Raw genomic sequence first — 57,671 nt, forward strand, 5'->3', positions numbered from 1 at the left:
TCTTTCCTGGTGTCTATGGCGCGGTGGAACCACACTGATCCCTTCCCGAACTCAGAGGTGAAACGCTGCAGCGGCCACGATAGTTGAGGGGTAGCCCTCCGCAAAAATAGCTCGATGCCAGGTTTAATATTATACGACAAAACACCCCTTGGGGGGGTGTTTTGTTTATACAGATTAACTGCTCATCTCCAGCATCCGTTGTATTGGTCGCAGCGCAGCCTGGCGGATATCCTCTGACATGGTGATTTCGGGAGTACGATTTTTCATCGCTAAATATAATTTTTCCAAAGTATTTAACCGCATAAATGGACATTCGTTACAAGCACAGTTGTTCAATGGCGGGGCAGGAATAAAGTGCTTTTCCGGGGAAAGTTTCTGCATTTGGTGAATAATACCCGGCTCTGTAGCCACTATAAATTCTTTTGTAGGGCTGTTTTGACAATATGTGAGTAAGGCGGCTGTTGAGCCGATGAAACTTGCGTGGCGCAATACGCTAGTTTCACATTCTGGGTGAGCGATCGCCTCAGCTTGTGGGTGTGTAATTTTCAACTCCACAATCTTCTTCTCAGAAAATGTTTCATGAACAATACAGCTCCCGTCCCATAGCAACAAATCTCGTCCGGTTTGTTCCATCACATACCGTCCCAAATTCCGATCCGGAGCAAAAATAATCGGCTGTGTTGGTGGTATTTGTTGCACAATCTTGACAGCGTTGGAACTGGTGCAGATAATGTCACTCATGGACTTAATGTCGGCAGAGCAGTTGATGTATGAAACCACTAGATGATCTGGATGTGCTGCTTTAAAAGCTGCAAAAGCTTCTGGTGGACAACTATCTGCTAAAGAACAACCGGCATTTAAATCTGGTAAAAGCACTAACTTATCAGGGTTAAGTATCTTTGCTGTCTCCGCCATAAAGTGAACACCAGCAAAGACAATCACATCTGCATTTGTCTGGGCTGCAGCTTTGGCTAATTGCAAGGAATCCCCAATAAAGTCGGCGATATCCTGAATATCCGGTTCTTGATAGTAATGAGCCAGGATCACTGCATTGAGTTCCTTTTTTAGACTCTCAATGGCAGTAAATAAATCTAGTGGTAGTTCACCCGTTTGGGTTTTGTTTTTTTGAGGTAGTGCGGTGGTAAACACAGTTAGGAGTTGCCTTAAGTTCCACGTTTTTGTTCTGTGGATTCAATTATAGTAGTTTTTACCAAAAATAGTATGGGGTCGATATCCCCTCTGTTCTGTGCAAATCCGGCGGAGTTTCATATGCTGGATATAGACGGCAAGGAAAGTGGCATGACCAGTCAGAAAACCAAATCAATAACCCTAAAAATTGCTGTAGTTGGAGATGTTCACGACCAATGGGAAGTAGAAGATGGCATTGCACTCAAGTACTTAGGTGTTGACTTGGTGCTGTTTGTGGGCGATTTTGGCAATGAATCGGTGGATGTGGTCAAAGCGATAGCCTCCCTGGATATTCCCAAAGCAGCAGTGATGGGAAACCACGATGCCTGGTATACTGCCACGGAATGGGGACGGCGGAAATGTCCATATGACCGTTCTAAGTCAGATTGGGTACAAGAACAACTCGATTTATTAGGACCTGCCCACGTAGGTTACAGTCTGCTGGATTTTCCCACCTGGAATTTAACTGTGGTGGGAGGTCGTCCTTTTACCTGGGGTGGACCAGAGTGGAAATTTGCGGACATCCTGCAACAACGGTATGGTGTGACGAGTATGGAGGAATCCACTGACCTGATTGTTAAAGCCGCAAACAGCGCCGCTCATGACACGATTATTTTTCTGGGACACAATGGACCTAGTGGTTTAGGCGATCGACCCGAAGACCCCTGCGGTAAGGACTGGCATCCCATCGGTGGTGACTTTGGCGACCCAGACCTGGGCGCGGCGATTTCTCAGGCTCTCACGTCCGGTAAAAAAATTCCTCTGGTGACGTTTGGTCATATGCACCGCACCCTCAGACATACAAAAACAGTCCAGCGCAAAGCTGTATTTAAAAGTCCAGAGGGAATCATTTACCTAAACGCAGCAAATGTACCCAGGATTTTGGAAAATCAGGGGCAAAGGCTGCGCAATTTTTCCATTGTCTCCCTAGAAGCCGGTGAGGTCTCCCAAGTCTCCTTAGTCTGGGTAGGCTATGATTTCCAGGTGACTGTAGAGGAAATTCTCTTTGACATCTCCCCTGGTTAAAACACAGGGGATTTTAAACTCATGTTGCTACGCAGGCCCAAGCCGTGCTACGCAACGTTTACAATATGATTTGCTTAATCACTTAAATAAATCAACTCGTCTTGGGAGTGTCAAAGCTCCCCTACTCACCTTGGTCTAATGTGATACTTAGCTGTGTGGCTACTTAATGGCTGCATATGAACCTGTTTTTCACCATATTTGTGGATCCTTTTTTTATTTTAACCGCACAAAAATGCTTTGTTAATACCTCTTAAAACCTTTTTGTTAAGGATACCACAGGATAAATCCTGTTGAGTCGCGTTTCATCCCTACGCTTTACCGTAGGGGTTCTCACGCTCCCACTATGTTTTGATAGGCGATCGACCAGGATGCCAAAGATATTTTTCTTTAGTAGTGCCATCTGTGTAGATGATCAGATATACTATGATATGTGGGCTTGTTAATATTTAGCAAAGGCGCTATAATTCTATATTGTCCTATGTTTATTATAAGTTCGACAGTTTTATTGGAGAGGTGGCAGAGTGGTCGATTGCGTCCGACTTGAAATCGGATGAGGCTAAAACCTCCGGGAGTTCGAATCTCCCCCTCTCCGTTTGCAAATATATTAATTACCCGGTTTTATAAACCGGGTAAGCTTAAGCCAAGACGCAAAAGCGCAAATAATTGCCGTGAAACTATGCCCCTATTCCGCAGATTTCTTACTAGCTCGATTAGCACGCGCTTCGGCTGAAGCCATTACTTCATCAAAATTCTCCAAGATTTCACCAGGGAAATTTTCTAAAATTCTTGTAGAAAGAGCCACACGACCTTTACCTTCATCTAAGTCAATAATTACAGCCTTAATTGTTTGACCAATTTGAAAGACCTTTTCTAGAGAGTCAATGAATTTTTGGCTGACTTGCTTAATATGTAGCAAACCACTCAGACCATCTAAATCTACAAATACTCCAAAAGGTTTAATACCAGTAACTTTACCTTCTACTAGCTCATTTAGTTCTAATAAGCTGAAGTTGCTAGAACGAGTAGCCAAACGTTGGGAAAGTATAAGTTTTTTAGTGTCAGGATTAATTTCTAAAAAACTCACGGTCAAACTTTGGCCTTTTAGCGCTTCTAGATTATCACGTTCGGCTAAGTGCGATCGCGGAATAAACCCTCGCAAGGAAAGCAGGTCAACAGTAACACCACCTTTATTCACACCCGTGACCCTGACTTGCACCGTTTGACCGCCTTCGTGCATTTCGGCGAGTCGTTCCCAGATTTGCCGAATTTCCAACTGTTTTCGGGAAAGGGTGACTTGACCTTCTGCATCCTGATCTCGAATAATCAAAAACTCTAGTTCCTCATGCAATGGCAGCACCTCCGATAAATCGGTCACTGCTCTCAAAGAAGCCTCATCACGGGGGAGAAAAGCGGATGATTTGCCACCAATATCTACATAGGCTCCATTAGGGTCAAGTTGAAATACTTTCCCGCTGACAACTTGTCCCTTTTGAAACTGGTAGTCGTGTACTTCTAGTGCTTTGGCAAAATCGTCCATAGTAAAAGACGAATTGGCTAGTTGAGAAAGTTTCGATTCGGAGTTCATGACGATTAAAGATAAATTATTATTTGATGTGATGCCACTGGAGTTGTACTAAACCCCTAACAAGTTCCGAGCTAGTAGGAGTGTTAGGTAATTATGGCATGATTATTTGGTAGGGAAAACAACCTAAAATAGCTTGAATAGTCCCCAATCCAGGGACTTTCCCCTGCTTTTGTCTCTAGGCTCCTAACACACTGCCAAAAAGTTGTTTCACCTGCTCCCAAGCATCACCTGCGGCTTTAGGATTATAGCTGGCGCGATGGTTACAGAAAAATCCGTGTTCAGATCCATCGTAGCGAAACACTCGATGAGAAATTTTATATTTTTCTAATTCTGCGGCAATTTCATCGACCTCTGCTGCGGGGATGCTGACATCTTCCAAGCCAAAAAAAGTATATATTGTGCCTCGGATATCCGGGGTACGGGTGATGGTAGGAGCGCCACCGCCAGGGGTGCGAGTAGTAATACCAGCACCATAAAAGGAAGCAGTAGCTTTAATATCTGGTAGGGTAGCAGCAAGATAAGCCACATGACCACCAAAACAAAAGCCAATACAGCCAAAGCTATCGGGTTTCAGGTGGGGCAGGGTCTTGAGATAGTCAATGGCTGATTGAATATCACGCAATAACTCTGATGCTTGAGTCTGTTTCCAAGCATATTTTCTGCCAATTTCAATATCCTCTGCGGTGTAGCCTGTTTCAAAATCAGGGGCTTGACGTTGAAAAAGTGCCGGGGCGATCGCCACATATCCTTGTTGAGCAATTCGTTCTGTAACTTCCCGAATGTGAACATTGACCCCAAAAATCTCTTGTAATACCACAACACCAGAATAAGAACCAGGTGCTTGTGGCTGTGCTAAATAAGCGGATATTTGTAGATTATCTTGCGAAATCTTCAACTTTGCTGTCTGTATAATTTTTTCTTCCATAAAAATTTCTACCTGTGTTGTGTAATTAAGTATTTAATGATTTGATATCAATATGCCAGTAAATGTAGCTATTTCCCAAGAAAATTATCAATTAGCAAAAATTGCGGGAAAAAATTTTCCCTCGAAAAAATAAATGTGTACATAACATCTTTAATACTAATCGATACACTCGGTTAGTTGCCTTTACTAATATTAATAGGTTTGGTCATGATTAAATTCCGTATTCAGCCAGACAGTGAAATACCCCCTTCCAGTCAGCTATTTAATCAAATTCAGTTTGTCATCGCCTCCCGACAATATCCACCTGGATATAAATTGCCGAGCACAAGAGCGTTAGCAATGCAAACTGGGTTACACCGTAATACCATTAGCAAAGTTTACCGGCAGTTGGAAGAGGACGGTTTTGTAGAAAGTATAGCTGGTTCGGGAATTTATGTGCGGAGTCAAGGTCATGAATACGGTAGCAAGCTGCAATACCCATTCATCAGAAAAGAAACTGAAGATGGGTATAAACTAGTGCAAAAAGCACTGGATGAGATGTTATCTCAAGGCTATTCACTGCATCAAGCGCGGGAGATATTTTTAGGTGAAATTGATTGGCGCTTAAGTTGTAGCGCCCAAGTATTGGTTGCAGTTCCCTCCCATGATATAGGTGTCGGGGAATTGATGGTATATGAATTAAAAATATCTCTAAAGATACCTGTACAGTTGGTAGCGATAGAAGAATTAACGGCCTTGTTAGATAAAACTACTTCGGCTACAGTGGTCACAAATCGTTATTTTATCAGCGATGTAGAGGCCATCGCCGCCCTAAAAGGCGTACGTGTGATTCCCCTGGATATCTACGACTACAGCAAAGAACTGGAACTACTCAAAAGCTTACCGAAGGAGAATTGTGTAGGTATAGTGAGTCTGAGTTCCGGGATTGTTCGTGCTGCACAAGCAATTCTTCATGGTTTACGAGGCGATGAACTATTAATCATGACTTCCCAGCCAAAAGATGCTTATCAAATCAGAGCCATTGTCAAGCGGGCGGAAGTAATTATCAGCGATCAAGCCAGTTTCCCAACAGTACAGGCCGCACTACAAGCATCACTAGAAGAGATTATTCGTCCACCCAAACTGATTAAAGTGGAAAATTATATTGGGGCTACATCGATTAATTTGTTAAAACGTGAACTGGGACTTTAGCCACATAGCCTTTCCCAATATGAAATTTATCTGTGTTTATCTGTGGTTTAACTTTATGGCTACGCCACGCCAGCTATTGGTATACCTGACTCACCTGTAAAAACTCGTCTAATATTTGTAAGTAAGTTGAAGCATCTTCTAACATAGGAAAATGGGATGTATTAGGAATAATAGTAAACTTAATATTTTCACTCCCTGATGCGGCCTGACGACCCATTTGCGCCGGAATAATTTGGTCATACTCACCAGCCACCAGCAAAACTGGTACTTGCACCTTGGCAAACTCTTGGGGCATTAAATCCGCTTGCGCTTTACTAACTGAGGTATAAATTGTACCTAAAGCTGCATCATAGTCTGCTTGCAGAAAATCTTGCAAAAAAGCCTGACGTTCGGAACTAGCAATTGGGCTATGCAAGAATCTAGCCATAAATATTCGGTCAACTAATGGTATTTTACTTAGCCACTTAGGACGAAATTTGACTACATAACCACCAAATTTATGAAAAGCCGTAAAGGCTTTTTCATCGTACCGAAAAACACCACTACAGGTTAAAATAGCTCGTTCTACTCGTTGGGGATAGCGGTTAATAAACAATGTTGCAATAGATGCACCCATGGAATGAGAGTTAATATAAACGCGTTGGAGTTGCAACTCATCTAGTAAAGTTGCTAAATCCTCAGCATAGTCTTCTAATTCATAGCTTAACTCTTTGATTGCTACTGATTTGTCTGGGTTTGACTGGGAGGTTAGAACAGATGCACCGGATTCGACTATATTAGGTTTTCCGCGAGAACGACCAAAACCCCGCAGATCGTAGAGTAAACAATCAAATTGGTCTGCTAAAGCATCAGCCGTACTTTTCCAGTACCTCGCTGACCCCCCCCAACCATGAATAAAAACCATTACTGGCTTTACCGAAGAACCCGATGGTTTTTTCACCCACTCATAGTAATGCTCAACACGACGAACACAAATATAAGGCATTTTTCCAGAGTCGAAAATCAAAAGTCAAAAGTCAAAAGTCAAAAGTCAAAGACCAGTGACCAGTGACTAATGATACCTACGCTGATTCTGGCTTAGGTAGGGAATAAGGATGTACTATTAATTCAGCTGTTGAGCGCTTCTCTACCATTTCCTTAGTAATCATGCACCGAGTGACATCCTCGCGGGATGGTAATTCGTACATGACATCAAGCATTAGTTCTTCCACAATACCCCGCAAGGCTCTAGCGCCCGTTTTCCTGCGGTAGGCTTCTTGAGCGATCGCCCGCAAAGCATCCTGTTTAAAATCTAATTGAACGTTATCCATGTTGAGCAGCTTCTGGTACTGTTTGACCAAAGCACTGCGTGGTTGGGTGAGAATTGCCATCAGCGCTTCTTCATCCAAAGGATCTACTACAGCTACCATTGGTACTCGTCCGATAAATTCGGGAATCATACCAAACTTAACTAAGTCATCGGGTTCGAGATGGCGCAGAGTATCAGCAACCCGCTTTTCTTTGGACTGACTGTCCCCCGGTTGGACAAAACCCATTGACTTTTTACCCACTCTCTGATCTACTACCTTCTCTAAACCCACGAAGGCACCACCACACACAAAGAGAATATTGCTCGTATCAATCTGGATACAATCTTGATAAGGATGCTTACGACCTCCTTGAGGTGGCACATTGGCGATTGTTCCCTCTAACATTTTCAGCAAAGCTTGCTGAACGCCTTCACCGGAAACATCGCGGGTAATGGAAGGATTTTCACTCTTGCGAGCTACTTTATCTATCTCGTCAATGTAGATAATTCCTCGCTGGGCTTCCTCCACATCCAAATCTGCCACTTGTAACAGTCGCAGCAGAATATTTTCTACATCCTCACCAACATAACCTGCTTCTGTGAGTGTCGTGGCATCAGCCACAGCAAAGGGTACATCCAAGATTGTGGCTAAGGTTTGAGCCAAAAGGGTTTTGCCACAACCAGTTGGACCAATTAACAAAATATTGGACTTTTGCAGTTCTACAGCATCGTCTGCGCCATTTTTACCTTTCGATTGAATGACTGCCAGCCGTTTGTAGTGGTTATAAACTGCCACAGACAGAACTTTTTTGGCCTCGTCTTGACCGATAACGTGTTCGTCTAGATAATTTTTAATTTCTCTAGGCTTGGGAATTTGGTTAAATGAGAGATTAGAAGAGCGGGCACGACGTTTTGGAGGTGTTTCTGACCTTGGTGCTGGTTGTGACGCAGCCGTATTCGTGTCCAGTAGCTCTTCGTCTAGGATTTCATTACACAAGTCAACGCATTCATCGCAGATGTAGACTCCCGGACCTGCGATTAATTTACGAACCTGCTCTTGAGACTTGCCACAAAAAGAACATTTTAAATGGGAGTCGTACTTAGACATACCAGCCTCTTATTTCAGAATGGTGACGTTTGCCCCGGCGGTGGGAATATTTTGTCTGGAGATGACTTGATCAATCAAACCGTAGTTTTTTGCTTCTTCTGCCGACATAAAAAAGTCGCGTTCGGTATCTGCCTCAAGTCTTTCTAGAGGCTGACCAGTATGATGACCGAGTAACTGATTCAACTTAGCCTTCACATAAAGAATTTCTCGCGCTTGAATCTCAATATCAATGGCTTGACCTTGAGCCCCACCCAGTGGTTGGTGAATCATGATGCGAGAGTCAGGTAAAGACATCCGTTTACCAGCAGAACCGGCGGCCAACAGGAAAGCCCCCATACTTGCGGCTAATCCAAAACATATAGTAACAACATCCGGGCGTATTTGTTGTATTGTATCATAAATTGCCATCCCCGCGTAGACCGAACCACCGGGGGAATTGATATACAACTGAATATCTTTCTCCGAATCTTCCGCGTCTAAGAACAGCAATTGAGCAACAATGGAATTAGCAACAGCATCATCTATGGGAGTACCCAAGAATATAATCCGCTCTCGCAGCAAGCGGGAGTAAATGTCAAAAGCACGTTCTCCCATGCCAGACTGTTCTACCACCATCGGTACAATGTTGCTGGGTCGGCTCAAGTGAGAGCTAATTTTGATTGTGCTTAAACTATGGATGGAATGATTTCCCGACTGGGATAGAAGCATATAAGAATAATTGAGAATTAAGTTAGGAGGGGTTTGCTGGCAGTTATTGCCGCCTTGTGAACTGATGCAGTTTTATTTGAGCTATTTGTTAACCATTATGCCTCATATATATAGCTGTGGGTAAACACCCCACCCACGCTAATTTTCAGGCAATATTTCCCTCACAGAGGTGATTAATCACTCTGCGACAAGGAAGTACCGAGTAGGAAAGATTGTTACTCAGCACTTTCTTGTACAGACACGATAATTCGCGTCTGTACACCAATTATATTGATTCTGTACTAGCAGAGGTGCTTTGTTCCTCGCCCTGATCTACAGGTGTCTCTAACTCGCCGGAAATTTCTGCTGCTGAACTCAGAGATCCTTCAGGAACAAGTTCCACTGATGAGTGTTGTAGAAGCCAATCGACTATTTTTTCAGTTAACAGTTCGTTTTCCACCACTGAGCGCATTCTTTGGGCGTCAACTTCTTGGTCTGCGTACTGTTCCATCACTTCAGCCACTCTGGTTTCCACTTCTTCAGGCGTGACCTCGATAGATTCCCGTTTACCTACTTCCAGTAATCCCAAAGACTGTTTCAGACGTTGAATGGCTTCATCGCGCGATCGCTCCCGTAATTGGGGTATGATTTCTTGGGTAAACAGCTGTCTCACATCTAATCCTTGCTGAGAAAGCCGCATTGCAGTTTGTGTTAGCATCGCGTCTATTTCCTTATCAATCAAGGTTTGTGGTAGGTCAACCTCCACGTACTTCAACATTTCTGCCAACAAAGCTTGCTGCTGGTTGGATTTAGTTTTTTCCTCAGCCTCTTTTTGATATCGTGCTTCTAAAGAAGCACGCAGTTCATCCAAGCTCTCAAATTCACTAACTTCCTGAGCGAAGTCATCGTTTAATTCTGGTAGTTCTTTTTCCTTCAGTTCTTTAAGTGTAACTGTGAAAATTGCTGCTTTTCCGGCTAAATCTTCGTTTGCGTAAGGATCTGGGAACTGAGCAGCAATTTCTCTGGTTTCTCCCGGATTCATCCCCACCATCCCTGATACAAAGCCGGGGATAAATTTATCTTCTTGCAATTCCAGTTGAAAATCTGTGGCCTCGGCTCCCGGAATTGCTGTCGGTTCGGTTGTTTCCTCTTCGCCTTCACCTTTGGCCAGCACACCTTTAAAATCAACCACAGCCACATCACCAATTTGAGATCCACGTCCTTCCACAGGGATCAGCGTCGCCAACTGTTCCCTTTCCTTTTCTATGACTTCATCAACTCGACTGGATTGGTATTTGATTTCCTCCGCTTTAGCTGTTAAACCGGTATACTGTAGCAGATTAACCTCTGGTTCTACATCTACAGCCGCTAAAAAGGTTAGGGGTTTTCCTGGTTCATAATTACTAATCAATTCCTCAAAAGAAGTCCGCAGTTGTGGTTGTCCAATTGCGGGTATTTCTTCCTGTTTGAGTGCCTTTTCCACGCCATCTTGAAGTATTTCTTCGAGGGCTGCTGCTTTAATACGAGTTATACCCAGCCGTTGTAGCAATATTGGCCGCGGTACTTTACCTTTACGAAACCCAGGAATACTTGTACTACTGGCTAAGTTTTTAATTACCTGTTCATAAGTTTGCTTAGTAATTTCTGGCGTAATCTCGATTTCCAAGCCGATTTGGCTGGCGGGAAGTTTTTCCTGGGTAACTTTCATGCTTCGTCTCTGTATTTATTTCTGATTTTTTTGTCTCCCAGTTGGCACTTGATGCGATTTACCGCTTCTGTGGCTTGATTGCTCTTGCCCTGGGAATGGGGGGAACCCACAAGTTACTCAAAATCCCATATTATTATATGGATGAGTCTTTTCAGTAGATATCCAGTTTACTGCTCATGGCAAAGGACTTGACAATTTATTGCCATAAGTTTAACTATGGAAACTCGCAGTTATGCAAGAACTTTAGCAGTTCTTGTTTTTTCAAATACTGTGATATCTTGTTTCTCAAGTTGTATCTTATGCTAGGAATGGTTCTACTGTTGGTTCTGTGTACCTTGTGGGGCTGAAAGTGACTGTTACCTAAACAGGAAGCTACATTTTTAACTGTGCTGGTTGCAGTCAATCTGAATCATAGTACACCCATCGTGATTCGCAACCCACTTGACAATCTCGATAGTTGTTCGGTTAAAAACTGTCAGCATTACACCATGATCAAGTGTAGACACTCCTTTTCTTGTACTGGACATGAGGTTGTTGTATAATATTATTATATAATTTTCGGGATAAGTGGAGGAATTGAGCAGCAATAGTAGTTAAATTAAATGTCTTTAACTTCATGTCACCTATAAAATCAATGCACTTTTTGCCGAAAAATCCCATAGAATTAAAAAAAATATTCAAAATAGACCATCACTATTTAGAGACTTAAGTATAAAATATCATCTGTTTAAAAAACAATACAGAGAATCTGGGAAAGGAGAAAGCCGATTTGTCAAAATCATATAGTGTAGCTATTTTGGGAGCAACTGGTGCTGTGGGCACAGAGTTGCTGGAATTACTAGAAAGCCGGAACTTTCCAGTGGGGGAGTTGAAGCTATTGGCATCAGAGCGCAGTGTAGGGCGATCGCTGCGGTTTAAAGGTGAGGATTTACCGGTAGAATTAGTGAGCGATCGCACCTTGGAAAATCTGGACTTAGTTCTAGCCAGTGCTGGGGGTTCTACATCAAAAACTTGGGCAGCAGTGGCTGTGGAAAAAGGTGCGGTAGTAATAGATAATTCCAGCGCCTTTCGGATGAACCCGGAAATTCCCTTGGTCGTACCAGAGGTGAATCCCCTAGCGGCAGCTAACCACAAAGGTATTATCGCCAATCCCAACTGCACAACAATTTTGATGACAGTGGCAATTTGGCCTCTGCATCAAATTAACCCTATTAAACGGATTGTAGTCTCAACCTATCAATCAGCCAGCGGTGCAGGTGCCAAGGCCATGGCAGAAGTCAAAACCCAAGCTAGCGCTATACTACAAGGACAGCAACCGGTGACGGAAGTTTTGCCTTACCCATTGGCGTTTAACTTATTTCCACATAACTCAGCTTTAAACAATTTGGGTTACTGTGAGGAAGAAATGAAAATGGTCAACGAAACCCGCAAGATTTTTAACGACCAACAAATTAGAATTACTGCTACTTGTATTCGGGTTCCTGTACTACGCGCCCATTCCGAAGCAATTAATTTAGAATTTGAAAATCCATTTAGTCCAGATACAGCCAGGGAAATTTTAAGTCACTCTCCTGGGGTAAAATTAATCGAAGATTGGGAAAAGAATTACTTTCCCATGCCCATGGAAGCCACATCTCAGGACGATGTTCTAGTGGGGAGAATTCGTCAGGATATTTCTCACCCTTGCGGATTGGAACTTTGGCTTTCTGGTGACCAAATCCGTAAAGGGGCGGCGTTAAATGCAGTCCAAATTGCCGAATTATTAGTAGAAAAAAATCTACTAAAATCTGCAAAAAGATAGGTTTATACTGAATAATAGCAATGGAATTTCAGTTATTTTTGGGTAGAAAAATCAAGATGAGTGAATTACCCTTGAAACAAGTTCAGCAATAGGTTATTAAAATAGAGAACCACCAAGAGATAAAAAAATAAAAGGCTAATTAGGAGTGAAACAGGGTGGGAGAATTTGGCAGAGTTTTAACCGCTATGATTACGCCGTTCAAGGCAGACGGCAGTGTCAACTATGATGTAGCCTCAAAACTAGCAGCACATCTAGCTAACAACGGTACAGATACATTAATAGTATGTGGCACAACGGGTGAATCCCCTACCCTAAGCTGGGAAGAGGAATACCAGTTGTTTGTGGAAGTATTGCAAGCTGTGAGTGGAAAAGCCAAGGTGATAGCAGGATGTGGTTCTAATTCCACAAAAGAAGCGATCGCCGCCACCCAAAAAGCTGCTACAATAGGGGTGCATGGTTCATTACAGGTTGTACCTTATTACAACAAACCACCACAATCGGGTCTCTACCAGCACTTTCAAGCCATCGCCCAAGCTTGTCCAGAACTGCCAATACTGTTATATAATGTTCCTGGGCGTACTGGTCAAAATCTGAGTCCAGATACAGTTGCTAAGTTAGCGGAAATTGATAATATTGTTGGTATCAAAGAAGCTAGTGGCAATTTAGACCAGGCGAGTGAAATCCGCCGGTTGACACCAAAAGAATTTGACATTTACTCTGGAGATGATTCCCTAACCCTGCCATTGTTAGCAATTGGAGCTACAGGCGTTGTGAGTGTAGCTTCTCATCTGGTAGGCAATCAACTACAAGAGATGATCCAAGCTTTTAGTGTGGGAAAAATCGCCAGTGCTAATGAAACTCATCTACAACTATTTCCATTGTTTAAAGCTTTATTTTTAACTACAAATCCCATTCCAATTAAACAAGCATTGAAACTTCAAGGTTGGGATGTCGGTTCAACTCGTCTACCCCTGTGGGAAGCTGACTCAGATGTTACTGATAAGTTAAGAGCAGTGCTGGAAGAACTTAATTTAACTAGATAGTAACTTATTGAATGCTTACTAACTTGAGTGAGAGTAATTTTAACTGGTTTACCAGAGAAATTACTCCGCTAAGACTGTCATAGATATCTGATTTTGTAGATGTAAAAGTGTAGAGGCCCACCGCACAGTAGAGAGATTAGATAAAAGTTATATATGTAAAATGCTTTTTTTTATAACAGGAATAAATGAAAAATCTCACGCAAAATATAGCTGCTTTCAGATAGGAAGCTGGTATTTGATTTCATAACAAGATTGCTGAATTTGAATTTATTAACTCTGAAGAAAAACAACAACAATCCAAGGAAAATAATGGTAAACAACGAAACTAAATCTGCCCTCAAAATTATTCCATTGGGCGGATTACATGAGATTGGGAAAAATACTTGCGTTTTTGAGTATGAGGACGAAATTATTCTTTTAGATGCGGGATTAGCCTTTCCGACCAAAGGAATGCTAGGGGTAAATATTGTCCTACCAGATACAACCTATCTACGGGAGAATCGCCAGAAAATTAAAGGTATGATCGTCACCCACGGTCATGAAGACCATATAGGCGGTATTGCCTTCCACCTCAAGCAATTTGATATCCCGGTAATCTATGGTCCTAGACTAGCAATGGCAATGCTAGAGGGTAAACTAGAAGAAGCAGGGGTACGCGATCGCACCGATTTAAGAGCAGTTAGACCCCGGGATGTGGTGCGCATTGGTCAACATTTCTTCGTGGAATATATTCGCAATACCCACTCCATTGCCGACAGCTTTACAGTGGCTATTCATACCCCTTTAGGTGTGGTCATCCACACGGGAGACTTTAAAATCGACCATACACCTGTAGACGGCGAAAACTTTGACTTGCAAAGGCTAGCAGAACACGGTGAACAGGGTGTACTTTGCTTACTGAGTGATTCAACTAACGCAGAAGTACCAGGATATACCCCTTCAGAACGCTCTGTTTATCCCAACCTTGACCGGGAATTTGGTAAAGCTACCGGGCGGTTATTTGTCACTACCTTTGCTTCCAGTGTGCATCGGATCAACATAATTTTACAGTTGGCGCAGAAGCATAAGCGGGTGGTATCAGTTGTTGGTCGCTCCATGCTGAATTTGATTGCTCATGCTCGCAATCTGGGTTACATCAAGTGTGATGATAGTCTGTTCCAGCCATTGCATGCAGTTCGCAATTTGCCCGATGAAAAAGTCTTGATTTTGACAACTGGCTCACAGGGTGAAACCATGGCAGCCATGACCCGCATTGCCAACAAAGAACACTCCCAAATCAAAATCCGCCCAGGGGACACAGTAATATTCTCTGCTAACCCCATTCCTGGCAATACGATCGCGGTGGTCAACACCATCGATAAATTGATGATTCAAGGGGCAAACGTGGTATATGGACGGGACAAGGGTATTCACGTTTCTGGTCACGCCTGTCAAGAAGAACAAAAACTGATGATTGCCTTAACTCGTCCCAAGTTCTTTGTACCATTTCACGGTGAACATAGAATGCTGGTTAAGCACTCGGAAACCGCTCAGAGTATGGGTATTCCTGCCGACAACATGGTAATTATCCAAAATGGCAACATTGTGGAATTAACACAAGATTCTATCCGTGTGGCGGGTACAGTCAGATGTGGTATAGAACTTGTGGATACTACTAGTTCTGGAATGGTGAGCGCTCAAGTTCTCCAAGAACGACAACGTATGTCAGAAGAAGGTATTGTCACCATCGCCACCGCCATTGATTGGAACGGCCAGCTCCTGGCTAAACCAGAAACTCATCTGCGGGGTGTAGTAACTAATGTAGAGCGATCGCTTGTGCAAAAATGGGTACAACAGCGCATTGAAGAAATGCTCAGTGTGCGCTGGTCAGAATTTGCCCAAGTTCGTGAAGGGGAAAGACCCGAAGTAGACTGGGGTGGATTGCAAGGGATGCTAGAGCGAGAGTTGCAACGCTCTATCCGTCGAGAACTACAATGTCAACCAACAGTAACTTTGTTGATGCAAATTCCCGAAGAACCACCTGTCAAGGTTGCTGATGGTAGAAGACGGCGGACTCGCCCCACAGCCCAGGTAGCATCCTAATCATCGCGCCGCACCGGGGTTGAAGATTTGAGAACCCCTGACTTTGACGAGTCGGGGGTTTTTTGGTTCTTCTTAACTAATGATAATAATAGGACTTACGCAAGATTGGACTAAAAACCTGGTTCTGATGTAGGGGTGATTCATGAATTACCCCTACTTTCGTTCTGTTTTGCGTAAGTCCTGAGACATTTAAACGCGGCGATGAATTTAAAACAAGAAGCGGTCAGATTGACCGTGTTAGCCTGTGGACTTCCGTTCATAGTTATCACGTAAGTCATTCTATGGAGCAGATCGGACAAAAGTACTATTTTGGTTTACCAAAGATATTCCCAGCCTTTTTTATGTTAAGTTTTATAAAAGTTACACTAAACCCTGTCTAATGACAGATGGCTTTATTAAAATTTAAAGTATGTCAAGTTATGAATAAGATTGCATGATCACACTACCGATATAGCGACAATTACGATTAACTTGACGTAGTCATAAGTTGGATTATGGCCTAAGTGGCTAGTGTAACGCCCGATTGTGACTTAGTCAGAGAATAATTCCTCCGGCAAAAATCATTGCTACGTTGTATATATTCATCAGTAAGGTGAATAACCTCATTAATATAGAGGATTAACCATGAAGGTATTTGATAATACCACAAAGAAGTTTTTGTTAACAAGCTGGGTATCTTTTAATCAAGGCGATACTAACAAAGCTCCTATAAGTCAGTTACAAGATTCAACTTCCCAGTCTAACCGTGATCTCCTCCAACCCCTGCGCCATTGGGTAGATAGCATTCCAGTTAATAATCGCCAACGATCTCATCTGTTGTGTAAACTGATTCCGGCTCAATGTCCCTTTGAGCGCGATATCAAATTATTTGGTAAAACCCTGTTTCACATTCCGCCCATGTGTAAACTCAATCCTTTATACGAGGAACTCGTGGGTTTACGTTTCCGCGCTCTGTGCTACCTTGCTGACGAATGTGGCGAGGATGTGTCGCAATACTGCTAATACTCAATGCTTTGTTCTTCAGTGAAAAGTTAAGAGTTGGGGGTTAATCCTTAATTCCTAACTCTTTTTAATTCTTCTGGGTAGCCCGCCATTTTTGGATGGCTTCTTGAGCATCTTCGTAAGTTCCTGTCATCTCTGGGACTAAAGTAGCGGTTTCAATTGCTGCTTCGATATTACCTTGCTCTGCTCGAGTCTTCGCCAGTGCCAAAATTTGTGTACTCCATTCATTGATGGATTTTTGGGCGCGATCAAATCCTGGTTGACCTGGTGGTACTCTTTTAGCGACTTCAATGGCACGATTATATGATGATGCTTGTCCCGGTCTAATTAACGCCTCAGCTGCATCTATAACAATATTATTACTTAAATATTGTTTAGCTTCTAACTGCCATTGGGTAATTGCCAGTTGTGCTTGAGAATAAAGGTCTTGGTCAAGAGTAATTAATTGGGCTGCAGCAATGGCACTTGTATATTCTTTTTTTTCGGCACGACCCTCTGCTAACTCTAGGATCATGCGACTCCAAACTTGAATATTCTCCTGAGCTTGTTTGTAGAGTGGTTCACCTGGTTGAATTGCCTTAGCATTGGCGATCGCTTTGCTCAGATCACTGGCTTGGTTTGCGATCAGAGACATTCTTGATAATTCTGAAACTGCTTGACTGCGCTTTTTAGACTCAGAATTAGAGGAAACTTGGGCATTAGATGGGGTTTGTTGTCTCGGAGTTAATGGTGGTGTTTCAGAGGCAGAAGAATGATTTTGTTCAACTGTTCCGGTGGGAGGTGATGAAGGTGATATTTCTGTAGTCTGTTTGACTTGCAAATATCTTACTTGATTGCGGAGAATAACTATAGAAATCAAAGCGACAACCAGCATAGTACCGCCTCCCCAAAATAAAAACTGTTTCCATAGCGGGGGATCTGTCTGATTATCGGGTAATGGCGAGTCATCGGCTTGAGGTACATGAGGAATGAAGCTCTCCCCTCTGGTAGTTGGGGTGTTCTGTTGGTTGAGATACTGCCCCTGCTGTGAGCCTGGGACTTGTGATTCCGATAATTTGCCAATATCTGGTATAAAGTTCGGCAAATTCACAGAGGGTGATTGACTACCCAGGGTAGTTTCCACACCTAGATATTCTCCCCACATAGTCACGTTTTGCGTCTTGGGTAAATTGGGGGGGGTTGTTGCACCCAGAGCAGGCGCTGTGACGGACACGGCAAAGCTTTCCTCCGGAAAAATAACTGGTTCGGCTTTAACTGGTTCCTTGTGGCTTTGCATCTCAAACTGCGGTAATATCGCTTCTGGGTGAGATGGAAATATCGTTACCGGGGTTTGGACAGGTCGCCAATAGTGTTGACATAATTCTGGGGTAAGAACACTTAAATAGCTGTCTAGATCGGCTAAGTGAGTGGCATTACCAGAACGCAAAGCTTCTAATAATGCGGCTGTGAAGAACCCATGACCCAGTTCGCTACTTTCATGGGAGAATTCATCACATTGGCAAGAAAGAATGGCCGCAATTTGTAGTTCTTTAGCCAGTTCTATGGTTTCTGCTCCCACGGGGCTATTTGCTTGGGTGCCAAAAGCACGATTGATGTCCAGCAGCAGCACTGTATTAACTTCAGCCAATTGCAGACTTTGCATCAGCGATCGCAATTCTATGCCAGTTTCTGCCACCAATTCCGGATTTCCTTCCACTGGCATTAAGTAATCTTTGCCCTTGTAACTCACCCCATAACCGCTAAAGAATAACCACAGATGATCTTGTGGTTGCCAACAACCCGCGGTCAAATCCTCCAACAACAGCAGAATATTCTGCTTAGTGGGATAGGTCGATATATCCCCAATGGGAGGCGAGGACTGTGTCATCAATAAACAGCGCTGCTGTAGTAACCCTCCCTCTTCAACCAAAAAACTATTTAACACCTCGGCATCTGCTTGAGCGCAACGTAAGGGTTGAAAGAACTGATATTGATTGATGCCAATTGTGATCGCCCAGTAATTTGCCATCCCGCTCTTTGTAGGTTATTGATTCTTGTATTGCCTAAAATTGCGCTCGGCTTTGCTGAAAAAACAAAGCTAACCTATGTTTTATACTGTTTGCAGAATCTGATCCAGTAACTGAAATATAAGCATTTTTTATGCTATCATGATTAAATTATGATATTTATTAAATATCATATTACCAGTGATCACTGAGGTCGATTAGGCTACACTCAAGAATATTGCTCAAGCAAGATCATTGATCATCCTCTTTACATTTATTTATTGGCCAAATTGGCAAAAAGATCCGGATATTTCCCTGAATTATTTGACTGTAAACGGCAATTGATTTGTAAATATTCCCAAATCGATCGCGCAAATCGGAATTTTGCCATTTGAAACCGCCCCTATAAAAGTCGAGTTTATAGCTTAGAATAGGGAGGTTGTCAAAAATTGCGAGATCCGCTAGTATGGCTGTCCCTAAGAAGAAAACATCCAAATCAAAACGAGATAAGCGTCGAGCCACCTGGAGACATAAAGCTGCTGTCGAAGCCCAAAAGGCTCTTTCTCTGGGTAAGTCAATTTTGTCTGGACGTTCTACCTTTGTCTATCCCACCGCTGAAGAAGACGAAGCAGAATCATAATTTTCTGGACAAGCTAGGCTTTAGATTTATAGGTTACGGTAATGAGTAATCGGGAAACCCCGTTACCCATTACTGGTGGTCTTCAATAGAAGTTCTAGCCCAGAATTCGTTTTAAGGCAGATAATTTGCCTTGGTAGGGAGCGTATCGCCAGTCTAAATCCAACCAAAAAGAATTTTTTAACACACTTTTGTCATGAGAAAAGGTGTCAAAACTTGCTTTTCCATGATAGCTACCAATCCCACTGTCACCTACACCACCAAAGGGTAAAGATGACACACCTACTTGCATTACTGTGTCGTTTATACACACTCCACCCGATGAGGTTGCCTGTAAAACTTGTTTTTGCAGGGTCTGATTCTGAGTAAATATATATAAAGCTAAGGGTTTGGGACGGGAGTTAATTAAGGCGATCGCTTCTGTAATATCTGTATATTCAATTATAGGCAGGATAGGGCCAAATATTTCTTCTTCCATGACTGGATCTGTTAAAGAAACATGATCAAGTAACGTAGGAGCGATATAAAGTTCCTCAGCTTTGGTTTCTCCCCCTATAATAATTTGCCCGTTTTCAATCAGATTAACCAATCTGTCAAATTGCTTTCGACTGATTATCCTGGCATAATCTGGACTATTTGCCGGATTATCTCCATAAAATTCTTTGAGGCATTTTTTCAGACCATCTACTAAATCTTGTTTGATTTTTTGATGAACTAACAAATAATCAGGTGCAATACAAGTTTGTCCTGCATTGATAAATTTTCCCCAAGTTATGCGTTTAACCGTATGTTCAAGATGAATATCAGTATCTACAATACAGGGACTTTTACCGCCTAATTCTAAAGTAACTGGTGTGAGATGTTTAGCTGCGGCGGCCATGATAATTTTGCCAACTTTTGTCCCACCAGTGAAAAAGATATGATCAAACTTTTCTGCTAGGAGTTTTTCACTGGTTTCTATACCTCCTTCTACTACGGCGATATACTCTGACGGAAAATACTTACCAATGATTTCAGCTAATAAATTAGAAGTATGGGGCGCAATTTCTGAAGGCTTGATAATAGCACAATTACCCGCTGCGATCGCACCTACTAAAGGAGAAATAATTAGCTGTAAAGGATAGTTCCAAGGACCGATAATTAAAACCACCCCTAGAGGTTCTGGATATATTTTAGCCGAGTAGGTGAAAAACTTCCAGGGAACTGGTGCTTGTTTCGGTTTAGTCCAACTCTTGAGGTGTTTGATAGCGTAATCTATTTCAGTGACTACACCAATTTCTATAGCATAAGTTTCAAATTCCGGTTTATGTAAGTCTGCTTTTAGTGCTTGAATTATTGCTTGTTCATTGTCAAGTACTGCTTGTTTAAGAATTTTCAGTTGTTCCAGGCGAAAAGTAATATCTTTTGTTTTACCAGTTTGAAAAAATTCCCGTTGATTATAGAGCATCTCAGGAATATTGAGTAAATTGTCACGTAACATATTTGTAACTATTTGTCCATGCATTTAAATTTATTCTCCAGTAGTTAAATGATCTAAAACAGAAAATATCTTTGCGCCATGGGTAAAACCTTGGCGGGTTCACAAGTCAACAATTCACCATCAGCTCTCACCTCATAGGTTTCTGGGTCAACTTCAATGCGTGGGAGCGTATCATTTAGCCTCATATCTCCTTTACTGATTTGACGTGTCCCCGAAACAGCAACTATGGACTTTTGTAAACCCAATTGGCTGTTAATTTCCCTTTGTACTGCAGCTTGGGAAACAAAAGTTAAAGATGTAGCGTGACGCGCACCCGCAAAACTAGCAAACATAGGGCGCATATGTACTGGTTGGGGTGTGGGAATACTAGCATTAGCATCACCCATCTGTGACCACGCAATCATCCCACCTTTAATGACAATTTCTGGTTTCACACCAAAAAACGCTGGTCGCCACAAGCACAAGTCTGCTAGTTTCCCTGGTTCTACAGAGCCGACATACTGAGAAATACCATGAGTAATTGCAGGATTAATCGTATATTTTGCAATATATCTCTTGGCGCGATTATTATCCGCAAGTCCATCCCCCGCAAGGCTCCCCCGTTGCACCTTCATTTTATGGGCTGTTTGCCAGGTACGAATTATTACTTCTCCTACCCTACCCATAGCTTGAGAATCGGAGGCAATCATACTAAACGCGCCTAGGTCATGTAGAATATCCTCAGCGGCGATGGTTTCTCGGCGGATACGGGACTCAGCAAAAGCCACATCTTCGGGAATGCTAGGGTCGAGGTGATGACATACCATCAACATATCTAGATGTTCCTCTAAGGTGTTGACAGTGTAAGGGCGTGTGGGGTTGGTAGAAGATGGTAAAACATTGGCTTGTCCGCAAACCTTAATAATATCTGGAGCGTGTCCACCCCCTGCACCTTCAGTATGGTAAGTATGGATAGCACGATGTTTAAAAGCGGCGATGGTATCCTCTACAAACCCGGCTTCGTTGAGAGTGTCTGTGTGAATTGCTACTTGCACATCATATTCATCAGCTACACCCAAACAAGTATCAATAGTGGTGGGGGTAGTTCCCCAGTCTTCATGGAGTTTTAACCCCATCGCACCTGCTAAAATTTGTTCTACTATTCCTTGGGGTTGACTGGTGTTACCTTTACCCAAAAAGCCTAAATTCATGGGGAACGCATCAGCAGCTTGTAACATCCGGTGCATATTCCAAGGTCCAGGGGTGCAGGTGGTAGCGTTTGTTCCTGTAGCAGGTCCAGTACCACCACCCAACATAGTAGTAATCCCAGAAGCGATCGCCACCTCAATTTGCTGAGGACAAATAAAATGAATATGACTATCAATACCCCCAGCAGTGAGAATCATTCCCTCCCCGGCTAAAGCTTCCGTACCCGGGCCAATAATAATATCTATATTGTCTTGAATATAAGGATTTCCGGCCTTACCGATTTTGAAAATTTTACCGTTTTTAATGCCAATATCTGCCTTGACAACACCCCACCAATCCAGAATTAAGGCGTTTGTAATCACTAAATCTACCGCGCCATCGGCGTTAGAAATGGGGGATTGTCCCATTCCGTCTCTAATAACTTTACCGCCACCAAATTTCACTTCATCGCCATAGGTGGTAAAATCTTGTTCTACTTCAATAAATAATTCTGTGTCAGCTAGTCTAATGCGATCGCCTACTGTAGGGCCATAGGTTTCGGCGTAGGCTTGACGAGAAATTCTATAAGGCATAGTAAATTGCTCCTAATTATATTTAAACGCAAAGGTACGCAAAGGAAAGCGCAAAGGTACGCAAAGTTAGAGTTGGTGAACTACACGTTTGATTCCTTCTTTGAGGAGGGTGACATTAAAGTTGATGAGGAGACCAAGTTTACAGTTAGCCAGTTTTAGGTAAGTTAAAAGTTGTACTGCGTGAATTGGTTTAAATGATTCTACGGTTTTGACTTCAATAATTACCTTATTTTCTACCATTAAATCTAATCTATAGACACAATCCAATTTGACATTTTCATACATCAGGTGTAGTGGAACTTGCTTACTCACATTTAATCCCTGTTTCCTCAATTCATAATCCAAACATTCCTCATAGGCCGACTCTAATAAACCTGGACCTAGGACAGTATGCACCCGCATTGCACAACCAATAATTATCCGACTCAAATCATTCTCATCCATACCTTTGCGTCCCTTTGCGTCTACCTTTGCGCCCCTTTGCGTTTAAAGACTTCCATTAACTTTGCTATTAAACCCGTAAACTTGACGACTCCCTACTAAGGGTATTAGGGTAACTTGTTTTTGGTCTCCCGGTTCAAATCTTATTGCTGTTCCTGCGGGAATATCAAGTCGCATTCCCCGCGCTTGTTCCCGGTCAAAATCTAAGGCTGGATTCACTTCATAAAAGTGAAAATGGGAACCTACTTGAATCGGTCGATCGCCTGTATTTGCAACTTGTAGTTTAATGGTAGGACGACCTGCATTTAATTCTATGTCGCCATCTGGTGTAATAATTTCCCCTGGAATCATGGTTTTACTTTTACCTAATAATTATCTAATGGGATTATGTACAGTTACTAACTTAGTACCATCGGGAAAGGTTGCTTCTATCTGGACTTCTTGTACCATTTCGGGTATACCTGGCATAACATCATCTTTTGTTAATACGGTTGTCCCATAAGTCATTAGTTCTGCTACAGTTTGCCCATCTCTTGCTCCTTCTAAAATAGCAGCGGAAATATAGGCGACTGCTTCTGGATAGTTTAATTTTAAACCCCTATTTTTACGTCTCTCTGCTAATAAGGCGGCGGTGAAAATCAGCAGTTTATCTTTTTCCTGGGGTGTCAGTTGCATTCTCTTATCCTCTATGCTTTGTTCAAACCTGCCATACTCTGGGTACGCAGCTACTACGATTTAAAACGGATACTCGTAGTAATTGCCAAATAGCTGTAAACCAGTTTCTCACTTCTGATGTGGAAGTACCACGATATCGACACAAAAATCCATTTTGTAACTGTGTCATACCGATATCCCCAGTACCCACCCATAAATTCCGCATTTTTGCCAAGGTTTCCCCAGAAATAGGGTTTCCTACCCAAACCAGACTACCTACTATTGGTTGTCCCGCTAAACCATGAGGACTGTGAAAAACCTCTTCGCTACCGGGTAACCATTGGCGATCAATCCACAGGGGAAGGCCTTCCTGCCAAATTTCTGTGTGCGATCGCCATTCTCCTTGTAAAAATTTCTCACCTCTGGCTGTCCGACCAAATCGGGTAATTTCCCAACCTAACCAACTGGCTCCCGGTGCTAATTCTACCCGTAAATCTTGGCGATAAATTGCTCCGTTAAATATTATCGTTTCTTGGGGTAGCCATTCTAAACAAGCACCTGCATCAATTTGGATGTTTATATTTTGCGTTGCTTGTAGTCCGTTACTTCTGTATATTTTACTGGCTGCTGCTGTGGTAATTAATGCTTCTGCTTGGGGTTGGAGGTGGAGGTTATAGGATAGGCGATCGCCCCCTACCACACCGCCGGCAGTGTGTAATATCACACTATGACAAATTTTTGCCCCATCTGGATAAAAAGGCCGTTGTACCTTCAGGGGTGCTTGCTGGTGACTGTGAATTAACTCGGTATTATTCAGGCGATCGGCATATACTAGATTAAGTTTGCCATGCCAACCTTTATCTGTTGGATTGTTAACAATCATTTATAAATTGATAAAGTCTGTCTCATTTTAACTTTATCATTCAAGATATAAAGATTATGAAATATTTAGAGAGGTTCTAGGTAACGCCTCTAAAAATTATTAAATTACAGACTGTTTTATAATATACTCCCTTAAAAATTGTCGCACCAAACTGGATAGAAATACAAATTTTTTTGTTATACTGCGCCTTGACGAATCATTTGAAAACCATACACATATATATCAGCAACTTTATAGGTTTTCTTTTTTTCTCGCCATTCAATAATACCAATTTCACTTAAAAAAGAGGTGAACTCTTCAAATTCTGCTATATCATGGGCTGATTCTTGCCATATAGTATGTAATTCTTCTTGGGTTAAAAAGGCTGATTTCTGTTTGAGAGAGTCAAAAAATTTAGCCAAATCAGGATATTCTTCTTTTACTTCATCACAGCGTTTTTCCGATGCTTTCTTCAAACCAATTTCTAAAGATTTACTTCGCAGTAAACGGTCACTTGGTGGTTGAATCGATGATTTTCCTTTATAGCTTAATTCTTGGTCTTTTGCTCCTTCTAATAATATACTGAGACTTCGAGGAAAAGTGGTACCACTTGAATCTGTTAATCTTTCATAAACCCATCTGGATACATATTTAGCTTTGTCTCCTGTTCTGCGACGACTTCCCCAAAGTAATTCTAAGGCTTTATCAATTACTTCTTCACTAGCTTGATCAATACTTTCCACAGCAACAGGAGAGAATTTATCAACCAAGTTTTTGAAATCTTTAGATTGTATTACTTGGCGGAGTGCTAATCGTAAAAAATCCACCCTGGTCCACTGTAAAAGAATATCACGTCCGTTGAAATGACTTCTGTTGTCAAAAATTAAGCGATTCCATATATCTTCTCTCAAGAAAATTTTAAACCTAATTGCTGTTAATCTGTTGGCATCACAAGACTGAACTAATTGAAACAATCCAGTCAGGGCTTGTTGTCTTAATTGTTCCGCTACAATTAAATCTTCATCTAAATCATCATAGAGAAACCACAGTTTTTGAGAATTATTTTTAGCTTCTTCATTAAGGAGAGTATTAATAGCATCTTTAACTATAAGACGTATTTCAGAATTAGTAGATAATTCTAACAAAGCTTGAGTGTGTTCAGACTGCCATTTTTTTCCAGGTAAACTATTAATAATTTCTTTCAAAGCATTAAATTTTTCACCTTTCCTACCTCTAGGAAACTTAAATAAATTTTCCTGATGACATCTAAGCAGTAAATAAGCTCTCCAGAAAGCTTCCCAGCTTCCACTCTTTGACTGTAAATCCTTATGGATGGATTTAAAATCCTCACGAGATGGGCGACTTTCTTGAAAGCTACCATGTGCTGATAAAAATATAGTATTATCCAACCGTCCGTGAGCTAATTTTCTAGCAACACTTTCGTGTTTAAGAAAAAGCGAATACAATGCAGTTTTACCTGTTCCTTTTCTTCCTCTAATTAGGCAGGTTGTATCATCTAAAAACCTTTCAAAATCAGTTGTTCGTTGAAATAGTAAACTTAGATCATGCCTTTGATCAGCCGCATTTACTTCCGGAAATTCCAAACTTTCAATAATCTTCCATCGCTGGTCTATGGTATTTAAAACATTGCTGCGGTTCAGTTCATCAGTTGTTTCATCAATTAAGTTAGCAATTTTCGTATAGTAGTCTTGCGTTCCTGGTGCCGGATAGGTATCAGCTAAAGCAACTGGTACAAGGTAAGGAACTACTAAAATGTCTTCTATGGAATTTTGACAATTATCTAAGTCTGAATCATCTTCATCTGTTTCATATGTGTCATTTTTTGCTGTGTGTATTTTATTTATCAATGATTCCCAAATTTGTTTTACTTTAGATAAACCAATTTTGGTAACATCAGGCACTGGAGAAAAAACAAAATTAATTGATAAGTCTTTTATGCCTTGAAGTGATTGCAGTAAAACTTCTATCCCCTGTTTGTTTTGTTCATTAGGGAAAAGAAAAATAATCGCTTCGTCAGCAGCTTGAATTAATGATAAAGCTCCCCATTGATTAATTCCAGTTCTCGAATCAATTAAGATAATATCCGGTTTTAAATGTTCGTAAATTTCATCCTTGAAAACAGACCAAAGGTTTTGATTTCCATCAATAACAGTAGTAGCGTGGAGATCATCAACCTTAGATACATAATCAAGATTTAGAAAGCCAGCAGGGACAACAAATAATCTTCCCGTAGCTTTAGGTATTCTCACTTCACCAAATATTTCAGCAATTGAAATGCTGGTTTCTACTCCATCTGGTAAGTACGAACGCTCATAAAAATAATCAACAATTCCGTATTTTGGTTGTGGTTCGAGGTTAAATGCTGTACTTAAACCCGGTGCTTCTAAATCTAAATCTACAGCTACAACTTTATGTCCCCGCATTGCTAAAATCCAAGCAACATGAGTTAATGCCGTAGTGCGTCCTACTCCTCCTTTAAAGGAATAGAATGTCACTGTCCTGGGTAAAGTCAGTTCGCGATGGGGTGGGGGTGATTGATTTTGAGGATTTGCTGCTTGGATAGCTAAATCTTGCCAAGTATGAACTAAAGCTGTATTAGAAACTTGTGGCGGTGAAAGATTTAGTGACTTCGCTTCTTGAAGCGTATATAAGGAAAGAAATCCAGGAGATAAATGAGGAACCTTAGATTTAAGTAAGCTTGATATTTGTTCTTTACGCTGAGGGATAGATAAATTAATAAAGCAATCGCTAACAATAGTCAGATTGATCAAGCCGGATGTAGAAATATTTACATCAACCCACGCCTGTGGATTCTGGACATATTGGCTTGTAATGTGCTGCTTGAGTAAAGATTGCCAATTTTCCTGCATTTTCCCACCTCGTTAAAGTTGAGTAGCTTGTTTCAATAACCAACTTTTTACACGTTGGTATGCGTTTAACCAGCGTTTGTAATTTAATTCATCAGGCTCAAGTCCACAATAACGCATATCTATGAAGTGTTGTCCCATTGGATTCTCAACTTGATCAAGCCATCTTCTGACTTCTGAAAAATTATCAATTTTAGATTTAAGTTTATTATGTTGTTTCAGAAGTTCTGTATAACTATGTGTCCTCAAGTTCTGACCTGTAACTCCTGGTAGAGTGTTACAAATAATTGCTTTTATCAGACACTCAATGGTTATACCACCAAAGTGCATAGCCCCAATTTTCCTTATGGGGTCTAGTGTTTCAGTATCAAGATGGCGATCAAGAAAAGCTGCCTGGTAATCTTCCATACTTATTAAAGTTAAAGTTGAAGCTTGATCAGTATATTATTAAACGAGGATTTTTTTAACATAAAGCAATATCCAACCGACTTTCCACCCCCGGAGCTGCTTCCCTTTGCATGAAACAAAAAAACAGCCACCTCCACGCGAGAAGTAGCTGTTTTTTAATTTATGTGACTTAGAGAGTATTAGTAATCGAAGTCACCGCCACCCATACCAGCGCCAGCAGCAGGAGCCGCGTCTTTAGGCTCTGGCTTGTCAACGATGATACATTCGGTTGTCAACACCATACCAGCGATCGAAGCAGCATTTTGCAGAGCAGAACGAGTTACTTTCGCAGGGTCAACAATACCAGCGGCTAACAAATCAACGAATTCATTGGTAGCAGCATTGTAACCAACGTTGAATTCTTTCTCTTTGACCCGTTCAGCAATGACAGCACCATTCTGACCGGCGTTTTCAGCAATCCGCTTCAGAGGCGCAGGTAAAGCCCGAACTACAATCAAAGCACCTGTTAATTCTTCACCGGTGAGGGTGCTGTTAGCCCACTCTTCCAGGCTAGGAGCCAGATGAGCTAGAGTTGTACCACCGCCGGGAACGATACCTTCTTCTACAGCCGCTTTGGTAGCGTTGATAGCATCTTCCAAGCGTAGCTTCTTATCTTTCATTTCGGTTTCGGTGGCTGCACCCACTTTGACTACAGCTACACCACCAGAGAGTTTAGCAAGACGTTCTTGTAACTTCTCTTTGTCGTAGGAAGATTCGGTTTCTTCCATCTGACGACGGATTTGTTCACAACGAGCCTTAACAGCAACTTCATTACCTTCAGCAACAATGGTGGTGTTGTCTTTGGTAATGGTGATCCGGCGAGCTTTACCCAGGCTTTCTAGTTTGGTGTTTTCTAGCTTCAAACCAGCGTCTTCAGTAATTAACTGACCACCAGTGAGAACGGCGATATCTTCGAGCATAGCTTTACGGCGATCGCCAAAGCCAGGAGCTTTTACAGCCGCAACATTTAACACACCACGCAGACGGTTAACCACCAAGGTAGCTAAAGCTTCTTTTTCAATATCCTCAGCGATAATCACTAAAGGACGACCAGCACGAGCTACTTGCTCGAGAACTGGTACCAAATCTTGTACCAAAGCGATTTTTTTATCGGTGAGCAGCAGGAAAGGCTCATCAAAAACCGTTTCCATGCGTTCAGCATCGGTGGCAAAGTAGGGAGAGATATAGCCCTTGTCAAAGCGCATCCCTTCGGTAATTTCTAGCTCGGTGGTCATAGATTTCCCTTCTTCGAGAGAAATTACGCCTTCCTTGCCTACTTTGTCCATTGCTTGGGCAATCATCTGGCCGACTTCTTCATCGTTACCAGCTGAAATCGAAGCAACTTGGGCAATGGATTTAGAATCTTCTACTGGACGGGCGTGTTGAGCAATCTTATCTACTAAAAAGCCTGCGGCTTTATCAATACCACGCTTCAGGGAAATTGCATTAGCACCAGCTGCAACGTTGCGTAAGCCTTCTTTGACCATGGCGTGGGCTAAAACGGTGGCAGTGGTGGTACCATCCCCGGCCGCGTCGTTGGTTTTAGAAGCAGCTTGACGAATCAAAGCCACGCCTGTATTTTCAATGTGGTCTTCTAATTCGATTTCTTTGGCGATGGTTACACCGTCATTAACGATTTGGGGTGCGCCAAATTTCTTTTCGAGGACTACGTTACGACCTTTTGGGCCTAGGGTGACAGCTACAGCCTCAGCCAAGATGTCAATGCCTCGCTCGAGGGCGCGACGGGCGTTTTCGTTATAGATAATGCGCTTTGCCATAGGTATCTCTATTCAGGGAGTAAGTCAAGATTTTTGATTGGACTTTAGGGGTTGGGCTTTGGGCGTGGGGTTTACCCCCTCGCGTCTGTACCCATTCCCCATTAGTTGACGACTGCTAAGATATCTTTTTCAGAAAGCAGTACGTATTCTTCTGTGCCGAGCTTGATATCAGTGCCAGCATACTTGGAGTACAGCACTTTATCGCCGACTTTAATGTCTAATGTCTGACGGCTACCGTCATCGTTACGCTTGCCAGGTCCAAGGGCTACTACTTCGCCTACTTGGGGTTTTTCCTGGGCGTTGTCGGGTAAAAACAGTCCACCTGCGGTTTTTTCTTCCGGGGCGCTCACTTTTACGAAAACGCGATCGCCTAGGGGTTTAACTGTAGAAACGCTTAAAGTTACAGCTGCCATAAATATTTTTTCTCCAGAGTTAGCACTCTCAACTCCTGAGTGCTAATCTACCTAAAAGCAGCATAAAATGGCAATAATTAATTGAGTACGGGTTCCCGCACCAGCATATGGCAGCAGTACTTAAGTATAAATACTGCATCATTTGGATATATCGGGTTTTGCTGGGTAAGTTACGAATATTTTTATATAGATAAATTTATGTGCAAAACCGGGAAATTGTTATAAAACTGTAATCAGGGTGCCGCTCGATGAGTAAGACTACACTGGTAGGGTGACGCCGTGAACTCGCCAAAATTACTCAGTTTCTTGATGACAAAGCCCTAAGTAATTGTCTAAAAATCTGAGCAATGGCAGAAATTCAGCCAGAGAATTTTATCTGTGCTGACCAGACAGTTACTCACTTCTGTGCAAAACAAGTTAGTCTTGGATATTGGGAACACTGACTAAAGCCCAAGGGTGAATTAAACAGCAAGTCTCCCACTTACATCCTATAAGACTACAGCCTATCTCTTGCGGGTTTGTTGCTGTAGACCGATAATGGTGGTCTACCCATATGGTTCCTGGTATTGCCGAGCAAAACCAGAAGTTATTGAGCCAGTCATCCCAAAACACTCGATAGGCATAATGGTGGTGCAAGAATATGCATTTTGACCCATCTTCTGCCGATAACTCCTCTACTTGCTTGCGAACATTTGTCAAGGCTGAACATCACCAGGATATAGTAAAGCAGTAAGCCTCTGAAAGGGCGGTTTTTTTTAAGTTAGGGTCATCTTCAGCCAATATGTACCTCGTGAATTAGAAGCATGATTATTTAATCAGTGTTTTTTTCACCCGCCACTTTCAAAGCGATATATAATAACGCATTATAAATACTACTGCTCTACGTATCCTTACTGAAAGTTGCCCATGATCCCGTCGTCTTATCAAAAGTAATCACCACTTTTAAGACTTCCAGAAGGCAAAGGCAAGTTAAGTAGAAAAAGGACAACACCTCAATGATCCACCATAAAGGATAACCACTCAACACCTTGATGGACCGAAGCGCGAAAAGTGCCAATGCTATGAAAGAGCCCAGCATGAAAGATCACAAAAGACTGCTACTGATTGACGATGACCCTAACCTCATCTTGCTGGTGAAGGACTACCTGGAATTTAGAGGCTATGAAGTTAACACTTCCGAAAATGGACGAGAAGCCCTGGGAATTCTTCAACAAGATATTCCAGATATGATCATCTGTGACGTCATCATGCCGGAGATGGACGGATATACTTTTGTAGAACAACTCCGACAAAATGAACGCACCGCCTGGATTCCCGTGCTTTTCCTATCAGCGAAGGGCCAAAGTGCAGAGCGAGTTAAAGGTCTGAACAAAGGGGCTGATGTTTATATGGTCAAGCCCTTTGAACCAGAAGAACTCGTAGCACAAGTAGAATCTTCGCTGAAGCAAACTACTCGTTGGAAAGAACACCAAGCTAAAGGAGGAGAAAACGGTTCCCGAATTCAGGTTCCCTTTGATGTACAGTTAACCCCAACTGAACTGAAAGTGGTACAGTTTGTCGCTAGGGGTTTAGCTAATCGGGAAATTGCTGAAGAACTAAATGTGAGTCAGCGTACAGTTGAAAGCCATGTGTCCAATATGTTGGGCAAAACTAATCTCCACAACCGTACTGAACTAGCGCGTTGGGCGATTGAAAATCAAATGGCTTAATCTCTGTGCTGATTTCCCAAGTTCTGAGTTTTGAGTTACACAGAATAGCTCAAAACTCAAGCTTGTTTTGACATCCTGACTTTAGTTTGACGGCTAACAAATTATGAATTGTGAAGCTAAATTTGGGTTTTTTTAATTCAAACTTCATAATTCATAATTCATAATACAGTCCTCAACTGCCATGTTCCAACCCGGATATCACCTAAAATTATCAATACATCACTCCACCTAAATTCCCCGTCTTCCCAACTGGAAATAACCATAGAGTGAGTTACGTCTCAAAATTACAAATATTTATCGCTACAATATGACCCTGTGTACCTCACCCACCCTAAGTTTTTTGTGGTCTTTTAGTGTGGGTTAAGGCTGCAAGAGATTTATATGATGGCTTATACTAGAAATCGGCGCTTTGTGGTGTGCGAGGGAAGGGAATCACATCCCGGATGTTTCCCATACCTGTGATAAATTGCACCAGTCTTTCAAAGCCTAAGCCGAAACCAGCATGGGGAACAGTACCATAACGGCGTAAATCCATGTACCACCATAAATCTTCCGGCTGCATTCCCTGCGCTAAAATACGGCGTTCCAATACATCTAACCTTTCTTCTCTTTGAGAACCGCCGATAATTTCCCCAATTTTAGGTGCAAGAATGTCCATGGCGCGAACGGTTTTTTCATCCTCATTCAAACGCATATAAAATGCTTTAATTTGTGCTGGATAATCTGTGACAATTACAGGCTTTTTAAACAGCTGTTCTGCTAAATATCTTTCATGTTCTGATTGTAAATCTAAGCCCCAACTCACTGGATATTCAAATTGGACATTGGCTTTTTCTAATAATTTGACTGCTTCTGTATAAGTTAATCGCTCAAATTGATTATTAATAATATTGTCGGCTGTGGCTAAAACAGTATTATCAATGCGTTGATTGAAAAATTCCATGTCTTCTGGACATTTCTCTAACACATATCCAAAAACCTGTTTGAGAAATGCTTCGGCTAAATCCATATTACCATCTAGGTCGCAGAAGGCCATTTCTGGTTCCACCATCCAAAATTCGGCGAGGTGGCGCGAGGTATTGGAATTTTCCGCCCGGAATGTGGGGCCAAATGTGTAGACGTTAGTAAAGGCCATGGCCATGACCTCGGCTTCTAGCTGACCGCTAACTGTTAAATAGGTGGGTTTACTAAAAAAGTCCTGGGTGTAATCTACTGTTTGAGTTTCTGTGCGGGGTATGTTTTTGAGGTCGAAGCTGGTGACGCTGAATAGTTCACCCGCGCCTTCGCAGTCGTTAGCCGTAATTACAGGTGTATGTACCCATAAAAAGCCCCTCTCTTGGAAAAATTGGTGAATCGCTGTAGAACAGGCGTTTCTCACCCGGAAAACTGCACCAAAGGAGTTAGTCCGCGATCGCAAGTGTCCTATTGTGCGTAAAAATTCAAAGGAGTGGCGTTTCTTTTGCAGAGGGTAGGTTTCGGGATCAGCTTCTCCATAAACTTTCACAGCCGCGGCTGTTAATTCAATGCGCTGTCCCTTCCCTTGAGAAGCCACTAGTAGCCCACTCACCTCCACCGAAGCACCTGTATTCAGCTTTTTAATAATGGCTTCGTAGTCTGGTAAATCCTGATTGATGACCACTTGCAAATTAGCTAGTGAGGATCCGTCATTGACTTCTATAAACGCAAATCCTTTTAACTCCCGTTTTGTTCTCACCCAGCCTTGAACCACGAGAGAATCATCAGGTTGACCAGTGCGTAATACTTCTGCAATTCTTCGATTTGACATACTATATAACTTCTATTTTGTCAACTAAGACAGATATTAAACAATATTAACATTTAAGTTGCTCCCCAAGCCAAAATCGGGATTACCCACCACAATATCCAGCCTACAATAAATACCATTCCACTCAAGCGGACGGCTGGACAGAAAGGTTTTGTCAAACTAGTCCCAGAAAATAACTGGCGTTCTCAGTTGATTTCTAGTAGTTTTAACTGCTGTTTAATTTACTGGGCAGCTGATATTTCTGCTGTCTGGTGTTTATCTTGTGCTAATTCGTGTTGATGCTGTTGCCATTGTGCCTGTTTTTGTCGATGGCTTTGTACCTGATTGTAACGTTTCTTCAAGGAGTAGAGCCATCGCTCTATATTTTCCAGTTCTTGATCCAAATCCGTTTCTTGACTTTCCCCTGGCGATGGTGATTCTTGACGCGGTTTCATTTTCAGGTAGTAAACTATGATTAAATGCTGGTCAATCCCCAAAATTTTAACTTCTGAATCAGCACTATTTTATATAAGTAATTTATCTTCTCTTTACGCATCACTTAGCACTTAGAATCATGTCTCAACCTACTCAGCTTTCTCAAACCAATCCATTGAATGAACTTAGCACTCTAGAACTAGCCCAAGCCTTAATGGAAAGGCTAAGTATCTCGCCTAAGGATTGGCATCGCCTCAAGTCTAACCGCAATTCTCGCGCTAGTGAACAAGCCGCGGCCGCCCTTTTGTACCTTGTCCAAAATCAGCCCGAAGAAGCCATAGTGAGATTACAACAAGCTGTTGGTTGGTTAGACCGATCAATTTCTGCACCTCCCTGTCCCAGCCATGGAAATCAGGGATAAAGTAGTTGTTTTCCCAATACCAATGACTAATGACCGCTCCCCTACCTTCTCAAAGACAAACGGGGGCTATTTTCCATTTCTTTACACAGTCTCAATTCTGTACCTTTACGATTCCACTCTACTTGATCAAAAATTTGATGCAGAAGACATAAACCACGACCATTTTCTGATTCATCTGGTGGTAAATAATCTGTGGGGTTTTCATCATCAGCCGATACAGGAACAAAGCCTTGACCCTGGTCTGAGATTACCCACCAATATTGATTGTTGATTAGGGAAAAACGGACTACAACTGTTTTACTAGGATCAAGATTATTACCATGTTTTGCGGCATTTACTAGGGCTTCTTGGAGTCCTAGGCGCAATTCTGCTTGCAGTTTTCCTGGAATTTCAGCTAGGAGTAAATCTAAAATTGGGCATAGATAAAGAGTTGAGGCAAAACTAATTGTGCCCCAATAACGTCCAACTGGACGAAGGGAAATGGTCATCACAAGAGAAACCCCGCAGCTTTCAGTTAGCTAGACATTAGTTTGCTATTGATTACAGGCACCCTGATACAAAAGTGAGGTGGTCACGCTGCCTTCAAACTTGCGTCTTTAAACACTAAATTTGGGAAATCCTAGGGAGAATTGACTCTGTTTATGAGATGAGATTGTTGATACATATAACGCCTATAAAGACAACTGCTCGTGCAGTTAGCAAAGAAAATTATTGGTAATATTCAAGAGTATGAGGATAATCTTGGTATTGCCGATAGTTGCTTTACCAAAGCTTATTCATGTTGCTTGGGGTGGATGGGAATTTAATCTCTGTAACAAAATCGTTTTTTTTAGCTTAATTAGATTTTAGCATTTTTAGTATGCATTAGACTACAAATTTGAAATGTAAGTTTTTCTTCCACACTCAGTATTACTGATACTAATGTGATAACACCATAAAAGCAACCGCTTCTACATGAGCTGTTTGGGGGAAGAAATCAGCAGGTTGTATGCGTGTCATGTGATATAGCCCATCTTGGCATAACAATTTTAGATCGCGAGCCAGAGTAGCTACTTTACAACTGACGTAAACTATGCGTGGAGGTTTCAGTTCTAATAAAGAATTAATCACGGCGCGATCGCACCCTTTGCGCGGCGGATCAAGTAACACCACATCTGGTATTATGCCCATTTCCGGCAGCAAATTCTCTACTGCGCCTACTTGGAATGTAACATTATTAATTCCATTGTGCTGGGCATTGACAATAGCTTGCTCTACAGCTTCTGGTTGTAATTCTAATCCTATAGCTTCCCGAACTTGTTTGGCTAAAGGTAAAGTTAAAGTACCAATACCACAATAAGCATCAATTAGCAACTCCTGTCCTTGAAGATTGAGTTCTGACTGAATTATCTGCAACAGTGCTTCTGCGGTTTCTGTATAAACCTGGAAAAACGTATCTGGACGGACTTGAAATTCTAAATCAGCAAAGACTTCTCGCAGGTGAGAAACACCAGCAACGCAACGAGTTTCAGCGCCAAAAATGGCATTTGTGCGATGATGATTGCGATTTAAAGACACACCCACCAGTTGGGGATAGCGCTTTAACCATTCCTGGGCTTGCTGTTCAATTCCTGGTAAATTCCACTCCTTCACTACCAAAGTCAATAACATTTCGCCAGTTCGCCGTCCAATACGTAAACCCAAATGGCGGATTTGTCCTTGGTGTTTTCGTTCATCGTAAATTTGCCAACCGTGTTGTTGGATGTCCTGCTTTACTTGTACCAGTAAAGGATTTAATCTCGCATCTTGAACAGGACATTGATTTAAATTCACTAATCGATGGCTACCTTTTTGGTAGTAACCAGCTTGTACCTGACCTGTGGCGGAAACTCCTAGAGGATAAGTGGCCTTATTGCGATAGCCCAAAGGTGCATCTGTGGTTAACACCGGATCGACTGGTGGATTGACAAAACCACCAATACGCTGTAAAGCTTGGATAACTTGATCATGCTTCGCTACTAGCTGATATTCATAATCAATATGTTGCCACTGACAACCACCACACTTGTCAGCCACAATACAACTTGCTCTGACCCGATGAGGAGATGCTTGCAAGAGGTGATGAAGTTGAGCATGAGCGTATTGAGGTTTAACTTGTACTAAGCGAACTATAGCGCGATCGCCTGGAACAGTATCGGGGACAAAAACCACAATTTCCTCAAAACGTCCCACACCATCACCTGTACTACTCAAGTCGGCGATGACAATTTCAATTAACTCACCCTGGTGTTTAGTCATTAGTTATTAGTCATTGGTCATTGGTCATGAGAAAATCACAATCCTTGTGCTCACTCCCATCATCTTCCTAATTTTCCTTTCTTTGTGTACCTCAGACTCGCTAAACTAGCAAATAATATTTCGCACACAAGAGCGTATAATTATGACCGTAATTAGCCAAGTTATTCTCCAAGCCGACGACCAACTGCGTTATCCGAGCAGTGGCGAACTCAAAAGCATCAAAGAATTTCTCCAAACCGGAGAACAAAGGACACGCATTGCTGCGACCTTAGCGGAGAACGAAAAAAAGATTGTTCAGGAAGCAACCAAAAATCTGTGGAAAAAGCGCCCTGACTTTATCGCCCCCGGCGGTAATGCTTACGGCGAACGTCAGCGTTCCCTATGTATCCGTGACTTTGGTTGGTATTTGCGCCTTATTACCTATGGCGTACTTGCTGGCGACAAAGAACCAATCGAAAAAATTGGTTTAATCGGCGTGCGAGAAATGTACAATTCTTTAGGTGTTCCTGTACCAGGGATGGTAGAAGCTATTAGCGCCTTGAAAACTGCCTCTCTTGACTTACTAAGTGTGGAAGATGCGACCGAAGCAGCACCCTACTTTGATTACATCATTCAAGCCATGTCTTGATCAAACTGGTGTTGGTTCTAGGATTGTGAATGTTAAGGTATTAGACCCATAAGATTTCTCATTTGATCATAACCTCCTCACATTTGGTCATGGCTGTGGCAAAAAATCTGTCAGGTTATTAACCAGATGTGGGGAAATTTTAGCAGATAGTCGCCACTATTTGAAGGGGAAATATGCAAAAAAGTCTTAATTAGTGGTTGCAAAGTGCATATAGGGTAACTAAATGGATACAATAATTCTCTGTACTCTTGGTGCCTTATTTCCATGACCGCCACTTCCTCTACTCCCTTTTCCCCTCAAGAAATCGCCGCCGAAGGATTAAAACCAGAAGAATATGCAGAAATTGTCAGACGCTTAGGACGACATCCTAACAAAGCTGAACTGGGAATGTTTGGAGTGATGTGGTCTGAGCATTGCTGTTATAAAAATTCCCGTCCTTTACTTAAGCAGTTTCCCACCACGGGAGCGCGCATCCTGGTTGGACCTGGTGAAAATGCCGGAGTTGTAGACTTAGGCGCTGGACTGCAATTAGCATTTAAAATTGAATCTCATAACCACCCATCAGCCGTCGAACCCTTCCAAGGTGCCGCCACAGGTGTAGGCGGTATATTAAGAGATATATTTACAATGGGGGCGCGTCCCATTGCCTTATTAAACTCTTTACGTTTCGGTTCTCTAGATGATCCCAAAACCCAAAGGTTATTTACAGGTGTTGTAGCGGGTATTTCACATTATGGTAATTCCGTTGGAGTGCCGACTGTTGGGGGTGAAGTATATTTTGACCCAGCTTATTCGGGTAATCCCTTAGTTAACGTCATGGCACTGGGATTAATGGAAACACCAGAAATCGTTAAATCCGGTGCTGCTGGTATTGGTAATCCTGTGTTATATGTCGGTTCTACCACGGGAAGAGACGGTATGGGGGGTGCCAGTTTTGCCAGTGCGGAATTAACAGATGAATCAATGGATAACCGTCCCGCAGTACAAGTAGGTGACCCCTTTATAGAAAAGTCTTTAATTGAAGCTTGTCTGGAAGCATTTAAAACTGGTGCTGTTGTCGCCGCCCAAGATATGGGTGCTGCGGGTATTACTTGTTCTACTTCAGAGATGGCGGCTAAAGGTGGTGTGGGTATTGAATTTGATTTAGATAAAATTCCTGTGCGGGAGTTGGGGATGGTTCCCTATGAATACCTGCTGTCTGAATCTCAAGAAAGAATGCTATTTGTAGCCCACAAGGGTCGAGAACAAGAGCTAATTGATATTTTCCACCGTTGGGGACTTCATGCTGTAGTTGCGGGTACTGTGATTGCTGACCCCATTGTGCGGATTTTCTTTCAGGGTACAGTCGCAGCAGAAATTCCGGCTGAGGCGCTGGCGGAAAATACCCCACTTTATGAACGGGAATTGTTAGCAGAACCACCAGAGTATGTTCTGGAAGCTTGGAAATGGTCACCTGATTCCTTACCAGCTTGTACAATTGCGGGGATTGACATTGAAGGTAAACTCCAATCCTGGGATAATATTCTGTTAACTTTGCTCGGTACGCCAACCATCGCTTCTAAAAATTGGGTTTATCGTCAGTATGACCATCAAGTCCAGAATAATACTGTGATTCTGCCTGGTGGTGCTGATGCTGCTGTGGTTCGCTTACGTCCCCTAGAAACAAGGAAAAATGAAGAATTAGACCCTGAAAGTTTGACATCAGGTGTGGCGGCAACTGTAGACTGTAATCCTCGTTATGTTTATCTTGACCCCTATGAGGGAGCTAAGGCCGTGGTGGCAGAAGCAGCTCGTAATCTCAGCTGTGTGGGTGCCGAACCTCTGGCGGTGACAGATAATCTCAATTTTGGTAGTCCAGAAAAGCCCGTTGGTTACTGGCAATTATCCCAGGCTTGTCGCGGTTTGTCTGAAGGTTGTTTAGAATTGGCAACACCAGTTACAGGCGGGAATGTCTCTCTGTACAATGAAACCTTTGATTCTCAAGGTAATCCCCAACCCATTTATCCTACTCCTGTGGTGGGTATGGTGGGGTTAATTCCTGACTTAACAAGGATTTGTGGTCAAGGTTGGCAAGGTAATGGTGATTTAATTTATCTTTTGGGATTACCTCTGACATCCTCTGTTAGTTTGGGTGCATCTGAGTATTTAGCTACTATTCACAATACTGTTGCTGGCCATCCGCCAAGGATAGATTTTGATTTGGAACGTCGTGTACAGCAAGTTTGCCGCTTAGGTATTCGTGCTGGTTGGATATGTTCGGCCCATGATTCATCTGAGGGGGGTGTGGCTGTTGCTTTGGCTGAATGTTGCCTTTCTGGTAACTTAGGTGCCCAAATCCAGATAGAAATTCCTGAACATCAGTTAAAACGTTTGGATGAAGTGCTGTTTGGTGAAGGTGGGGCAAGAATAGTAGTTTCTGTAACACAATCACAGCAAGAAAAATGGGAATATTACTTAGGTGAACATTTGGGGGCTAATTGGCAAAAACTTGGTACAGTAGGTAATTTGGGTGATTCTGAACTAGGTTTGAGGATTTTAACCAATGATAACCAAATCTTAATCAAACTTACTATGGAACAGATGAAAGATCCCTATTTCCGGGCGATCTCTAACCGTCTTGCTCGCCTAGGTAATACTCCCAATTAATTTTTCTATCCCCTATATGGGGATAATTAACCTCTGTGAGCAGAATTACGGTACTGTTTTAATAGATGGTTAAAGATTCGTTAAGGATTTGGCAACTATCCAGCGACATAATCCCAGGGACTAAATAATTACTAATTCGTAGTTTGCAATTCGTAATTAATTCCAGAACAAAATCCAGCATAACTCACTCCATTTATTGGTGGGGTAGTAATTGCGAATTAAAAATTATCAATTACCGATTATTCCGACTTGACACCCAAACCAGGAGCAATAGCTAATGATTCCCATCCATTCCGTCACTATGGCTACACCGCACAAGCTATCGGATGAATACCACAATCAGGAAATAGACCCAATCAATAGTCAAGAGCATCGACCTGACAAACCAGAAGAAGCTTGTGGTGTTTTTGGCATTTACGCTCCAGAAGAAGATGTTGCCAAAATGACCTACTTTGGATTATACGCCCTGCAACATAGGGGTCAAGAATCAGCTGGGATTGCAACGTTTGAAGATGCAAAAGTACACCTACACAAAGACATGGGCTTAGTTTCTCAGGTCTTTAATGAGTCCATTTTGGATCAGTTACCCGGAAACCTCGCTATTGGTCACACTCGTTATTCCACTACTGGTTCTAGCCGCAAGGATAATGCCCAGCCGGCTGTGGTGGAAACCCGACTAGGTTCATTAGCTTTAGCACATAATGGTAATTTAGTCAACACTGTGCAGCTGCGGTCAGAGTTAGTCAAGACCCAAGTGAGTTTAGTCACAACAACAGACTCGGAAATGATTGCTTTGGCGATCGCTCAAGCCGTCAACGCTGGTGCAGATTGGGTAGAAGGAGCAAGTAGGGCATTTCACCGTTGCCAAGGCGCTTTTAGTTTGGTGATTGGGACTCCCGTTGGTGTCATGGGTGCGCGGGATCCCAATGGTATCCGCCCCTTAGTAATTGGAACTTTACCCGGGTTACCAGTCCGTTATGTCTTGGCTTCGGAAACTTGTGGTTTAGATATCATTGGAGCCGAATACTTACGAGATGTGGAACCGGGGGAATTAGTTTGGATTACTGAAGCAGGTTTAGCTTCCTACCATTGGAGTCAAAAACCTGCTCGTAAGTTATGTATCTTTGAGATGATTTACTTTGCCCGTCCTGATAGCATCATGCACAACGAAAGTTTGTACACCTATCGCATGAGGTTAGGGCGACAAATAGCGGCAGAATCCGCTGTAGATGCTGATATTGTCTTTGGTGTTCCTGATTCGGGAATACCTGCGGCTATTGGATTTTCCCAAGCCTCTGGTGTCCCCTACGCCGAAGGACTGATTAAAAATCGCTATGTGGGTCGAACTTTTATTCAGCCCACACAATCTATGCGCGAGTCCGGGATTCGGATGAAACTTAACCCCCTCAAAGATGTATTGGTGGGTAAACGAGTAATTATTGTGGATGATTCCATTGTTCGGGGTACAACGAGCCGGAAACTGGTTAAAGCATTACGTGAAGCAGGTGCTAGCGAGGTACATATGCGCATTTCTTCCCCACCAGTCACACATCCATGTTTTTACGGTATCGATACTGATAGTCAGGATCAGTTGATTGCTGCTACCAAGTCTGTGTCAGAAATTGCCGAGCAGTTGGGAGTAGATAGCCTGGCTTATCTGAGTTGGGAGGGAATGCTAGAAGCAACCCAGGAAGATACTAATAGTTTCTGTTCAGCTTGCTTTACTGGAGATTATCCCGTAGCTATTCCTGAGCAAGTCAAACGTTCTAAATTGATGTTAGAAAAAGTCGTGGTTTAAATAATGGGGCGGGCAAAATGTCCACCCCTGAACTGAAATTCTCTATTTCTTTCTCCTTTTTCTCTGTACCTCTGTGGATTATTCACAGGGTATCTCATTATACTGCGCTACACCCTTAGTGGGCATACTGCCCACTCCATAAGAGTTTTATCATTCATATAGTACTTATCTACAGGCCAACTACTATATTTAACGATGCTGCATAAAATCTACTTTCGGCAATAACGGATCTATGACAATTCCCACGCCGCTAAAACCCCAACGTTTGAGCAAATTACCCAACTGTGTAGCAAGAACAGATTCTACGGCAAAGCGGTTAGCTAATTGACCAGCATGGGTATTGAGATAGCTTAAAGCATCAAAGTTTTCCCTAAACAGTAATAAATAGCCGGAACTTTCAGCATCCGGATGGGCTACGAGATAACGACCATCAGTCGAGGAACGCAATATATAATAAATTTCAGAAAACATACTCAATTAAGATTCCAAACGAATCCGGGGGTCGGCTACCTTTAATAGCAAATCCGCCATTAAATTGCCTATATTCAGTAATACGGCACTCATGACGAGGCTAGCCATGACTAAATACTGGTCTTTTGCCATTACCGCCTGTAAAGTCAATCTCCCTAAACCGGGCCAGTTAAAGAATTGTTCGGCAATAAATGCACCACCTAATAAACCAGCCAATTCAAAGCCTAACAAAGTAATTAAAGGATTTATGGCATTGCGAAGAGCGTGAACATAAATCACCCGATTTTCTGGTAGTCCCTTGGCGCGAGCCGTTTGGATATAATCTTGACGTAGAACATCCAACAATTCTCCGCGAGTGATTCTTTGCAACCCGGCAAAACTAGTGATACTTAAGGCAATGGTGGGTAAAATCATGTGCCACCCAATATCAATGATTTTGCCAAACCAAGACAAATCAGCATGATTGATGCTAGTCATACCACCCACGGGAAATAAAGGTGAGGTGATTTGAGCAAATATGAGCAGAAACAAAGCAGTGATGAAACTAGGAAACCCTTGTCCTGTGTAGCTAATCAGTTGTAAAATGCGATCAGTCGCCTGATTTTGTTTCACAGCTGCGAGAATCCCAAAGGGAATTGCGATCGCCCAGGTACAAAATAAAGAAGCGATCGCTAAAAGTAAAGTTGCTGGTATCCTTTCCCACAACAGAGAAGCTACTGAGCGTTGGTAAACAAAACTGGTACCAAAATCTCCTTGGGTAAAAATTCGCCATAACCATAGTCCAAACTGTTCTGGCCAAGATTTATTTAAACCAAACTGTTGCCTTAATTCCTCAATGCGTTCTGGCGAAATTGTCGGATTTTGGCGCAACGTATCCACATAATCCCCCGGGGATAGTTTCATGATCAGAAACGACAGCGCCGTTGCCAATAACAAAGTGAACAGTGCTTGCAATATCCGTTTCACCACATAAACAAATGTTTCGTTCGTGACTAGCCCTATAAAGCCCTCCTGACAGGTCTTCCAGGAAATTTTCTGAGAAGTCATAGCAATTTAGTCATTTTTTATTAGTCAATTTCTCAGGATATAGGAGAGATTACCAATGATTAGTATTCAATTAGGGAGACAATCGGCACATCTGGTAAATGTTGACGTCCTTGTAAATCCCGTAGCTCGATGATAAAGCCAAACCCTACCAATTCGCAGCCAATCTTCTGCACCAACTTAGCGGTTGCACTAGCCGTACCACCTGTGGCAATCAAGTCATCTACAATTAAAACGCGACTATTTGGATGCAAAGCGTCTTGATGCATTTCCAGGCAGTCTGTACCATATTCTAATTCATATTCAATTGAGTGAACTGCTCCTGGTAACTTTCCCGGCTTCCGTACCGGAATAAAACCCGCTCCTAATTTGTAAGCTAGAGGAGGTCCAAAAATAAACCCACGGGACTCCATACCCACAACATAATCAGCTCTTAAGCCTAAACCAATGCATTTTTCCGTAAAAAAGTCAATAGTGTAGCGCAATCCCTCTGGGTCGCGCAGTAAAGTAGTGATATCGCGAAATAAAATTCCGGGTTTAGGAAAATCTGGGATATCGCGAATTAGAGACTTTAAATCCATAAAATTCAGTTATGAGGGGGTAGGAGGGGGATTAATGACCAATGACTCATGACTAGTCCCTGAAAAATCCTACACTATAATCTCATACCCTGATCATTGACGCTCTAATTTAGCCAGATTAGCTAATTTTACACGGTAATACAGCCAGGGAAGGTAAGGGACAATAATATATTAGCCTTTGGGGGTTTCCTGATTTTTGATATATTCTTTTACTATACTCAAAACAACTAAATCGGAGGTGATTTTTGATGGCGTTACTTAGAGCAACTTGGCATCTGTACCGCACAAAGCAGGTAGATACTGCAACTGTAATACCACTCCCACTTACATAAAGACTTCTACAAAGCCACGGTCTCCAAGAGAACTACCTCCGACAAAAAAATCGGTAAATCAGTTTCTGACTGACAAGAAGAGATTTATTTACCTAATTTTTACCGAACTTTGGACAGCAGAAAAAGTAATCAATGCTTAAGCACTACAAACAAGTTTGAAACAGGTTCAAGCCTGTTCTAGCTCCTTTAAATTAGTTGTACTAGTTTTATTCTGCCTATTAGCTCTGCACAAGGTAATTTATAGAATGAATGTCTCAGCCAGCTTAACGCCATTGAATAGTCCACCCCCCCCATCCTTGCCGATGATTCTGGATACTTTACCAGACCCTGCGATGCCTATCGTAAGCTTCGCCAAGGCGGCACAGGGTTGTCCCGCTAGAACCCGACTGCAAGTTGATCTAATTTTACTGGCAATTGAAGCTTTAGAACTTGGTAGCTCCGAAGCTATTCTGGCTTTTGCTGATGAGTTAGAACTGAAAGGAATTATTAAAAACCGAGTAAATCTATGGCGAATGCGGAGCTCTAACCCACTGCGAAGATCTCATATTCGCCGTCCCTTGACTATCATGGAGGCAAAAGCTTTAGTAGTTATTGCCAGCTACATCGCGCGGCGTTTAACCGTTGTCATTCGCCAAATGTTGATGACATATCAGCAAATGAGTGAAAAGCAGATACCTTTGGTACAGAATTTGCGCCTATCGAATTACCTAGAGCGATTTCGAGTACATTTCAGAAGTAGAATGAATCCCCGACGTTCTACCGTAATGGCATTAGATTCTGACGATAAATTAGATGAACTAGCAATCAATTTGTTGGGACAATTACTATTTTGTACTGGTACAGCTGGAATGCAGCGATTTTGGATTAGTCTTTTTGACGGTGAAGTAGAATGAATATTCAACGTAAGTACAGTCTACCTAATTGTACACTGCTGTTAGAGGGTTTCAGTGATGTAGCCAAAGCAGCATACTATCAAGGTATGCGTCCAGAATTATCCATATTGGTAAATGCAGAATGCTATATATCTGGCTATAGTCAGCCCCTAGTAGGCGGACGAGAATTTTTTGAGAGTCTAGTCCGGGCTGTGAGTGGCTATGCTCAAGAATTTTTGAGTAATGTGTCAAACCCCCAAGCACATAATCAAGACTCAGAATTAGTGGAGTTACAAAAAATTTACACTAATCGGCACCGGTTAATTGTGCATTCTGAAATAGCTGTAGATGTTTTTCAGTCTCAGCCTAACTATAATCAACCGCCCATTCAAATGGATTTGAATACAGTGCAGTTATTTGACCTGGTTGAAGCTGTGGATCAATTTTTTGCTGACAGCCAAACCCTACCAGAGTTGTCATTAGAATTACAGCCCGTGCCTAGAAGTTACGGTAGTCCTAATGAATTTCTACTCAAGCAGGGAGTAGCGGCAAGTATAGGAATTTCAACTGTAGCAGTTGCCGCCATCGCTTTGAGCCTAATTCCTGCCCCTGAGACGCGCCCACCAGCAACCCAGGAGCAAGAAGAGACTGTATCCATAGCACCCACCCCCAATTCGGCTGCATCAGAGAACATAACACCCCCAAATATACAAACTCCAGAGAGTTCCCCAGCAACTGACCTGAATGTAGCCACTCCAATCTTGGATACAGCACTCAAAATCAGAGATTTAGAAGCACTCTTAAATTCAGCTACAGAAATTACTAATTCATCCCAACTACGTCTTCTGAATGGAAAAATTTATAAACAAATTGATCTAGGTTGGACTAGTCGCTCAGAATTAAGAGAAGATTTAGTCTATCGAGTAGGTGCAAATGCTGATGGTGCGATCATTGGCTATAAAGCGGTAAATCAAGGAGCAAATGAGGGCATAGAATCAACTCCTCTACCCAAATTGCTGCACAGTCCCGCTAATGGTTCTCTCACAGCCAATGAACCAATAGCCCAATTTAAAGTAGTTTTTACCAGAGATGGTATTCTGCAAGTTAGCCCTTGGCGGGGATATCAGTGATTATTTACCCCCCTATCTGGTAATTTGTCTCATATAATTGCCCCAAAGTTGGGCTGCTTGCCCGCTGCTGCCGGATGTGGGAGAATTATTGTCATTACCCAACCAAATGCCAGTTACAAACCGGCGACTGGGGATTGAACCAATAAACCAGAGATCAACGTTTTTATCAGTGGTGCCGGTTTTCCCACCTTCCCCCAGTCCGATAGCCGCGGCGCGTCCAGTACCGCTAGTTACTGCTTGGCGCATCATCTGGTTGATTTCATCGGCTACACCTGTGGGTAAAACTCGCTGGTTAGCGTCCGGATTTTCGTCAAAGGAATAGACAACACGACAAGTTTTTAAATCCTGACTATTTTGACAATCACTACTGTCTATAATCCTGCTAATTGCGTGGGGTGGATTCCAAACACCACGATTGCTAATGGCGCCAAAAGCACCAGTCATTTCTAAAACATTGACTACACTTTGACCCAGTACTAAGCCGGGAACTGCTTCGAGTGATGACTTGACTCCTAAACGTCTGGCGGTGGATACGACTCTATCTAGCCCCACCTCCCTGGCAATTCGCAGAGCAATGGGATTTTCTGACAGGGCGAAGCCAGTCGTCATATCTAAGGAATTCTGGGCACCGGTTCTGCAAGGCCTATAGGTAAAGCCTTGCCAGGGTAGAGCCGCGCAAGAATAAGTTTTAGAGGCTGGTATTCCCCTCTCTAGGGCGGCTGCAAAAGCGAAAACCTTGAAAGTAGAACCCGGTTGTCTTTGGGCTTGAACAGCACGGTTAAACTGGCTTTTTCCAAAATCAGTCCCGCCTACCATCGACAAAATACTACCAGTTCTAGTGTCTAGGGTAACGATCGCTCCTTGAGAAAAGCCAAAGGTAGAACCAGCTTTATTGATTTGATTACGCAAAGCTGTTTCCGCCTCTGCTTGCATTTTGGGATCGAGCTGGGTTTCAATGATAAAATTTCCTTCTCTGGCAACTCCTACCCCCAAGATTGATTCCAATTCCTGGAATACATACTGGTAAAAGTAAGGAGCAATGGTACTGGCTTGCCGTTCGCAAACTTTGGGGTTAATCTGGACTGGGGAGCGCCTAGCTCGATTGGCCTGTTCTGCGGAAATTTTCCCCATGTCCAACATTCGCCTAATCACGCGATTACGATAGTCAACTAGTTGTAGCCTATTGGGGTTATTTCCACAAAAATTAAAAGCGTTGGGAGCAGGTAAAATTCCCACTAATGTTGCAGCTTCTGAGAGAGTTAATTCTCTGGCTGACTTATCAAAGTAATAACGAGCCGCATCCTCAAAACCGGATGTATCCACCCCCAAAAATACTCGATTTAAGTAAATGAGTAATATTTGATCTTTACTGTAAAAAGTTTCTAGCTTCAAGGAAACAATAGCTTCCCGCAGTTTGCGTCCCAAGGAGTCTTGAGCGCCTACATAGTCCCGGAACAAACTTCGGGACACTTGCTGGGTAATGGTGCTAGCCCCCTGCTGTACATCTCCACTGCGTGTATTGACTAACACAGCTCGCAAAATCCCTAAAGGGTCAACGCCAAAGTGCCAATAGTAACGACTATCTTCTGAGGCCACTATGGCTGCGGGTAAATAGCCAAAGTCCTCTAAACTCTTGAGGTCTACATGAGAGGTACTCCGAGGCTCGCGTAAGGGTGTCGAGCCATCGCGGGCATAAATCACTATAGGGGCGCTGCTAGCAGTGGGTAAGGGTCTGACGGAAAATTTTAGCCATTCCACCCCTATGACTAACCCCACTAAGGCGCTTACACCTGCCATACTATAGGCTGCCCAAGTTGCTGCTTTAATATGCAAGGGTGCTGGGTCAAAGTATTGTAGCCGCACTGAAGCTGCGAGTTCTGGTGGTCCCAAAGTAAAAATGTCACCGTGACGCAGTTCTAAGCGATTAATTCGGCGTTTCCCCAGATAAATACCATTAGTGGAGTTTTCATCTTTGATGACAAAAACAGGGGTGCGTTGAGTTGAATCCCGTGACAGTGACAGATGAATTTGGCTGACAACCGGATTGCGAATGACTATATCACAGGATTTGGAACTACGACCTAGTATATAGCGATCGCCTAACAAGGGATATACCTCACGTTCGTCCCCCGTATCCTGCACCCATATCTCTGGTACTTTGGCATTAGGCTTCAGCGCCAACTTAGAAAAGTCAACCCTCGCTTGAAGTGTCTGTACTGCTTGAGTCAGTTGACCAAGTACAGTTTGTGGCTTATGAGGAGGTTGGGGGGAACTCATAGGCTATTTACATCAGAATTATTGGCAAACATTCGGGCGATTTGACAATCTCGATACAGATATTCCACCATTGTACACATCAGTCACAGCAGAAATTAGCTATAGGTAGTTTTTACTAATTCAATCTTACACCAAGAAAATATCGACTCATCAAACCTACCAACTCGGGTTCATTACTCTTTCCAAGCATACAAGATTGTGAGTCCATACTCCCTGACTATCTATAATTTCTGAAAATATTAGGGTAATATCTTTAAGGATTAATTGACATTAAAATTCTCTCTGACATGGGAAGTTGAGGGGATACTTTGATTTTCATTTATCAAGTGTTCAGATTAGCTTTAACTGTCACTATGACTGGGTGCTTTTTCCCAAGAAGCAATTAATAGACAAATAATACCAATAGTAATAAATGAATCTGCCATATTAAATACGGCAAAATTAATCAAGCGAAAATCCAGGAAATCAACTACATACCCCAAAGCGAACCGATCAATACCATTCCCCATAGCTCCGCCTAAAATCAAACCATAGCCTAACTGATTCCAACGACTTAAATTCTGGCCAAACCATGCTAGTGCTATCAATAACAAACTCACGACCAACGATAGCCATCTTAACCACTCTACTTTCCCGCTGAACAGACTAAAAGCTGCCCCAGTATTAGTAACATAAGTGAAATGGAATACATCTGGTATAATTGGTAATGTCTGTTCCAGGCTAAAGGTCTGCACTATCCAATATTTTGTTAGTTGATCTAAGAAAAAAGCAATGAAGGCAGTAATCCAAAAGAGATGATTTTTTAAACGCATGAAACTAGAAACTAGGGAGTGAGAGATAGTAGAGGTTAATGTAAATAAAAATAGCATTTACTAAATGGATATCACAATCACCATCTCCTCTTTGTCTATGAAAATACATATAATTACCGAGAAAATGTACAATTAGTCCCAATCATTTCAAATTGGTCAAAAGCCTATAAATGGATTTTTCGATTTTGACTTGACTGTCGTACTAGCTCCGCCATAACTAATAAAACATCAAATGACGTAATACGTATGCTATTACGGTAACACCACACACTACAGCTAGTTGACCCGGCAGTGCCAACCAAGAATATTTAAGGATTGCTTGCATGAGAGGCAAATTTTCCGTACCTTTCCACTGAAAAATATAACTGATGATTAAATAAGTAATACCGCAGAGGTGGACAGTTAACAAGCCACTCAAACAACTGAAAGCCAGGGTTTCCAACTTAGGTCTAGCTTGAAATGCCAAAGATCCACAAATCCACGCTCCAGGGATAAAACCTAACAGATAACCGAACTGAGATAGTTTAACATATCCAATACCGCCACCATCGGCAAATACAGGTAGCAAGGTTAAACCCATGACTAAATAGGCGATTTGCGATAGTGCCCCAGCATTTTTACCTCCTAAACAACCTACTAACAGTACCGCACCAACTTGACAGGTAACACCCAAAGAAAAAATCTCAGTTCCTTGATTATTCCCAGTCCAAGGTAAGGCAATACTATAGGCTTCTAGGAAAGTACCACCCATGGTGAGGAGCAAACCAACCATAGACCATAGTAATTGAATAGTTCCCACATTTTCTACACTTCCAGCCATTTTATTTGCACAAATACTCAAACGATGTTTTTATCAGTTATTTATGTATTAAACTGTTAGGAACAGTATTGAATTATACATATTTATACTGACTTAGTCGTTATGTTTTATTATGACAAACATTATCCTCCTGATTTCCTTAGTCAAGGTATCAGAAAAAAGTATTAGATGTGTATTTTTGTGAGTTACTCCACAGACTGACCCGGAAGTGAGCAAGGAGGTTATTTTTGTTTTAGCTGAAAATTCTCAGCCCCAGAATTGAATTATCGGGAGAAAGTGAACAACAACAGCAAACAGCGGCTAAAGTCTAGGTTGACAATATCAATATAAAATATCACTAATTCTTATCAGCTTAATTAAAACATATATTATCATTTCTTACTTCTTTAGATAGATGAACCTATAAATTTCCAGTCTATTAGAGCAAAAATAGTCTCGACTATCACAAATCAATTCATATTAGGCTATTGTTTGCTCGTCAGATATGTTCCTCATGGTAGATGAATAAATAATCTTAAATATAGTTAAATCTTTAATAATGTAAATCATATATCAGAGTTTTTATGAATTAATTTAACTCTCTATGCCCATATCTCTAAATACACATTCAAACCATAATATCAATATATACGTTATCTTTTAGATTGCTTATTCTGTGAAAATTAGATGTTAAATATTAGTTATTGGCTGAATAGTTCAATGTCACTTGTCAATTTAGCACATTTACATTAAAGTCACGTATAACCTCATTGATATTTTTATAAAAGCAGTGGTTTGTCAAGTTATAGTGCAGATAATTTTGTATTTGATATTGAGTCATGGAAATAAAAAATTATCCTAAATTCAGTTTAAAAGTATCGATTAAGGTGGAGTTATAAGATTTCATATTTTATAAATTCGATAACTTGTAAGTTTATTTTTATAAATTTTTTATGTTATTAGTAAAATTCAAATAAATAGCACATTTTATGAAATAATTTAAAATTATTACCAATGACCAATAAATATATGTCTTTTTAAGAGCTATTATCTTGATTTTTGAATGCCTATGGTTCTGACTTATGAAAGGGAGATATTAAGTTTATGGATTATAGCCAAGATAGGTTATTTTTTGCAAATTTTACCAGAAATATACAGACAGAAATAGATTTAAAATTTGCTTATTTCCTGATAGATCAAGCTGTAGAACCAGCTTTCTGCTTAGGAGAAAATTACCAGTTGATTTTTGTCAATGATGCAATTTGCAAAATGACTGGCTATTCCCGTGAAGAATTACTTTCAATGAGGCTTTATCATCTAGATATAGATTTTGATATCCATAGATTATCAAAAATAAAATCAGAAGATTATTTTACGTTTAAATCTCGCTATCGTAATAAGCAACAGCGCATATTTACAGTTGAAACTTCTATTATATACCTGAAAAAAACAGGTCAAACTTTTGCCTGTGCTGTTGTTCGACCTCAGAGGGATGAAGCCATAGATTTGAGCATAAAACCGGTGAATATCAATATATTATTCACCTTACCAGAAACAATAGAAGCCAACATTTTTCTGATTCAGGGAAACAGAATATTTTATGTAAATTCTGCCGTACAAAAATTTACTGGATATAGTAAAGAGGAACTACTAAATAATTTTGATTTTAACGGAATAATTAAGAGTAAAAAACCTATAAATTTATGCTTGCAAAAAGAATTACCTGACTTTGAATACCAGGTGGTAAATATCCTCACACCAGATGGTACGGAACGCTCGCTAATTGGGGGGGTAACTAAGCTTGATGGAATTTTCCAGTTACCTGTAAAACCAGAAGAATTAATCATAGCTATTGATATTACAGATTACAAAAATTTAGAGTCAAGTTTTAATAACGCTTTACAACAAGCTAAACAAATAAGCGAACTGAGAGCGCAGTTTCTTTCTATGGTCTGTCATCAACTTCGTACTCCACTAAATATTATTTCATTTTGTAATAGCTTAGTTGCAGAAGAAATAGACAAGCATACCAAGCAAAAAATAGAATCATTACTGGAAAATATAGAAAAAGCCATCGCACAAATCAGCCAGATGTTAGATGATACTTTGTTGTTTGCTCAAGCAGAATCAGGCAAAATAAATTTTGACCCTAAACCACTGGATTTAGTGAAATTTTGTCATAATTTAGTGGCGGAAATGCACATTATTTCCATGGAAAAAAGAATAAATTTTCTGAGTAATTTGGAAGTGATCAATGCTTTTTTTGATGCAAAATTATTAGATTATATATTGAAGAATCTCCTAGAAAATGCCATTAAGTATTCTCCTAAGAATAGCATGATTGATTTGATTATGACTTACCAAGAAAAATATATTTTTTTTCAGGTAAAAGACCAAGGAATTGGCATTCCAACCAGAGACAAAGAAAGATTATTTGAAGCATTCTACAGGGGAAGTAATATTGGGAATATACACGGTAATGGACTAGGATTATCGATTATTAAAACGCTAGTAGATTTACATGGTGGTCAAGTGAATCTGGAAAGCGAAGTAGATAAAGGTACTACCATTACTGTGATGTTACCACTAGTTAAAGAGGCCTCTTTTCTATGAGAATTAGAATGTTTTGATTACTACAGGACTTACGCAAAACAGAACGAAAGTAGGGGTAATTCATGAATCACCCCTACATCAGAACCAGGTTTTTAGTCCAATCTTGCGTAAGTCCTATACTATAAGTGTTAATTGATTTAAGTATTTAAGATTTGTCAATTTAAAAATCCCCATGTTCCATTTAATATTATAATTTTGGTTGCTATAAAATGAAGTACGAATCGGTCAAAAAAATTCTGGTAATTGAAGATGATCATGTTACCCGCCATCTTTATGCACAGGGTCTTGAAGCTAAAGGGTTTGATATTATAAACGCTCAAAATGGTTTAGCTGGTATCCAACAAGCACAGGAGTATGTACCTGATTTAGTACTTTGTGATCTGACAATGCCGGATATAGATGGTTACACTGTCCTCACCATGCTACGTCAAGATCCTGTTACAGCAATTATTCCCTTTATTTTTATCACGGGTAGCTGTACTAGAGAGGCTATTCGCAAAGGTATGGAGTTAGGTGCAGATGACTATGTTACTAAACCCTTTTCACTAGACGAATTACTCAGAGCAATTAATACCCAGTTGCAAAGACAAGCTGTGCTCAAAACTTGGTGTGCTGCTAAATTCCAGGAAGCTCAAAAATCAGGATCCGCAGATAAGACCACAGCTTTGAACTCACCTCAATCAATATTTCCCTGTGTTCCCCAATTAAAAAAAGTTTTTGAATTTATTGAAGCCCATTATCACGAAGGAATTACACTGTGTGATGTAGCTGAAGCAGTTGGTTACTCACCTGCTTACTTGACTAACCAGGTGGGAAAGCAGACAGGAGAAACTGTCAATAGCTGGATTGTTAAACGCCGGATGCAAGGAGCGCGTTTTTTACTGCAAAATGATTACCAAACAGTTGAGCAAATTGCCAGAGCATTGGGTTATCAAGATGTTTCCCATTTCTCCCGCCAGTTTCGTCAACATCATGGTTTACCACCTCATGCTTGGCGTAAGGAACATCAAGTTGGGTGTTTCAAAGTCGAACTTAATAATTAGAAAATTCTCAATGAAAAATATCCCCAAATATTATTTAGGGATAAAATTTATACGCGATTTCATCTGCTAATAAGTAATATTTTTGATATTAACCCGCTATGCCGTTAGGTGAGCGGGACATTCTTAAGGGAATTCTGTGGTTTGAGGCTTTGGGTGATTAGCTTCTGAATAAATGGCGATCGCTAAAAAAATGCGGAAAAATCATGTTTGAACCTGAAAATAATACTGGATAGTTTGGTTTTTCCTGAAAATCTCTAATTTATACCATAAATTTTAATAAATTACGTAGCATTTTTTTTATTTTCAATGTAGCAAATAGATCAGAAAAATATATTATTTTGCCTTTGTTAACCTTTTGTTTACCTTCAGACGTATCTTTTAGAGGTATTCTAATATCGCTCATCTGGATAAATTAACTAAAAATTCACAGGTCTACATGTAATCAACAAGAGTCGCCTAGCAGCTAAAACATCGCTGTTAGATATGTAATTTAGCTTAGGGGCTTGTGGCGCGGGGCAAGACTCAGATAATGCCATTGCTACAGCCATAACCCTAGACTGTGATGCCGGTGATGTTGTCATGACCAATGAAGCAAGGTCTTTTTGATATAACTCCGTAGTACTTTCGCAAAGTGGACGTATTTTTCATGGTTCTTAATCGCAAAGTTGTGTTAGCCATCGCTTCACTACCAATCATGTTGGTAGCAACAGCCTGTAGCCCAGGAGCGGATGGTGGTGGTGGGCAGAAAATAGCTATTACCGGAGCCGGGGCAACATTCCCCGCACCTCTTTTTCAGAGGTGGTTTGATGCCTATAATCGCCAAGTCAACCCCAATGTCCAGGTGAGCTATCAGTCCGTAGGAAGTGGGGCGGGTTTGGAGCAGTACATCAATAAAACCGTAGACTTTGGGGCCAGCGAAGCACCCATCACCGACTCTGCAAGTCGGCTCAAGTCCTTCAAAGAAGCTCATAATTACGATCCGATCCAAGTTCCCATGACCGGAGGCTTTTTATCCTTCTCCTATAACTTACCAGGAGTTAAAGATCTCGAACTGAGACTCTCCCGCAAAAGTTATTGTGATATCGTAACCGGAAAAATTACTCGATGGACTGATCCAGCCATCGCCGCAGATAACCCTGGTTTAAAGATTCCCGACCTACCCATTACCTTTGCGCACCGGTCTGATGGGAGTGGTACTACCTTCGTATTTACCAACCACATTAAAACTGTCTGCCCAGACTGGACAGCTGGGGCAGGAACTTCAGTAGACTGGCCTGTGGGAATTGGCGGACAAGGTAACGAAGGCGTAGCCGCTGCCATTCAGCAGAATGAGGGAGCCATTGGTTACTTATCCTACGCCTATGCTGCCCTAAACAAAATCAATTCCGCCTTAATTGAAAACAAAGCTGGAAACTTTATAGCCCCATCTCCAGAAGCAGCAGCCAAAGCTCTACTAGATGAGCCGGTACCCGATGATTTCGCGCTCCTAGTTCCAGACCCTTCGGGTGTTGATTCCTACCCTATAGTCGGTTTAGCTTGGGTGATGATCTATCGACAGTATGAGGACGATGCTAAATGGCAAGCCATGCGTAATGTCTTGGAATGGTCTTTGGGACCCGAAGGCAAGGCACTTTCGGAGGAACTTCTTTATGTCCCCATTCCTGACCCTCTAGTGCAGAGAATTAAAGCAGTATTTGACACGGTGAACGCCAAGTAATAATCCGAGATGATTGGGAGTGTCTTTGACATCTAACACTCCCAAAATTCATCCCGACACCTGAGTTGGGACATCACCATGTCACAATAACCACTTATAGAGCAAAAATCAAGTCATGATGTCGGCAGATAAATCAACTCAATTAACCGGGAATAGCCTGGAAAAGCAAATCAGTCCCGCTAGGGTTCTAGATGTGGGATTTTGGGGACTAACCCTGATACTAGCCATCAGTGCCGGAGCAGTTTTACTATGGGTAATCATACAGACCGCTATAGCAGCTACACCAGCCATTGAAAAATTTGGTCTGGGTTTTTTAGTCGGTACAACCTGGAACCCTGTCACCAACGTTTATGGGGTACTACCTCAGATATATGGAACTTTAGTCACTGCCTTGATTGCTCTGTCAATTGCTATCCCCTTGGGCATCGGAGTAGCCATCTTTTTAACAGAAGGATTTGCGCCTAAATGGGTAACAACTCCCATTGCTTTTGCCATTGAACTGATCGTCGCTATTCCCAGCGTGGTGTTGGGAATTTGGGGTATTTTTGTCCTCATTCCTGCTATCAGACCTATTTTTACGTTCCTTAACACGTACTTCGGCTGGATTCCTTTTTTCGGTGGCGATTCTGTTTTTGGCAATAGTCTGCTGATTGTAGGCTTGGTACTGGCAATTATGATTGTGCCCATTATCATCTCTATTACCCGGAGCACCTTTGAAGTCCTACCCAGTAATCTCCGCAATGGTTCCTTAGCTTTGGGAGCAACCCGTTGGGAAACAATTCTCAGAGTGCTGATTCCCGCAGGGTTATCTGGCATTATCAGTTCTGTGATGTTGGCTATGGGTCGAGCCATGGGGGAAACCATGGTGGCGGCTATGCTCGTTGGTAACGCCAACCGCATTAACATATCATGGCTGCAACCCGGATCGACGATCACAGGTTTGATTGCTTCCCAATTTGGAGAAGCGGGACGCACTCAAGTTGCGGCTTTAATGTACGCTGGCGTAGTGCTAATGCTTTTATCTTTAGTAGTGAATATTTTAGCTGAGATGATTATTCGTCGATTCCAAAATATTGAGTAAAATATCAGGCCTTTTCCCCAGTTTTGAGTACGAGTGTATGCAAGATTAAGTTTACGAAATATCAATTAAATTATGGGTACTCCAGATAATCAGTATTCCTTCGGGTATGATAGCGATAGCGTGGCATCGGCCACGGACAGTGGTTTTGATATCAGTGAGAAAACCATGGCACCCCATCGCCGGATCATGGGGCGGGTGTTGACCATTTTAACTATGGTGTTTGCTGCGACGGTAATTATCCCTCTAATTTGGGTGCTGGTGAGTGTGTTTCAAAAGGGGATTAATTCCCTAATATTTCCAGATATTTTTACTAAGCTCCCCCCGCCTCCTGGTTTATCTGAGGGTGGCTTTGGTCATGCCATTATTGGAACTTTAATGACTCTGGGTATTGGTACATTGATTTCAGTTCCTTTTGGTGTGATTGCGGCTATTTACTTAGCTGAGTTTGGTCGGGGAACTCGGTTGGCCTACTTGGTGAAGTTTTCCTGTAATGTACTCACCGGTGTCCCCGCTATTTTGTGTGGCTTATTCGCCTATGCAATTGTGGTGATGCCATTAGGGTCATTTTCGGCTTTTTCCGGTGGGGTGGCTTTGGCGGTGTTAATGCTGCCTATTATTATTCGGTCTACAGAAGAGGCTTTGTTATTAGTGCCTAATGAGTTGCGTTTGGCTGCAATGGGTATTGGGGCGACAAAATTTGAAACCATTGTCCAGATTGTCTTACCAGCAGCTCTGACTTCAATTATTACTGGTATAGTTTTATCTGTTGCCCGGGCTGCCGGAGAAGCGGCTCCCTTGCTGTTCACCTCTTTTAACAATAATTTCTGGGCCACTAATGTTTGGGAACCTGTGGCAACTTTACCAGTGTTAATTTACTTTTTCTCGATTATTCCCTATAAGGCTTCCCAGAGTTTGGCTTGGGCGGCCGCCTTGATGTTATTGTCAATTGTGCTGTTGTTTAGTATTTTGGCTCGGTACTTGAGTCGGCAGAAGAAGTTATAAGGTCAGGGAATTCAATTCTTTTGGCTGCAAACTCAGCCAATTTCTATACACTTTACATTGAGAATACTATGGAAAAGAAAATTAGTAATAGCAGTCCCGTTGATAGTAGGCGCATTTTTGAGGTCAAGGATTTATCGGTTTACTATGGGGGTGCGATCGCCCTTCAGTATGTGACAATGGATATTCTGGAGGGCAAAATTACCGCTTTAATTGGTCCTTCGGGTTGTGGTAAAAGTACT

Annotated in this window: 49 protein-coding genes, 1 tRNA gene and 1 rRNA gene (1 of these 51 running past the window's edge); 22 read left to right on the forward strand and 29 right to left on the reverse strand. The window is 41.9% G+C overall.

Annotation, left to right across the window (positions count from 1 at the left end; translation table 11 throughout):
- Positions 1–5 precede the first annotated feature (5 nt).
- Positions 6–123: ribosomal RNA gene (gene rrf, locus NWP21_RS00980) — 5S ribosomal RNA — on the forward strand.
- Between the two features lie 51 nt (positions 124–174).
- Here rrf and nadA read toward each other — a convergent pair.
- Positions 175–1,149 carry a quinolinate synthase NadA gene (nadA, locus tag NWP21_RS00985; RefSeq protein ID WP_280791279.1) on the reverse strand — a complete coding sequence of 325 codons (975 nt, stop codon included), beginning with the start codon at positions 1,147–1,149 and terminating at the stop codon, positions 175–177.
- A 150-nt stretch (positions 1,150–1,299) separates the two neighbouring features.
- Here nadA and NWP21_RS00990 point away from each other — a divergent pair, with 150 nt between their 5' ends.
- Entirely contained in the window at positions 1,300–2,214 is a 915-nt protein-coding gene (locus tag NWP21_RS00990; RefSeq protein WP_280791331.1) for a TIGR04168 family protein, read from the forward strand.
- Between the two features lie 507 nt (positions 2,215–2,721).
- Positions 2,722–2,806: transfer RNA gene (locus NWP21_RS00995), tRNA-Ser, on the forward strand.
- Positions 2,807–2,896: 90 nt separating this feature from the next.
- Here NWP21_RS00995 and NWP21_RS01000 read toward each other — a convergent pair.
- Both NWP21_RS01000 and NWP21_RS01005 read right to left on the reverse strand, forming a co-directional pair.
- A complete protein-coding gene (locus NWP21_RS01000) occupies positions 2,897–3,799 on the reverse strand; it encodes a S1 RNA-binding domain-containing protein (RefSeq protein ID WP_280791280.1) in 903 nt (300 codons plus the stop codon).
- 175 nt (positions 3,800–3,974) lie between these two features.
- On the reverse strand, positions 3,975–4,724 hold the full coding sequence (locus NWP21_RS01005; protein ID WP_271732307.1) for a dienelactone hydrolase family protein: 750 nt from the start codon (positions 4,722–4,724) through the stop codon (positions 3,975–3,977).
- 207 nt (positions 4,725–4,931) lie between these two features.
- Here NWP21_RS01005 and NWP21_RS01010 point away from each other — a divergent pair, with 207 nt between their 5' ends.
- On the forward strand, positions 4,932–5,915 hold the full coding sequence (locus tag NWP21_RS01010) for a GntR family transcriptional regulator (protein WP_280791281.1): 984 nt from the start codon (positions 4,932–4,934) through the stop codon (positions 5,913–5,915).
- Positions 5,916–5,988: 73 nt separating this feature from the next.
- Here NWP21_RS01010 and NWP21_RS01015 read toward each other — a convergent pair whose 3' ends face one another.
- The 4 genes from NWP21_RS01015 to tig all read right to left on the reverse strand — a co-directional run bounded on the left by NWP21_RS01015 (position 5,989) and on the right by tig (position 10,706).
- On the reverse strand, positions 5,989–6,900 hold the full coding sequence (locus NWP21_RS01015; RefSeq protein ID WP_280791282.1) for an alpha/beta hydrolase: 912 nt from the start codon (positions 6,898–6,900) through the stop codon (positions 5,989–5,991).
- 76 nt (positions 6,901–6,976) lie between these two features.
- Positions 6,977–8,311 (reverse strand): ATP-dependent protease ATP-binding subunit ClpX, encoded by a 1,335-nt coding sequence (gene clpX / locus NWP21_RS01020; protein ID WP_280791283.1) that lies wholly within the window; start codon positions 8,309–8,311, stop codon positions 6,977–6,979.
- Between the two features lie 9 nt (positions 8,312–8,320).
- A complete protein-coding gene (gene clpP, locus NWP21_RS01025; RefSeq protein ID WP_280791284.1) occupies positions 8,321–9,019 on the reverse strand; it encodes an ATP-dependent Clp endopeptidase proteolytic subunit ClpP in 699 nt (232 codons plus the stop codon).
- Positions 9,020–9,284: 265 nt separating this feature from the next.
- Positions 9,285–10,706, reverse strand: a complete 1,422-nt coding sequence (tig, locus tag NWP21_RS01030) for a trigger factor (RefSeq protein ID WP_271732300.1) — start codon at positions 10,704–10,706, stop codon at positions 9,285–9,287.
- Between the two features lie 769 nt (positions 10,707–11,475).
- Between tig and NWP21_RS01035 the strand changes: the two genes are divergently transcribed.
- The 4 genes from NWP21_RS01035 (at position 11,476) to NWP21_RS01050 (ending at position 16,634) form a co-directional block, all read left to right on the forward strand.
- Positions 11,476–12,507: an aspartate-semialdehyde dehydrogenase gene (locus NWP21_RS01035; protein ID WP_280791285.1), complete on the forward strand. Its 1,032-nt coding sequence runs from the start codon at positions 11,476–11,478 to the stop codon at positions 12,505–12,507.
- Positions 12,508–12,662: 155 nt separating this feature from the next.
- On the forward strand, positions 12,663–13,550 hold the full coding sequence (gene dapA / locus NWP21_RS01040; RefSeq protein WP_271732296.1) for a 4-hydroxy-tetrahydrodipicolinate synthase: 888 nt from the start codon (positions 12,663–12,665) through the stop codon (positions 13,548–13,550).
- A 309-nt stretch (positions 13,551–13,859) separates the two neighbouring features.
- Positions 13,860–15,632: a ribonuclease J gene (locus NWP21_RS01045; RefSeq protein WP_280791286.1), complete on the forward strand. Its 1,773-nt coding sequence runs from the start codon at positions 13,860–13,862 to the stop codon at positions 15,630–15,632.
- Positions 15,633–16,256: 624 nt separating this feature from the next.
- Entirely contained in the window at positions 16,257–16,634 is a 378-nt protein-coding gene (locus NWP21_RS01050; protein ID WP_271732293.1) for a Mo-dependent nitrogenase C-terminal domain-containing protein, read from the forward strand.
- 67 nt (positions 16,635–16,701) lie between these two features.
- On the opposite strand, the gene NWP21_RS01055 is transcribed toward NWP21_RS01050, so the two are convergent.
- A complete protein-coding gene (locus NWP21_RS01055; protein ID WP_280791287.1) occupies positions 16,702–18,642 on the reverse strand; it encodes a caspase family protein in 1,941 nt (646 codons plus the stop codon).
- 443 nt (positions 18,643–19,085) lie between these two features.
- Here NWP21_RS01055 and rpmF point away from each other — a divergent pair, with 443 nt between their 5' ends.
- Positions 19,086–19,259 (forward strand): 50S ribosomal protein L32, encoded by a 174-nt coding sequence (rpmF, locus tag NWP21_RS01060; RefSeq protein ID WP_271732290.1) that lies wholly within the window; start codon positions 19,086–19,088, stop codon positions 19,257–19,259.
- Between the two features lie 94 nt (positions 19,260–19,353).
- On the opposite strand, the gene NWP21_RS01065 is transcribed toward rpmF, so the two are convergent.
- From NWP21_RS01065 to NWP21_RS01115, 11 genes are all read right to left on the reverse strand, one after another.
- A complete protein-coding gene (locus NWP21_RS01065; protein WP_280791288.1) occupies positions 19,354–20,736 on the reverse strand; it encodes an aldehyde dehydrogenase in 1,383 nt (460 codons plus the stop codon).
- A 53-nt stretch (positions 20,737–20,789) separates the two neighbouring features.
- The gene (ureC, locus tag NWP21_RS01070) at positions 20,790–22,496 is read right to left on the reverse strand and encodes an urease subunit alpha (protein WP_280791289.1); all 1,707 of its coding nucleotides are present in this window, start codon (positions 22,494–22,496) and stop codon (positions 20,790–20,792) included.
- A 66-nt stretch (positions 22,497–22,562) separates the two neighbouring features.
- The gene (locus tag NWP21_RS01075; protein WP_271732287.1) at positions 22,563–22,940 is read right to left on the reverse strand and encodes a GxxExxY protein; all 378 of its coding nucleotides are present in this window, start codon (positions 22,938–22,940) and stop codon (positions 22,563–22,565) included.
- A gap of 42 nt (positions 22,941–22,982) precedes the next feature.
- A complete protein-coding gene (locus NWP21_RS01080; RefSeq protein ID WP_271732286.1) occupies positions 22,983–23,288 on the reverse strand; it encodes an urease subunit beta in 306 nt (101 codons plus the stop codon).
- A 21-nt stretch (positions 23,289–23,309) separates the two neighbouring features.
- Positions 23,310–23,612 carry an urease subunit gamma gene (gene ureA, locus NWP21_RS01085; RefSeq protein WP_271732285.1) on the reverse strand — a complete coding sequence of 101 codons (303 nt, stop codon included), beginning with the start codon at positions 23,610–23,612 and terminating at the stop codon, positions 23,310–23,312.
- A 22-nt stretch (positions 23,613–23,634) separates the two neighbouring features.
- Complete coding sequence (locus tag NWP21_RS01090; RefSeq protein ID WP_280791290.1) at positions 23,635–24,474, reverse strand: urease accessory protein UreD; 840 nt, start codon at positions 24,472–24,474, stop codon at positions 23,635–23,637.
- 176 nt (positions 24,475–24,650) lie between these two features.
- A complete protein-coding gene (locus NWP21_RS01095) occupies positions 24,651–27,344 on the reverse strand; it encodes an AAA family ATPase (protein ID WP_280791291.1) in 2,694 nt (897 codons plus the stop codon).
- A gap of 12 nt (positions 27,345–27,356) precedes the next feature.
- Complete coding sequence (locus NWP21_RS01100) at positions 27,357–27,749, reverse strand: hypothetical protein (RefSeq protein ID WP_280791292.1); 393 nt, start codon at positions 27,747–27,749, stop codon at positions 27,357–27,359.
- Positions 27,750–27,928: 179 nt separating this feature from the next.
- On the reverse strand, positions 27,929–29,566 hold the full coding sequence (gene groL / locus NWP21_RS01105) for a chaperonin GroEL (protein ID WP_280791293.1): 1,638 nt from the start codon (positions 29,564–29,566) through the stop codon (positions 27,929–27,931).
- 101 nt (positions 29,567–29,667) lie between these two features.
- Positions 29,668–29,979, reverse strand: coding sequence for a co-chaperone GroES (gene groES / locus NWP21_RS01110; RefSeq protein WP_200989836.1), 312 nt, complete (start codon positions 29,977–29,979; stop codon positions 29,668–29,670).
- A gap of 417 nt (positions 29,980–30,396) precedes the next feature.
- Positions 30,397–30,678 (reverse strand): hypothetical protein, encoded by a 282-nt coding sequence (locus NWP21_RS01115; RefSeq protein ID WP_271732278.1) that lies wholly within the window; start codon positions 30,676–30,678, stop codon positions 30,397–30,399.
- A 332-nt stretch (positions 30,679–31,010) separates the two neighbouring features.
- Between NWP21_RS01115 and NWP21_RS01120 the strand changes: the two genes are divergently transcribed.
- On the forward strand, positions 31,011–31,688 hold the full coding sequence (locus NWP21_RS01120) for a response regulator transcription factor (RefSeq protein ID WP_271732315.1): 678 nt from the start codon (positions 31,011–31,013) through the stop codon (positions 31,686–31,688).
- A 394-nt stretch (positions 31,689–32,082) separates the two neighbouring features.
- Here NWP21_RS01120 and asnS read toward each other — a convergent pair whose 3' ends face one another.
- On the reverse strand, positions 32,083–33,474 hold the full coding sequence (gene asnS / locus NWP21_RS01125) for an asparagine--tRNA ligase (protein ID WP_280791294.1): 1,392 nt from the start codon (positions 33,472–33,474) through the stop codon (positions 32,083–32,085).
- Between the two features lie 221 nt (positions 33,475–33,695).
- Positions 33,696–33,950, reverse strand: coding sequence for a hypothetical protein (locus NWP21_RS19055; RefSeq protein WP_348519741.1), 255 nt, complete (start codon positions 33,948–33,950; stop codon positions 33,696–33,698).
- Between the two features lie 77 nt (positions 33,951–34,027).
- Between NWP21_RS19055 and NWP21_RS01135 the strand changes: the two genes are divergently transcribed.
- Complete coding sequence (locus NWP21_RS01135) at positions 34,028–34,309, forward strand: DUF6439 family protein (RefSeq protein WP_271732276.1); 282 nt, start codon at positions 34,028–34,030, stop codon at positions 34,307–34,309.
- 41 nt (positions 34,310–34,350) lie between these two features.
- Here NWP21_RS01135 and NWP21_RS01140 read toward each other — a convergent pair whose 3' ends face one another.
- Both NWP21_RS01140 and rlmD read right to left on the reverse strand, forming a co-directional pair.
- The gene (locus NWP21_RS01140) at positions 34,351–34,800 is read right to left on the reverse strand and encodes an anti-sigma regulatory factor (protein ID WP_271732275.1); all 450 of its coding nucleotides are present in this window, start codon (positions 34,798–34,800) and stop codon (positions 34,351–34,353) included.
- A 427-nt stretch (positions 34,801–35,227) separates the two neighbouring features.
- The gene (rlmD, locus tag NWP21_RS01145; RefSeq protein ID WP_271732274.1) at positions 35,228–36,586 is read right to left on the reverse strand and encodes a 23S rRNA (uracil(1939)-C(5))-methyltransferase RlmD; all 1,359 of its coding nucleotides are present in this window, start codon (positions 36,584–36,586) and stop codon (positions 35,228–35,230) included.
- A 142-nt stretch (positions 36,587–36,728) separates the two neighbouring features.
- Here rlmD and apcD point away from each other — a divergent pair, with 142 nt between their 5' ends.
- From apcD to purF, 3 genes are all read left to right on the forward strand, one after another.
- On the forward strand, positions 36,729–37,214 hold the full coding sequence (apcD, locus tag NWP21_RS01150) for an allophycocyanin subunit alpha-B (protein ID WP_271732272.1): 486 nt from the start codon (positions 36,729–36,731) through the stop codon (positions 37,212–37,214).
- 264 nt (positions 37,215–37,478) lie between these two features.
- The gene (gene purL / locus NWP21_RS01155; RefSeq protein ID WP_280791295.1) at positions 37,479–39,860 is read left to right on the forward strand and encodes a phosphoribosylformylglycinamidine synthase subunit PurL; all 2,382 of its coding nucleotides are present in this window, start codon (positions 37,479–37,481) and stop codon (positions 39,858–39,860) included.
- A 277-nt stretch (positions 39,861–40,137) separates the two neighbouring features.
- On the forward strand, positions 40,138–41,658 hold the full coding sequence (purF, locus tag NWP21_RS01160) for an amidophosphoribosyltransferase (protein WP_271732269.1): 1,521 nt from the start codon (positions 40,138–40,140) through the stop codon (positions 41,656–41,658).
- 189 nt (positions 41,659–41,847) lie between these two features.
- Here the strand turns inward: purF and NWP21_RS01165 are convergent, their stop codons facing one another.
- From NWP21_RS01165 to NWP21_RS01175, 3 genes are read right to left on the reverse strand one after another with little or no spacing between them, the layout of a single operon-like run.
- Positions 41,848–42,129, reverse strand: coding sequence for a hypothetical protein (locus NWP21_RS01165; RefSeq protein ID WP_271732268.1), 282 nt, complete (start codon positions 42,127–42,129; stop codon positions 41,848–41,850).
- Positions 42,130–42,135: 6 nt separating this feature from the next.
- Positions 42,136–43,176 (reverse strand): ABC transporter permease, encoded by a 1,041-nt coding sequence (locus NWP21_RS01170; protein WP_280791296.1) that lies wholly within the window; start codon positions 43,174–43,176, stop codon positions 42,136–42,138.
- 59 nt (positions 43,177–43,235) lie between these two features.
- Positions 43,236–43,754, reverse strand: a complete 519-nt coding sequence (locus NWP21_RS01175) for an adenine phosphoribosyltransferase (protein ID WP_280791297.1) — start codon at positions 43,752–43,754, stop codon at positions 43,236–43,238.
- A gap of 577 nt (positions 43,755–44,331) precedes the next feature.
- On the opposite strand from NWP21_RS01175, the gene NWP21_RS01180 reads away from it, so the two are divergent.
- Positions 44,332–44,979 carry a DUF3038 domain-containing protein gene (locus NWP21_RS01180; RefSeq protein WP_280791298.1) on the forward strand — a complete coding sequence of 216 codons (648 nt, stop codon included), beginning with the start codon at positions 44,332–44,334 and terminating at the stop codon, positions 44,977–44,979.
- Positions 44,976–46,088, forward strand: a complete 1,113-nt coding sequence (locus tag NWP21_RS01185; RefSeq protein ID WP_348519742.1) for a DUF4335 domain-containing protein — start codon at positions 44,976–44,978, stop codon at positions 46,086–46,088. The genes NWP21_RS01180 and NWP21_RS01185 overlap by 4 nt, the downstream gene beginning before the upstream one ends.
- 12 nt (positions 46,089–46,100) lie before the next feature.
- Here NWP21_RS01185 and NWP21_RS01190 read toward each other — a convergent pair whose 3' ends face one another.
- From NWP21_RS01190 to NWP21_RS01200, 3 genes are all read right to left on the reverse strand, one after another.
- Positions 46,101–48,365: a transglycosylase domain-containing protein gene (locus NWP21_RS01190; RefSeq protein WP_280791299.1), complete on the reverse strand. Its 2,265-nt coding sequence runs from the start codon at positions 48,363–48,365 to the stop codon at positions 46,101–46,103.
- A 341-nt stretch (positions 48,366–48,706) separates the two neighbouring features.
- Positions 48,707–49,177 (reverse strand): signal peptidase II, encoded by a 471-nt coding sequence (gene lspA / locus NWP21_RS01195; RefSeq protein ID WP_271734134.1) that lies wholly within the window; start codon positions 49,175–49,177, stop codon positions 48,707–48,709.
- Between the two features lie 217 nt (positions 49,178–49,394).
- Complete coding sequence (locus NWP21_RS01200) at positions 49,395–49,997, reverse strand: biotin transporter BioY (protein ID WP_280791300.1); 603 nt, start codon at positions 49,995–49,997, stop codon at positions 49,395–49,397.
- Positions 49,998–51,080: 1,083 nt separating this feature from the next.
- Here NWP21_RS01200 and NWP21_RS01205 point away from each other — a divergent pair.
- The 6 genes from NWP21_RS01205 to pstB all read left to right on the forward strand — a co-directional run.
- Positions 51,081–52,589 carry a PAS domain-containing sensor histidine kinase gene (locus NWP21_RS01205; RefSeq protein WP_280791301.1) on the forward strand — a complete coding sequence of 503 codons (1,509 nt, stop codon included), beginning with the start codon at positions 51,081–51,083 and terminating at the stop codon, positions 52,587–52,589.
- A 209-nt stretch (positions 52,590–52,798) separates the two neighbouring features.
- Positions 52,799–53,632 (forward strand): DNA-binding response regulator, encoded by an 834-nt coding sequence (locus NWP21_RS01210; RefSeq protein ID WP_280791302.1) that lies wholly within the window; start codon positions 52,799–52,801, stop codon positions 53,630–53,632.
- Positions 53,633–54,278: 646 nt separating this feature from the next.
- Positions 54,279–55,349, forward strand: coding sequence for a phosphate ABC transporter substrate-binding protein PstS (pstS, locus tag NWP21_RS01215; protein WP_271734127.1), 1,071 nt, complete (start codon positions 54,279–54,281; stop codon positions 55,347–55,349).
- A gap of 115 nt (positions 55,350–55,464) precedes the next feature.
- A complete protein-coding gene (pstC, locus tag NWP21_RS01220; protein ID WP_271734126.1) occupies positions 55,465–56,430 on the forward strand; it encodes a phosphate ABC transporter permease subunit PstC in 966 nt (321 codons plus the stop codon).
- Between the two features lie 72 nt (positions 56,431–56,502).
- Complete coding sequence (pstA, locus tag NWP21_RS01225; RefSeq protein WP_280791303.1) at positions 56,503–57,432, forward strand: phosphate ABC transporter permease PstA; 930 nt, start codon at positions 56,503–56,505, stop codon at positions 57,430–57,432.
- A gap of 68 nt (positions 57,433–57,500) precedes the next feature.
- Positions 57,501–57,671, forward strand: the beginning of a protein-coding gene (gene pstB / locus NWP21_RS01230) for a phosphate ABC transporter ATP-binding protein PstB (protein ID WP_271734124.1). Its footprint extends 642 nt past the window's final position; only the first 171 of its 813 coding nucleotides appear in the window; it begins with the start codon at positions 57,501–57,503; the stop codon falls past the right edge of the window.

It is taken from the genome of Anabaenopsis sp. FSS-46, assembly GCF_029891665.1.
In the GTDB taxonomy this organism is placed as follows: Bacteria; Cyanobacteriota; Cyanobacteriia; order Cyanobacteriales; family Nostocaceae; genus Anabaenopsis; species Anabaenopsis arnoldii.

Coding starts and splice junctions, on each gene's coding strand:
- NWP21_RS01080 (WP_271732286.1), bottom strand. CDS start 23,288: ATGATTCCAGGGGAAATTATTACACCAGATGGCGACATAGAATTAAAT.
- NWP21_RS01210 (WP_280791302.1), top strand. CDS start 52,799: ATGAAGTACGAATCGGTCAAAAAAATTCTGGTAATTGAAGATGATCAT.
- NWP21_RS01050 (WP_271732293.1), top strand. CDS start 16,257: ATGAAGGTATTTGATAATACCACAAAGAAGTTTTTGTTAACAAGCTGG.
- tig (WP_271732300.1), bottom strand. CDS start 10,706: ATGAAAGTTACCCAGGAAAAACTTCCCGCCAGCCAAATCGGCTTGGAA.
- purF (WP_271732269.1), top strand. CDS start 40,138: ATGATTCCCATCCATTCCGTCACTATGGCTACACCGCACAAGCTATCG.
- pstC (WP_271734126.1), top strand. CDS start 55,465: ATGATGTCGGCAGATAAATCAACTCAATTAACCGGGAATAGCCTGGAA.
- pstS (WP_271734127.1), top strand. CDS start 54,279: ATGGTTCTTAATCGCAAAGTTGTGTTAGCCATCGCTTCACTACCAATC.
- rpmF (WP_271732290.1), top strand. CDS start 19,086: ATGGCTGTCCCTAAGAAGAAAACATCCAAATCAAAACGAGATAAGCGT.
- ureC (WP_280791289.1), bottom strand. CDS start 22,496: ATGCCTTATAGAATTTCTCGTCAAGCCTACGCCGAAACCTATGGCCCT.
- NWP21_RS01090 (WP_280791290.1), bottom strand. CDS start 24,474: ATGATTGTTAACAATCCAACAGATAAAGGTTGGCATGGCAAACTTAAT.
- NWP21_RS01165 (WP_271732268.1), bottom strand. CDS start 42,129: ATGTTTTCTGAAATTTATTATATATTGCGTTCCTCGACTGATGGTCGT.
- NWP21_RS01205 (WP_280791301.1), top strand. CDS start 51,081: ATGGATTATAGCCAAGATAGGTTATTTTTTGCAAATTTTACCAGAAAT.
- NWP21_RS01000 (WP_280791280.1), bottom strand. CDS start 3,799: ATGAACTCCGAATCGAAACTTTCTCAACTAGCCAATTCGTCTTTTACT.
- rlmD (WP_271732274.1), bottom strand. CDS start 36,586: ATGACTAAACACCAGGGTGAGTTAATTGAAATTGTCATCGCCGACTTG.
- NWP21_RS01120 (WP_271732315.1), top strand. CDS start 31,011: ATGGACCGAAGCGCGAAAAGTGCCAATGCTATGAAAGAGCCCAGCATG.
- purL (WP_280791295.1), top strand. CDS start 37,479: ATGACCGCCACTTCCTCTACTCCCTTTTCCCCTCAAGAAATCGCCGCC.
- groES (WP_200989836.1), bottom strand. CDS start 29,979: ATGGCAGCTGTAACTTTAAGCGTTTCTACAGTTAAACCCCTAGGCGAT.
- clpP (WP_280791284.1), bottom strand. CDS start 9,019: ATGCTTCTATCCCAGTCGGGAAATCATTCCATCCATAGTTTAAGCACA.
- groL (WP_280791293.1), bottom strand. CDS start 29,566: ATGGCAAAGCGCATTATCTATAACGAAAACGCCCGTCGCGCCCTCGAG.
- pstA (WP_280791303.1), top strand. CDS start 56,503: ATGGGTACTCCAGATAATCAGTATTCCTTCGGGTATGATAGCGATAGC.
- NWP21_RS01175 (WP_280791297.1), bottom strand. CDS start 43,754: ATGGATTTAAAGTCTCTAATTCGCGATATCCCAGATTTTCCTAAACCC.
- NWP21_RS01100 (WP_280791292.1), bottom strand. CDS start 27,749: ATGGAAGATTACCAGGCAGCTTTTCTTGATCGCCATCTTGATACTGAA.
- NWP21_RS01095 (WP_280791291.1), bottom strand. CDS start 27,344: ATGCAGGAAAATTGGCAATCTTTACTCAAGCAGCACATTACAAGCCAA.
- NWP21_RS01075 (WP_271732287.1), bottom strand. CDS start 22,940: ATGGATGAGAATGATTTGAGTCGGATAATTATTGGTTGTGCAATGCGG.
- NWP21_RS01135 (WP_271732276.1), top strand. CDS start 34,028: ATGTCTCAACCTACTCAGCTTTCTCAAACCAATCCATTGAATGAACTT.
- NWP21_RS01190 (WP_280791299.1), bottom strand. CDS start 48,365: ATGAGTTCCCCCCAACCTCCTCATAAGCCACAAACTGTACTTGGTCAA.
- NWP21_RS01015 (WP_280791282.1), bottom strand. CDS start 6,900: ATGCCTTATATTTGTGTTCGTCGTGTTGAGCATTACTATGAGTGGGTG.
- NWP21_RS01185 (WP_348519742.1), top strand. CDS start 44,976: ATGAATATTCAACGTAAGTACAGTCTACCTAATTGTACACTGCTGTTA.
- asnS (WP_280791294.1), bottom strand. CDS start 33,474: ATGTCAAATCGAAGAATTGCAGAAGTATTACGCACTGGTCAACCTGAT.
- NWP21_RS01200 (WP_280791300.1), bottom strand. CDS start 49,997: ATGGCTGGAAGTGTAGAAAATGTGGGAACTATTCAATTACTATGGTCT.
- NWP21_RS01005 (WP_271732307.1), bottom strand. CDS start 4,724: ATGGAAGAAAAAATTATACAGACAGCAAAGTTGAAGATTTCGCAAGAT.
- ureA (WP_271732285.1), bottom strand. CDS start 23,612: ATGCAACTGACACCCCAGGAAAAAGATAAACTGCTGATTTTCACCGCC.
- NWP21_RS01010 (WP_280791281.1), top strand. CDS start 4,932: ATGATTAAATTCCGTATTCAGCCAGACAGTGAAATACCCCCTTCCAGT.
- NWP21_RS01170 (WP_280791296.1), bottom strand. CDS start 43,176: ATGACTTCTCAGAAAATTTCCTGGAAGACCTGTCAGGAGGGCTTTATA.
- NWP21_RS01055 (WP_280791287.1), bottom strand. CDS start 18,642: ATGGCAAATTACTGGGCGATCACAATTGGCATCAATCAATATCAGTTC.
- clpX (WP_280791283.1), bottom strand. CDS start 8,311: ATGTCTAAGTACGACTCCCATTTAAAATGTTCTTTTTGTGGCAAGTCT.
- NWP21_RS00990 (WP_280791331.1), top strand. CDS start 1,300: ATGACCAGTCAGAAAACCAAATCAATAACCCTAAAAATTGCTGTAGTT.
- lspA (WP_271734134.1), bottom strand. CDS start 49,177: ATGCGTTTAAAAAATCATCTCTTTTGGATTACTGCCTTCATTGCTTTT.
- NWP21_RS01180 (WP_280791298.1), top strand. CDS start 44,332: ATGAATGTCTCAGCCAGCTTAACGCCATTGAATAGTCCACCCCCCCCA.
- apcD (WP_271732272.1), top strand. CDS start 36,729: ATGACCGTAATTAGCCAAGTTATTCTCCAAGCCGACGACCAACTGCGT.
- NWP21_RS01065 (WP_280791288.1), bottom strand. CDS start 20,736: ATGTTACGTGACAATTTACTCAATATTCCTGAGATGCTCTATAATCAA.
- NWP21_RS01045 (WP_280791286.1), top strand. CDS start 13,860: ATGGTAAACAACGAAACTAAATCTGCCCTCAAAATTATTCCATTGGGC.